Raw genomic sequence first — 57671 nt, forward strand, 5'->3', positions numbered from 1 at the left:
TCAGTCCCAGTGTGGCCGATCACCCTCTCAGGTCGGCTACGCATCGTTGCCTTGGTGAGCCGTTACCTCACCAACTAGCTAATGCGACGCGGGTCCATCCATAAGTGACAGCCGAAGCCGCCTTTCAATTTCGAACCATGCAGTTCAAAATATTATCCGGTATTAGCCCCGGTTTCCCGGAGTTATCCCAGTCTTATGGGCAGGTTACCCACGTGTTACTCACCCGTCCGCCGCTAACTTCTTGAGAGCAAGCTCTCAATCCATTCGCTCGACTTGCATGTATTAGGCACGCCGCCAGCGTTCATCCTGAGCCAGGATCAAACTCTCCAATAAAGTTAGTTTGTCTAGCATCTAAAAATAAAAATTGACGTTCACGTTGTTTGTTTCGTTCAGTTTTCAAAGAACTACTCGGTCGCTCATTTGCGACTTCCTTATGTTAACATCTTCGTTTTTCGATGTCAACTAAGTTTTTCAATTTCTTTTTTGTCGTTTGCTGCGTTTCCGCATCAGCGACGTTTATTAATATATCATGCAGTATATACAGGGTCAATACTTTTTCAAAAAAAATTTCACATCCCGTTAAAAACTTTAAAAACACTTGAACAATAGCATTCTATCTCCTCATGTATTCTTTTTTACACGGCTATACGCCTTCCTATTTTACACCTTATCATTTCACTAGGTTTATACGAGAATGAAAATTCTGATTTTTGTGTTATATTATTATTATAGGAGTGTGGTGGGAATGGGCATTAAATATTCGAACAAAATCAATAAAATTCGGACCTTTGCATTAAGCCTAGTATTTATCGGTCTCTTCATTGCATACTTAGGAGTTTTTTTCCGTGACAACATTATTATTATGACAACATTTATGATGGTTGGCTTTTTAGCTGTTATCGCTAGTACTGTCGTTTACTTTTGGATTGGTATGTTATCCACTAAAACTGTACAAATTATTTGTCCAAGCTGCGATAAGCCAACAAAAATGCTCGGTCGTGTCGACGCATGTATGCATTGCAACCAGCCTTTAACACTCGATCCGGGTTTAGAAGGAAAAGAATTTGATGAGAAGTACAACAAAAAAAGCTATAAAGGGTAACACGTGTTTTTACTTTGATCAGTATTTTTTCATCTCCATATAATAAAGAAAGAGGGTGACGATTACGTCACCCTCTTTCTTTATTATATATTACGCCTTATGACACTCTGGACAAACGCCATAAATTTCTAAGCGATGACTATTAATAACGAAGCCTGTCGTTTTCGCAGCTTCCTCTTCAAGCTGTTCCAAACCTCCATAAGGAAAATCAACAATCTTACCACATTTTTCGCAAATCACATGATAATGTTGACTTGTAACATAATCAAATCTACTTGAAGCGTCTCCATAAGTTAATTCCTTTACAAGTCCAACCTCTTTAAATACACGTAAGTTATTATAAACAGTTGCAACACTCATATTTGGAAACTTACCTTCTAATGCTTTATAAATGTCATCCGCTGTTGGGTGCGTCATAGATTCCACAAGGTACTCTAAAATAGCATGACGCTGTGGAGTAATGCGTACACCCGTATTTTTCAGCATTTCTAGCGCTTCTTTTAATTCTTCTTTGACCACCGTCATGCACCCCGATTCTATACGGATTATTATTTTATAATTCTTATAAAGAGTGTACTCCTTTTCTTATAAATCGTCAATATTTCTACTATAAGTATGTGGTTTATTTTTGTATATAGCCTTATTCTTATATACCTTTCCCCATTTTCTATACATTTACATAGAAAAAAGTGCGACATAATCGCACTTGGAATACTATCATCTGAGGAGGTATGCCCTACACTTCACTTTATGTAAGACGATAAAATATGTATAGACACTCGCCTTACTTCTATATATTTTATCTCCACAGTAAATTTACTTTATATAAGAAAGAACATCCTCAATATGTCCTTTCACTTTCACTTTACGCCATTCTTTTACAAGCTCACCATCTTTATTAATAAGGAATGTAGAACGTTCGATTCCCATGTACTCTTTCCCAAAGTTCTTTTTCAACTTCCAAACATTGTACAATTCTGCTACTTTATGATCTTCATCTACTAAAAGTGCAAATGGGAGCTCATGTTTTTCAATAAATTTCATATGCCTATTCACCGAATCAGGGCTTACACCAAGGATGACCGTATCCTTCTCTTGGAATAATCCATATGCATCACGAAAATCACACGCTTCAGTTGTACACCCTGGAGTCATATCTTTCGGATAAAAATATAAAACTACATTTTCACCTCGGAAATCAGCTAAACGAACTTGTTCTCCGTTACTTCCCTCTAATGTGAATTCCGGTGCCATTTCTCCTACTGTGATCATTGTTATCACTCCTTCTCTTTTCTATTACTATAACAAATGCTACCTTATTTTTCATTGTCCATTACAGTCCTTACCACAAAGGCAAACGGTAATGTATATCCAATTAGTGCCTCCCCAATTGCAATCCATCTTCCGACTCCAATCGGAGCTATATCCCCATATCCAACGGACAATAAAGTAACTGCACTAAAATATAAACATATTTCAACAAGTTGAAAGGAATGAGCACTTAGCCTATCCCCATCTTCTTTCAAAACTGCAAAACCCATTTCCTCTAATACAACATAACTTAATCCAAACGCAATCAGTACCGTTGTATAAATCAAAAACAACGTGGCTAAATTATACAGCGAAAAGAAACGCTTGGAATCTGAATATGAACTCCATAATAATTGGACACTTCTCAAAATAGCGATTGCTACAATTAATAGAATAAATCCCCATAACATGTCCTCCACCTCATTTTATATGTATGAGGACTATAGCTGATTTATCCCTTAGAAACGAACAAGCTTCTATAATTAATTTCCTGCACCGCGATATCGTTTGACCCCTTGATTCCAAAGGGTAATTGCAATAGTAAAACAGATAATACCAACAAATGGTGTCGCAAAAGCATAGCTATTCCACTCTGTTTTTCTTAAAAAGTATGCTGCTGGATATACCCCCACAAATGCAAACGGTAAAACAAACGTTAAAATAAAGCGAATAACACGATTATAAATATCAACAGGATAGCGCCCATAATTCCCTATGTTATACATAAGCGGCATAATCGAACTTTTCGCATCCGACCAAAACCCAAGGCTTGCAAGCGTAACAAATATCCCGCCATACACAAGCGCCCCTCCCCCTACCATTAGTAGGAATAAGAAGAAATCATACCAGTAAAAAGATAACTGTAATTCTACTGCTGCATATCCCATTACAATAATTCCTGTAATCGCTCCAATTAAAGATTCGAGTTCCATTCTTTCTAATATAATTTGAAACAAACTATGGATTGGTCTCGTTAATATACGGTCCATTTCTCCTTTAATAATGTAACGATCATTAAAGTCCCATATATTAAAGAAAGCTGAAAAAATGGCAAACGGTACTAAAAAGAAACCGTAAATAAAGATTACTTCTTCTCGGCTCCACCCTTTTAGTGCTTGGGTATGTCCGAACACAACAAGAATGAAGATTAAATTAACAGCTTGTAGTGATAAATCTGAAAGTAATCCGACGATAAAATCGCCACGATACTCCAATTTTGTTTTTATATATTGACTTGCATATTGCAAAAATAATTTTATATACATCATCTCATCATCCCCCTTGTACGATTAGACGTTTTCTCGCCGTTTTCCACATCAGTACAATTGGAATAATAAGTATAATTGCCCAAATCATTTGAAATAATAAAGCTTCATATAACTTACTCCCTTGTATACCTTCAGAGAAAATCATACTCGGAATATAACTAATTGCTTGAAACGGTAAAAACACCATTGCTTTTTGGGCCCATAACGGATAGAAACTAATCGGTAATAATAGACCAGAAAATAAATCGATAACAACACGTTTCGCATACATAATTCCACTATTATTAAATAAGAAGAATGTAAGCATTCCTGTCATTAAATTTATTTGTGTATTAATGATAAAACTAAATATTAAAGATAAGAAGAAATATAACCACGTTTGAAAATTCGTTGTAATTTGTAATGAAAATAATAACGTAACCATAACCATACCTGGAATTGAAAAGAAAGCAAAACGAAATATCCCTTCTCCAAGCCCTTGCATAACTTTCATACCTAAATAGTTGTACGGACGAATTAGCTCTACCGCCACACGCCCTTCTTGAATTTCCATCGCAATTTCTCTATCTATATTATTGAAATAAAAAGCACGTGCCATCCATGCGATCGCAATATACGTAGTCATTTGTGAAATAGATAAACTTTCAATATTCTCTTTCCCGCTATAAATTGCTTGCCATAAAAAATAATACGCACCAATGTTAATCGTATAAATTAAAATCCCGCTGTAATAATTTGTACGATAAGCAAGCATCATTAAAAAGCGAATTCGAATCATTTCAATATACTTACCCATGCATAATACCTTCTTCATAAATGTTACGAATAATTTCCTCTGTAGACACTTCGTTAATTTTCAAATCTTTAATTTGAAAGGCCTGTACTACTTTAGAAATCAACATAGAAATGATAACTTCTTCATTCGGTATTTTTGCCACCCAAGCGTTTTCTTCTTTCGCCTTTGACCAAGCAACATGACTATCTGGCATAACCATTGATAACTCCTGGTATGAAACTGGGGCAACAAACTGAAAATGTATTTCCTTCTCTACTCCCCACTGCGTACGAAGATTATCTAAAGATCCGTCATACATAATATTTCCTTCATCAAGCATGATGACGCGTTCACATAAAGCTTCAATATCAGTAATATCATGCGTCGTTAATAAAATTGTTGTTTTATAACGTTCATTCATCTCTTTTAAAAATTCTCGTATTTTCAATTTCACAAGAACATCAAGTCCAATTGTTGGCTCATCTAAAAATAATAATGGCGGATTATGAATTAACGCCGCTGCTAGTTCACAACGCATTCTTTGACCAAGAGATAATTTTCGTACCGGTTTATCTAATAAAGGACCGATATCTAACGTTTCAATAACATGTTCCATATGTTCCTTATACTGAGCGTCTGATACACCGTACACTTTCTTCAATAAACGAAATGATTCTTGTACAGCAATATCCCACCAAAGCTGTGAACGCTGACCAAACACAACACCAATTGTTCTTACAAATTCTTCTCTCTGTTTGTGCGGATTCATTCCATTCACTGTAATTTGTCCTGATGTCGGAGTCAAAATCCCTGTAAGCATTTTAATCGTCGTTGATTTACCAGCACCATTCTCACCAATATAACCGACCATTTCACCTTGCTTCACAGTAAAAGAAACATCATTTACTGCTGGTACTATTTTATAATTACGATTTAATAAATCGCGAAATGCACCCTTTAATCCCGGACGACTTGAATAGGCTGTAAACTCTTTACGTAACCCTTGTACCTCAATTACCGATTTCATAATCGGACCCCCTTCCTAAATGTCACAACGAATAGTTTACCCAACTGCTCCTTCTATCACAAACAATACGTCTTTTCAAAAAACATGTTAGAATAATACATAGATTTTTGTAAGGAGATGAATTGAAGTGAATTTCACAAAATCAGAAGCGTTACATAAGGAAGCTTTAGAACATATCGTTGGTGGTGTTAACAGTCCTTCCCGTTCTTTCAAAGCAGTTGGAGGCGGTTCTCCGATTGCAATGGAACGTGGAAAAGGTGCTTATTTCTGGGATGTAGATGGAAATAAATATATCGATTATTTAGCAGCATACGGCCCTATTATTACTGGACATGCTCACCCGCATATAACAAAAGCAATTACAACAGCTGCTGAAAATGGTGTACTATATGGAACGCCAACAGCGCTAGAAGTAAAATTTGCAAAAATGTTAAAAGAAGCAATGCCCGCATTAGATAAAGTCCGCTTCGTAAACTCTGGTACAGAATCCGTTATGACAACCATTCGTGTTGCCCGCGCTTACACTGGTCGCACAAAAATTATGAAATTCGCTGGTTGTTACCACGGTCATTCCGATTTAGTACTTGTAGCAGCTGGCTCTGGTCCTTCTACTCTTGGAACTCCTGATTCAGCTGGTGTGCCACAAAGTATTGCACAAGAAGTTATTACTGTTCCCTTTAATAATGTAGAAACTTTAAAAGAAGCGTTAGATAAATGGGGACATGAAGTAGCAGCTATCCTTGTAGAACCAATCGTTGGAAACTTCGGTATCGTAGAGCCTAAACCTGGATTCCTTGAGAAAGTAAATGAGCTTGTCCATGAAGCTGGTGCATTAGTAATTTATGATGAAGTTATTACTGCTTTCCGCTTTATGTATGGCGGCGCTCAAGACTTACTTGGTGTAACACCAGATTTAACAGCACTTGGTAAAGTTATCGGCGGCGGCCTTCCAATTGGCGCTTACGGTGGTAAGAAAGAAATTATGGAACAAGTTGCTCCGCTCGGCCCTGCATACCAAGCTGGTACAATGGCCGGGAACCCTGCTTCTATGGCATCAGGTATTGCATGCCTTGAAGTACTTCAACAAGAAGGCGTATACGAGAAATTAGATGAACTTGGCGCAATACTTGAAAAAGGAATTTTAGAGCAAGCTACAAAACATAACATCGATATTACAGTAAACCGCCTAAAGGGTGCATTAACTGTATACTTCACGACAAATACAATTGAAGATTATGATGCAGCCAAAAATACAGATGGGGAAATGTTCGGTAGATTCTTCAAGCTAATGCTTCAAGAAGGTATTAATTTAGCACCTTCTAAGTATGAAGCATGGTTCTTAACGACAGAACATACAAAAGAAGATATTGAATATACAATTGAAGCTGTCGGCAGAGCATTTGCTGCTTTAGCAGACAATAAATAACCCCTGTAATTAAAAGGAAAAAAGAAAGCAACCTTTCTTTTTTCCTTTTTTCTATTTCATAAATCCCTCATCAATAGTATAATTATTCATAATTATCTGTTTTATATTCTTTTATATCCTTACTATCCCTGTATACAAGGCTAGTTACACCTTAAATAGTAAGATTATTCAAAATTTATTTTCTAGAGGGGGGATTGACGGATGCTCAATAAAAAAAATAAATGGACACCGTCTTTATTTCGGAATTATAAAAATGCAGAACATGATGCGTGTGGAATCGTTTCCGTTATGGAAAAACGAAGAATTCCTACCAAAGAAAACATCGACCTTTGTATACAATCACTCGTCAAAATGAATCATAGAGCTGGTTTCATTAATGGCGAAGGAGATGGTATCGGAATTCATATCGACATGCCAAAAGCACTTTGGAATGAAAAACTGAAAAGTAGCGGATATAATCCAACGATTGTGGATCATCCCCACTTTATCGTTGGACATTTTTTTCTAAACAAAAAAGAAAACATTGCTGAGTTAAAAGATTACATTCGTACGCAACTAAACAATGATAATTTTACAATTGTTCTCGAAAATGATGATGTAATAAACTCAGATGCACTCGGTCCTCTTGGTAAACAAGAAGAACCTTTATTTTGGCAAATTGCCCTTATCGCCGAAAGTAAAGTTAAAAATATTGAACAAACATTATTTTCTATAACAATAAAAATCGAAGAAAATGAAGCAATTCATGTTGCCTCATTAAGTCATGAACATGTTGTATATAAAGTTCTCGGTGCTGGCGATACACTCGTTGCTTATTACAATGATTTACAACACCCACTTATCGCTTCAACTATGACACTGGGGCATAATCGCTATTCTACTAATACGTTATCTAATTTTTTTCGTGTACAACCATTTAGCATTCTCGGACATAATGGCGAAATTAACACGATTGCAAAATTACGCGATCAAGCTGAAATGATTCATGTACCACTTACTGCCGGGGGTAGTGATTCCCAAGATTTAAACCGCACCTTAGAAACCCTTCTCATTCAGTATAACTACAGCTTATTTGAAGCAATGGATATATTATTTCCACCAATTATTAATGAAATAAAACTTTACGAAACAAACTTACAAAACTTATACACTTATATACGTGAGGCTTGGGGGCATTTCGCCCAAGGTCCAGCTGGCATCATTTCACGTTATAAAGATGAAGCTGTTTTCAGTGTCGATTCTCTTGGATTGCGCCCAGTTTGGAAAGTAGAGACAGAGAGCTCCTATATTTTCTCTTCTGAACCTGGAGTTGTATCACCAACTGAGTATGTAGCAGAGCCGAAACCACTCGCTCCTGGAGAAAAAGTTGGACTAAAATGGAATGAACAAGATGAGCTTATTCTCTATGAATACGACAATTATCAAATTGAAGTATATAACCGTTTTAAGAAACGAATCGATATTACCAACTATCATGTAAACTTATCTATCCCTGAAACGACAGAAATCCAGGGGTTATGTGATTCTGTTCAAGTTGAAACGAAGCAATACGTTGCTTTCGGCTGGGATCGAGAACATATTCAGCTCCTTGAACAGATGGCAACAAAAGGTGTCGAACCAATTCGTTCACTTGGGCATGACTCACCACTTGCCGCACTTGATACAGATAGACGAAATATTGCCGATTTCATTAAGGAAAGTGTAGCCGTTGTGACAAATCCAGCAATCGATCGTGATCGAGAAGTCGAACACTTCTCCACACGTACTGTACTCGGAGAACGTCCAAGTTTATTAAATAACTCTAAACAACCATTTGTGATCGAGCTGCTTTCACCAATTATTTTAGAAGGAAGTTTAGCTCGGCCTATCGCGGCAGACTTACAGACGATTACGTACGAACAACTTATACAGCTATTCACCACTCATAGCTCTGTTTCTACAATTTCTGTTACATTTAGTCCATCAGAAACTTTACAAAGCGCGTTAAATCGAATTAGTTCCGAAGCGATAGCAGCCGTTAAAAATGGGGATTCCCTACTATTATTAGATGACGCTAACTCTCATCAAAATGAACTATTATGGATTGATCCACATTTAGTTATCGCTAAAGTACATCAAGCATTAACTGAAAATAACTTACGCCGGAAATGCTCTCTCGTTATACGTTCCGGTGCCCTTCGCTCCTTACACGATATCGTCACGCTATACGGATTAGGGGCAGACGGTATTAATCCATATTTATTATTCGCAACTGTAAATGATGGAACAAAAGCACCAATTACTAATTTGTATACCGCACTTAATAAAGGACTAGAGAAAGTAATTTCAACGATTGGAATCCATGAATTACGCGGTTACGGTCGCCTCTTTTCCTCTATTGGATTACATGAGGAAATCGCAAATACATTACAAATTACAAATTTCTTCGGTTCAAATGATTTAGCTTTTTCACTTGAATCACTTGCTGAAGATGCAAAAATTCGTGCGATTGATTATAACAATCCACAAGTTAGAATGAGAAAATCATTTCATATATTCCCGCGGATTTGGAAAGCAATTGGTGATGTTGCCAAAGGAAACTCTTATGATGATTACCGCGACAAGTTAAGTGAATTAGAAGAAAATAACTCTATCGCAATCAGGCACCTTATTCAAACAAAACAAACAAAACATGTAATTCCGACTGAAGAAGTGTCCATCGGCATTCACAATCATGATTTACCATTTATTATTAGTTCCATGTCATTCGGTTCTCAAAATGAAATAGCCTTCCGTGCATATGCAGAAGCTGCCGATCAGCTAAATATGATTAGTTTGAACGGTGAAGGCGGCGAAATTAAAGATATGATTGGCAAATACCCAAATACACGCGGACAACAAGTTGCATCTGGTCGATTTGGAGTAAACGCTGAACTACTAAATTCATCAAATTTAATTGAAATAAAAATTGGTCAAGGAGCAAAGCCTGGTGAAGGTGGACATTTACCTGGTTCAAAAGTAACTGCCAAAATTGCTGAAGCACGTAATGCTACAATTGGTTCGGATTTAATTTCACCTTCTAACAACCATGATATTTATTCAATTGAAGACTTAGCCCAAATGATTACAGAAATTAAAACGGCTAATCACCTTGCAAAAGTAGCTGTAAAAGTCCCTGTCGTTCCTAATATTGGAACAATTGCTGTCGGTATTGCAAAAGCCGGGGCTGATTTTATTAACATTAGCGGGTTTGATGGCGGAACAGGTGCTGCACGTATTCATGCACTGCAACATGTAGGTCTTCCTGTAGAAATCGGTGTTAAAGCTGCACATAACGCTCTATTAGAAGCACATATGAGACATAAAGTAGAGATTTGGGCAGACGGTGGTATCCGAAGCGTAAATGATGCCTTAAAAATCATGCTCCTTGGAGCAAACCGGATTGGATTTGGTACATTATCAATGATTGCCATTGGCTGTACAACTTGCCGTGGTTGTCATCTCGATACGTGCCACGTCGGAATTGCAACACAAATTGAATCTGAAGCTCAAGCAAAAGAACATGGACTGCGCCGTTTCGTTCCACGTGAATTAGAAAGCGCAGTTGCCGGGCTATTAAACCTATTCACTACTTTCGGTACAGAACTAAAACGTTTAACAGGGCAGCTTGGTTACACAAGCTTACAAGATATTGTCGGGCGATCAGATTTATTAGAACAAACTCGAGGCCAGAACTTATTAGACTTACGAAACTTAATACAAACGATAGAAGATTCATCCGTGAAAATAACAGAATCTGTACAAGAAAAACAATTTGAATCAACTAATTCTCTCCAGTCAAAAGAATTAGTAAGCGTCGGCGTAGAGCAACGTGTAATGGGCGGTCTAGAATCCTGTTATCGTGTTCGTAGTAAATTATATGAAAACACTCAGCTTGAACCACTTACATTAAAGTATACAAACGGTTCTGTTCCTGGAAACGGATTAGGCGCGTACAATAGTGAGAACTTATTTATACACGTAAATGGCGGTGCGCAAGACGGCATTGGGAAAACTTCATTTGGTGGTGGCATTTATATAACGAAAGCAAAAGGAAAAGATGGAACATATTATAACGGTTCTGTCGGAAAAGGATTTGGATACGGCGCTCAAAAAGGTGCATTATACGTGCAAGGTAACGCTGATGCTCGTGCTGGCATTCGCCTTTCTGGGGCAGACATGATAATTGGAGGTAGAATTACAAAACCACTCCGTGAAAAAGAACAAGGGAATATAGGCGCCTATTCCAATATAAAAGGGTTTGCTTTTGAATATATGACAAATGGTCGTGCTCTTGTTTTAGGAGATCCTGGTCCATGGATTTGTGCCGGCATGACTGGTGGTGTTGTTTATTTACGTCATGAGCCAAACTTAGGTTTAACAGAGCAAGCCTTAAAACAAAGAATCGCTAAAGGTGCAAATGTAACATTGCAGCCAATTAGTAAAAATGGTTTGCAAGATGTAAATGAATTATTATTAGACTACATTCGTGTATTAAATGAGCATGAACAATATGAAGAAGTCGCTTTGTTAACACCATTGTTAGATAATATCCAGCTTCACTTCTATGAAATTATCCCGAAAAAAGAACAGGCGGACCCGTCTATCTCAACTGAATGATAAAGTGAAACTTTAATCAGTGGGGGTTTTGTCCATCCCCCACTGATTATTAGCCTTCACCAATCGGGCGTTAATGCGGGATATGTACAATATTTATTTTCATAAAAAAAATTGACGAAGCAAGCATCACATAGTAATCTATAATAACAATTTGAAACCTGCTGAATTTCAGCAGGTTTTTTTATTAAAGAATAGATGTTTAAAGAGAATTTGGAGAAATTATAAATTGATTGTAATTTATTTATTAAACTTTTTAACGTCACTAAAATATCACTTGCTAACATATTGTAATGAATGTATAGTATCATGTTGTACATTCATTATGACAAGAGAAAGGATATCAATAAGGGTATGAAACTTGGTGCTCGCATTTTAAAAACGGGTATTGCCATTACATTAGCTTTATTTGCTTGTATTTTACTTCAATTACCGAGTCCAGTATTTGCGGGAATCTCAGCTATCTTTGCTGTTCAACCGTCTGTATACCGCTCGTATTTAACAGCTCTTGAGCAAATTCAAGCAAACGTAATTGGTGCGGTATTCGCTATCGTATTTGCTACTGCTTTTGGACATAATCCTTTTATTATTGGATTAACGTGTATATTAGTAATTGCTCTTACTTTACAATTACGCTTAGAAAACACAATATCAATCGCTTTAGTAACAGTTATCGCCATTATGGAGTATCAAGGCGAAGATTTCTTTAATTTTGCCTTACTTCGATTCGCGACGATTATGATTGGAATTATTGCGGCTTCGCTTGTAAATTTAGTATTTATGCCGCCAAAATATGAAACAAAACTTTACCATCGCATCGTTGATAATACAGAGGAAATTGTTAAATGGATTCGTATGAACAGTAGGCAAGCTTCTGATTTTACAACGCTAAAAACCGATATTGATCGCATGAAAGAAAAAATGATTAAACTAAATCATTACTATTTGCTGTATAAAGAAGAAAGAAGTTACACGAAGAAAATACAATTCGCAAAAATTCGTAAGCTCGTTTTATTCAGACAAATGTTAGCGACAACAAGCCGCGCTTTAAGCACGTTAAAGTCATTACATCGCACTGAAAATGAACTGCGCTATATGCCAGAAGAGTTTCAGGAATCTATTCAAAACGAACTTGATTCATTAACGCATTATCACGAACAAGTGCTATTAAAATTTATTGGTAAAGCAAAGAAACAACAATCCGTTGAGATGCTTGATGAAGTTGAAACAGGTAAACAAGAATTGATTGATATCTTTATGGATTATCAAAATAAGGACGATGAGGAAGCATATAAAATATGGTTACACCTCTTCCCTCTTATTTCTTCAATTATTAACTACAGTGAGGAAGTAGAGCATTTAGATTTACTTGTGGATAGCTTCTACACATACCATAAACCAGAGAGTGAACTCCAAATCGAAGATAAAAAAGAAGACGAATAAAAAACAGCTCCTTTTATGCTAAAGGAGCTGTTTCTGTTATATGCTGAAGTTGATATAGATTGTAATAAAATCCCCTTTTTTTCATTAACTCTTCATGAGAACCCGTTTCTTTTATTTCACCATCTTCAACATAAATAATTGTATCGACATGCGTGATCGTCGCTAATCGGTGTGCAATGATAATTGTTGTCCGATCTGCCGCTAACGTTTGCAGTGCCTCTTGAATATATCGTTCATTTTCTAAATCTAAAGCGGAAGTTGCTTCGTCTAATATAAGTAAAGACGGATTCTTTAGAAACACTCGTGCAATCGCAACACGTTGTCTTTGCCCGCCCGATAATTTCACACCACGTTCCCCCACGACAGTATCATAGCCGTCTGGCAATTCTGTAATAAAATTATGAATTTGCGCAGCTTTGGCAGCTGAAATCACTTCCGCCTCTGTAGCTTTCGGATTACCATATAAAATATTAGCCCCGATTGTATCACTAAATAATAGATTATCTTGTAGCACAATTCCAATATGACTACGCAAATTTCTCATATTGTACTTTCTTACATCTATCCCGTCTATATAAACTGCTCCTTCAGAAACATCATAAAAACGCGGAATTAAACTGGCGAGAGATGACTTTCCTCCACCACTTGCCCCTACAAGCGCAACTTTCTCTCCTGGGTGCATAGTTAATGACAGATTATGCAATATTTCTTTTTCATCCGCATTATAACGAAAAGAAACATTATCAAATATAACTTCTCCATCTAACCTTTTTGTTTGCACCGCATTTGGCACATTAACAATATCGTATTTTTCATCCAGCAATTCAAACACTCGATCCATCGAGGCGAAAGACTGTGTTAATGTTGTAGATGAATTAACGAGTCGACGAAGCGGACTATATAAACTATCCATATATCCAACAAAAGCAACCATAGTACCCAGTGTTAATGATCCTTGAATTACTTCATACGCCGCAAAACCAATAACAAGTAATGGCCCTAAATCCGTTAACGTATTCACTGCCGAAAACGTTCTCGCCGTCCAGCTCGTATGAGTTAGTGCTTTCGTTAAAAATTCATTATTCCTCTTTTCAAACTGTCCTCGTTCATACTCTTCTAATGCAAAACTACGTGTCACTTGCATCCCTTGAATACGTTCATGTAAATACCCTTGCATAGTTGCTAACGCTTGTGAGCGCTCTTTCGTCAGTTTTCGAAGGCGCCCGAAAAAATATTTCACTGCAACTACATAAATAGGTAAGATTAATAAAGCAACAAAGGTTAATTTTATATTCATAGAAAACATAACGATAATAGCAATAGCAATTGTTGCAGTATCTAACCAGACATTCATAAGACCGGTAATTACAAAGTCCTTCGTTTGTTCTACATCATGGATTACACGTGAAATAAGCTCCCCTGTTTTTGTGTTCGAATAATAACGTAAACTCAATTTTTGCAAGTGCCCAAAAATATATTTTCGTAAATCGTATAGTATTGTATTGGCAATGCGCTGCGCAAAATATTGACGATAATATTCTATCGGTGGTCTTAATATCGCAAAGATAAAAAAAGCAATCCCAATTGCGGTTATTAATTGCGACGTTTTTTCTTGAAGTGAGCCTGTGCCTTGAATAACATCATCAATAATATACTTTAATAACCATGGCATAATAAGCGGGATACCAAACTTCACAAGACCAATAATAATTGTAATAGCAATGAGCCATCGATATGGTTTAACAAATTGTAAATATCTTTTTATACCTTGCACATAATCCCCCCTCTAATAGGACAAACCTGCCGGGAAATTCCCTGCAGGTTTGTTTTAATTTCTGTACATTAAATATCTTTCGTACCACATATCTACGAAATCCGGTGCAAATGGACCTTTTCTTTGATGAATCCACTGTGTTAAATGTGCTACATTTCGTTTTAAAATTGTATCAATAACAGGTGGATACTGCATGATTTGACTATGCTTTTCATACTCATCTTCATCTAAAAGTGTATATGTCATATCTGGATACACTTTAATGTCTAAGTCGTAATCAATATACTTTAATGCTTCAGAGTCATATGCAAAAGGAGAACTTAAATTACAATAATAATATACCCCTTCTTCTCTCAGCATTCCAATCACATTAAACCAATAATTAGCATGGAAGTAACAAATCGCAGGTTCGCGAGTAATCCATGTTCGACCATCTGATTCCGTAACTACTGTACGATCATTTGCTCCGATCACAAGGCTCTGCGTCCCTTTTAAAATTGTTGTCTCTTCCCACATTCTATGAATGGAGCCATTATGTTTATAACTATGTATTTGTACCTTTTCTCCTTCTTTGGGAAATCCCATATATGCTCCCTTCTTTCAACCGCAAATGCTTTTCTTAAGTTGTCTTAACTACCCCTTGAACTGCATTCACTTTTTTTCTATTATAACTTTTTTGTCAAAATTTTAAAACTAAAGCGATAGGACACTTGTTTTCATGAGGAATATAATGAAGTTTGTATGATTGAATACCACATCACTAACCCTTTTAACTAAGGAACATTTCCTATGAATTAGCAATACGTATTTTAGAAGATTAAACGAAGATATAACAAAAAGAAAAGCCCCCTCACCTCTGTTCAAGAAAGGACTTTTCACATAAAATCAACAACATATCTCACCCTTAATTTGAAATTATTTTTTCGGTTTCAAAAGATTGAATCACATTATTCGTTTGCTGTTCAAATTTTTCATGTAAAAGTTTTAATGCTATTTCTGTTCTATATATTTCTTGACGGATAAAATGCAATTCTTTTTTATCGCACGTATCCCTTTCACTCATTTCAATTTGCTGATACTTCTCTAAATGCGATTGTAACTTTAAAAGCTCATCCATCGTTTCCAACTGCTCTCCTACCAACTTATCAAAATCGTTCATCACTTACCCCCTTTTAAATTCATTCGCCAGTTATAATTCCTATTACATATTTCTAATCGCGCACTTCTTTCTCCTTTGACTACATTTGTTGACTTATTAGAAGTTATGTCGTTCCCTTTATTTTCATTACAATGACTCCTGCACACATAGAAAACACTTCTCTCGAACGGAGAAGTGTTTTTCCATCATTACTGATTTGAGCTAGAAGATTGTGATTGTTTTGCAGCTGATTGTGCATTTTGTTTTTTCACTGCATGCACATCTGTTTCAGTTGCAAACTCTGTACCATAACTAGCATTTGCACTTTGAGCAGCAGAAGCTTGTGCTTTCTGTGCCTCTGATTGTGCGTTTGCTTGTTTTACTGCTTGTACATTCGTTTCAGTTGCAAACTCTGTACCATAGCTAGCATTTGTACTTTGAATGCTAGCACCAGAAGTTGCCTTATTATAACCTTGTTGTTTTTTACTCATCTTTCTCACCTCCACAACCAATAATGTAACCAATTCCCTTCGAAGTTATCCTTAATTTTCTTTTTAAAAATTTACGAATATATCTCTTATCACTCATTCAAACTACATATGATGGAGGTGGGAATATGTATACTGGACGTGATATGACTGAGCTGACGATGATTTCCAAAAATGAATGGAACAAGGATGAATTAGCTCATTTTCATCATTCATTTCAACAAATTATGCCTTATCTAAATGTAGAGGGACAAACAATTTATAAAGAAATTGTGAAAGAAATCGAGTCACGTGGCGGATTATAAACGCGTGGATTTCTAACCTCAAAATACAAATTTATTTTCAATATAAAAAACGTGTTCCAAATTTCTGGAACACGTTTTTATTATTTATCCCGCATTAACGGGCAGTAAGACCCCACCTCAAAATGCAGCGAAAGCACAGAAGTTAGGTGGGGATCAACTGCTCATAAAAGCCCGATTGGTTCAACTAATAATCAGGGGGGGATGAAGAAAACCCCCACTGATTAAAGTTTCACTTTATTGCATTGTAATTTTCTCAACACACTTTTCGTAAATTGTACGATGTGATTTCGAGAAAGGTAACTGCTCAAACGCTTCTTTCGACACAAACTTTAGTGTATCCGTTTCGACAATATTACCTGTTACTTTTCCGTAAAATATAAATATATCCCAAGTACGATGTGTAAAAGTATGTTGTACATTCATCGCATATTTATCAATTGAAACAGAAAGATCAAAGCTCTCCTTCATATAATCCGTAAGCTGTTGTTTCTGATTACGAATACCTTCAACTAGTTCAATATTCGGGAACTCCCACATGTTAGCCAGTAATCCGGTACTTGGACGTTTATTAATGACGTAACGACCATCTTCCGTTTGAAGCACCCCTGCAACAATCGGTACCATCGTAGGAGCCTTCGCTTTACTTTTTACTGGTAACTCCTTTTGAACGCCTTCAGCATACCCTCGGCAATGTTCACGTACAGGGCAAAGTAAACACGATGGATTTTTCGGTATACAAATTAATGCTCCTAATTCCATCAAGCCTTGATTAAAATAAGATGGATTTTTAGCCGAAATAATTTCACGCACAATCTCTTCAAACACTTTTCTCGTCTTCGGTTTTGCAATATCATCCCACACTGATAAAATACGAGATAATACGCGCATAACGTTTCCATCAACCGCTGGCTCTGGTATGCCATATGCAATACTTAAAATGGCACCTTTTGTATATGGTCCCACTCCTTTTAATTTTTCAATTTTCTTTACATCGCTCGGTACTGTCCCACCGTATACTTCTTTTACTTCTTTTACTGCTGCATGTAAATTTCGTGCTCTAGAATAATAACCTAAGCCTTCCCATGCTTTTAATACCTCTTCATCATCGGCATCTGCTAACGCTTCAAGCGTAGGAAACTTCCCCATAAAATTTGCGTAATATGGTTTTACAGCTTCCACCCTTGTTTGCTGTAACATAATTTCCGAAACCCAAACACGGTATGGATCTTTATTTTTTCGCCACGGTAAGTCGCGTTTCTCTTTTTCAAACCAACCAATTAAATCAATTTGAAACTGCTCTATGTTAAAATTATTTAATATTTCAAGTGTCAAACTTGATCCCCCTCATTTTTTTGCATATAAGTACTATTATAAAGATTTTAGGAAAAAATTTAAGTAAGATGACATAGGAAATAGAAGACAAAGGACTTGAGGTATCGAATAAAAAGAGTTACATTAATAAAAAACGGAGGTGGATTTCTATGGACACAGCCACTCACCTTGTTATGGGCGTTACTCTAGGCAGTTTGGCAACGTTAGATCCAGCCATAGCACAAAGTGATATTGGACCACAAGCAGTTATGCTTGCTACAATTGCCGGTTCCAATATTCCTGACATCGATACAGTTTTAAAATTGCGTAATAACGCTAAATATATAAGAAATCATCGCGGGATTACTCATTCCATTCCTGCAGTAATTCTTTGGTCATTCCTTATAAGTGGCATCTCGTTCGCCTTCTTTTCAGACGCTCCATATTTGCATCTACTACTTTGGTCATTTATTGCCGTCTTTCTTCATGTCTTTGTGGATATTTTCAATGCCTATGGTACACAGGCATTAAGGCCCTTCACCAAAAAATGGGTAGCACTTGGCATAATTAATACGTTCGATACTGTCATTTTCTTTATCCATATACTTGCAATTGCTTGTATGCTTGTCGGATCACATAAAGGATATACTGCTTTAGCGGCGTATATCTTAATGTTTGTTTACTACATCGGCCGCGTTATGATGCATCGAAATATTAAAAGTGTAGTATACAAACGTTTCAAAAATGTAGAGAAAGTAATTATTTCTCCTTCTTACAAATTTTATCATTATCATTTAGCCGTCGTAACAACGGAACATTACTACGTCGCAAGATGGCACCGCGGTAACATTCTTGTATACGATAAATTTGATCGCTTACCGTTCCCGAATACTGCCATTATGAAGGCTGCTGTGCGAGATGAAAATATATCTGCTTTCTTATCTTTTTCACCTGTATATCGCTGGGATATTTTCGATTATGATAACTATTATGAAGTTCGGTTCATTGATTTGCGGTATCGAAGCAAAGATTATTATCCATTCGTCGCAATCGTTCAACTCGATCAAAATTTAAATATTATTAGTTCATATACGGGATGGATTTTCAGCGAAGAAAAACTTCGAAAAAAACTGGAATTACTTCCACATTAAAAAAAGCGACTTAAGTCGCTTTTTTTAATGTTTCAAATGATCTTCTTGATTGATTAAATGGCTATATTTCGGATTATTGGTACGCATTTCATGAAGGCGACCTCCATGATTATTAATCCATGTTCGTACCACTTGTTCAGTCATTTCATCACCTTGATAACGACCTGATTTAGCATAAGTTGTTTGAAAGTCTTCCCACAATAATTCAACCCACGCACGAGCTTGTGCGTAAGAAAGTTTGTCATTTTTGTCTAATAATTCTTTTGTTAATGCTTCGTGAATATCATTCATGTTCTATTCTCCTTTTACCTATTTATTCCCTTAATTTCTAAAGGATAGTTTCTTTTATTTTGCACATTCTATAAGTGATACTTCTTAAAGAGGTATCAACTGATGATGAGGAGGGCGTTCGCAATGGGTAAACAAGCCGAATTTTGGTCTGAGTCAAAAAACAACAGCAAAATCGATGGTCAGCCGAAAGCGAAATCACGCTTCGCTTCGAAACGACCTAACGGCACAATTAACACGCACCCACAAGAACGTATGCGTGCTGCAAATCAGCAGGAAGAATAGTACAGGTACAACCTAAAAAATTAACTTCCTACACGAGGTGATAAAGATGAGCTACCGTGATCGTTTAGATAGTCGTTCTGAATTATTTAACCATACGTGGACTCGTCCGAAACATGCGAAAGCGCAAGTTAACGGACAGACGCAGCAAACCCAGTCTCTCATTATATTGGCCAATGAATGTAAAAAACGCCAATTTTAGAATCTCCTATCTCCTTTAACGCCTACCAAAGATGAAAACCAGAGAGATATTCGCTCTCTGGTTTTTATTTTTCTTGCAACAAGGAAATTGGTATCCCAATCTCTTCATTATCATTTTGCTTATAACCCCAAGCAAATACCCCATTGAAGTACGTGATTTTAAATAATACACCAGGTTCTTCTACTAATTCATATGTCTCATCAATATGGAATTTGTTTATATCAGTCATGTAAGCACGGGCCATGGCCATTTTTCTCATTAACACATCGAATTCATTTACAATTCCAAGTTGCTCAGCCTTTACTGCTTGCTCCTTCAAAGCCCCAATTTCTTCTCTAAGCTCATGCGTTGTCATTTCACTGTAGCGTTTTGGCATATTCATCTTATTATTCCCCTCATCCCTCTTCACGTTTCATTTGTAAAAATATCTCTATCTCATCAATAGAGAATCCTTTTCGATATAACGCTTGTTTCATCTTATTTTCGAATGTCCATCCATCATACTTCTTATATTTCTCATAATATTTATTCCCATGATAGTGTAACGCTTCTTGTTGCTGTTCGTCATCTTTTTCGTCTTTCAATTCTTCTAAACAAATTTGAATTACATCTCTAGAATACCCTTTACGAATAAGCATTTCGTCTAACTTTAGCTTCATTTGTAAAAATGAATGCTTTTGATAAGATCTTTTCTTCTTTTCTATAAGAACCAAAGCATTTTCAATTTGCTTCTCCTTTGGATACTCTTGTAAACTATGTGTAATGATTAGATCCTGAACACCTTTATTTAATAACTCTCTTTTTATAACAGTTGGACCCTTTCGATTCACATTACTTTGCGTTCGCGTATATAAAATGGCGTACTCTTTATCATTAATATATCGATCGTGTAATAATTTCGAAACGACTTCAGAGATGACGGCCTGTCCCACTTCTTTTTTTCGTAAATAGTCTTCTACTTCTTTTTTTGTTCTCATTTGATAGGATAGATAGGAAATTGCTTGTAAATATGCTTTTTGTACCTCTTCATTGTACAAAATATTCCCTAACGCTATTTCATCAATTTCGAACCCTTTTTGTAATCCATGTTTCATTAAGATTACTTGATCCACACTAAATCCGTATTCTTCACCTTGACCTTTATCAATATAAATATTAAATCGTTCTTTCGATCGTTTTTGTACTTCTATTTTTGTAATGACAGCCATACTCTCACCTCTCTATTATTTTAACATAGTCGAGGAACATTTTTATTTTTCAAGAATATATATAATGAGGAGGAAATGATTGTGAAAATCGCAATTTCTGGTGGCACCGGTTTTATCGGTAAATACCTTTCTACTTTTTTTATTCAAAAAGGATATACTGTTTACATTCTGACTCGAAAAAAAACTGCTGAAACTTCACACACTAACCTTCAATACGTACAATGGACACCGGATTTACAGACCTTCCCCCTCTCTTCTATCGATGTAGTTATTAATCTAGCTGGAGAGTCTATTAATAGTAGATGGACAAAGAAACAAAAAGCAGCAATTTTAAACAGTAGAATTCAAACAACAAAAGGACTCATTAAACAATTGCAAGCACTTGATACAAAACCACACACACTTATTAACGCAAGCGCTATTGGATACTATGGAACATCTGAAACAGAGTCTTTTACCGAACAGCAAGAAATTCCTGGAAATGACTTTTTAGCAGAAACAGTATTTTTATGGGAGCAAGAAGCATCTAAAGCACGTTCTCTTGGAATAAGAACAATCTACTCAAGATTCGGAGTCGTATTAGGTGCAGACGGAGGAGCTCTTCCAAAAATGCTACTTCCCTATCGATTCTATATCGGAGGTACAATTGGATCTGGAAACCAATGGTTATCATGGATTCATATAGACGATGTGGTTCGCATGATGGATTTCATCATACACAAAGAAGAAATTGATGGTCCTCTTAATATTACAGCCCCCCTCCCTATAAAAATGAAAGAATTTGGAGAAGCCATTGCAACTATAATGAGAAAGCCTCATTGGTTACCTGTCCCTTCATTTATGCTTCACGCTTTATTGGGTGAGATGAGTATACTTGTACTAGAAGGGCAACATGTATTACCTATTAAAGCAATTGAACATGGATACCAATACACATTTCCGACAGTAAACCATGCATTACAAAATATACTTTCGCATACAATGTAGTACTTCTAAAACACAATTTTACAAGGGGGTCTAGGATCCAGAGCATTACTACACAAATAACCTTTCAGTTACTTTTTCTTAAATTCCATTAACATTGTAAAGTAACAGAAATGAGGTACCTATGAAAATATTGCTCAAACAAGCCATTGTGTACCCTATTACATCCCCAAAGTTCCAAGGTGATGTACTCGTTATAGGCGAACGAATTGCTGAGGTCAAATCTTCTATTCAGCCTACTCAAGATATGACCGTTATAGATGCGCGGGCCCTTCATCTCTTACCTGGATTTATTGATGTCCATACTCACCTTGGTCTCTATGATGAAGGTACTGGTTGGGCTGGAAATGATGCAAATGAAACCTCTGAAGTTTCAACACCACATATCCGTTCTTTAGACGGAATCCACCCTTTTGATATTGCATTTCAAGATGCTGTACAAAATGGAATTACAACTGTTCATGTTATGCCTGGGAGTCAAAATATTATCGGGGGTACTACTTGTGTAATAAAAACTGCTGGAACTTGTATTGATCATATGATTATTCAAGAACCTGCTGGTTTAAAAATTGCCTTTGGAGAAAACCCTAAAAAAGTTCATAGTAACGGAACAAAAGAATCAATAACACGTATGGGTATTATGGGTTTACTTCGAGAATCATTCTACGAAGCACAACACTATGGACATGAAGCTGATTTTCGAATGCTTCCTATTTTAAAAGCACTTCGCAGGGAAATACCAGTACGTATCCACGCTCATCGCGCAGATGATATTACTTCTGCTCTACGCTTTGCAACAGAATTCAATCTTGATTTACGTATTGAACATTGTACAGAAGGACACTTTATTGTTGAAGAGCTTTCGAAACACAATTTGAAGGTTTCAGTTGGCCCCACTCTTACACGCCGTTCGAAAATCGAACTAAAAAACAAAACATGGGATACTTACCATATATTATCAAAAAATGGAGTGGAAGTTTCTATAACAACAGATCATCCCTATACACCCATTCAATATTTAAATGTTTGTGCTGCTGTCGCAGTAAGGGAAGGATTAGACGAGAAAACTGCATTGGAAGGAATCACTATATTCCCAGCGCGAAATTTACGTTTAGAGGATAGAATTGGAAGCATTGAGGTTGGAAAAGACGCTGATCTCGTGCTATGGACACATCATCCTTTCCATTATTTAGCTAAGCCTGTACTAACTATGATTGATGGGAAAATAATTTACAAAAAAAATAAAAAAAACTAGTTTATTTTTTTGACTAGATAAAGTATTATACGATTATAAACTGAATGAAACCATAATCAATTTGTGTCGTGATTATCATTTTCAAATTGATGAATGGGGAAGGCAAATGGTGCGCCACCAGCGTTATAAACTGGTTCTAGTGGGTTCGATTCCCACCCCGAAATTTTTTAAAGATTGATATAAAAATTTCGAGGGTGGGGTGCTTTTTCGTCATGCTACCCTCGTGTGAGGAGGAGTTAGTGTGTTGAAAAAACGCGACTTACACGACAGCCACGTTCTATACGAATTAATGGTGGATCCAGCTGTCTTCCCTTTTGTGCGTCAAAAGGCTTATTCTTATGAGGAATATTTATTTTTAACAAAACAAACGATTGAAGCTGAAGAGCGTGGGGAATTAATTTCACGTACAATTTTAGATGAATGGGGTAACCCTATCGGAACAATTACTTTATTTGATGTGCAAGAAAAAGCCGGATTCCTTGGAACATGGCTTGGAAAACCGTACCATGGCAAAGGCTATAATAAATTGGCGAAAGATTCATTTTTTAGCGAACTCTTCTATGAATTAGATATTGAAACAATTTTTATGCGTATTCGCAAAATAAATATTCGTTCTATTAAGGCTGCCGAAAAACTACAATATGTAAATCTAGCAAATGAAACAAGAAAAGCCGTTTATGATGAAATTAACGCAAATGAAGAAGTATATAACCTATATGAAATTCCAAAAGATCAATATACACTTGCTACAATGCGAGATACAACATTCCAAGATGCTCATCAATTAAAAGAAGCATAGTCTAAATTTTTTGAAATAATAATTATTCAATACTAGTTTGCATATATGTATATCACCCCATGTCTTTGGAAACGATAGATAGTGACTTTAAGACACGAGGTGATTTGTAATGGATAAAAAGAAACGTGACAAAGCGAAAAACACATTATCTAGTACACAAGAAGTTCTTTATCAACGAGAATTTCGAAAAGCAGATCGTGCAGCGGGATATCGCTCAAAAAGTATTTAAAGTGAAACTGAATAATTAGAAGGTTTTCCCCCCTAATTATTCAGTTTCATTACATAAGACTTTCCAATGGATTGGCAAAAAAGGTTCCTTATAAATAAGGAACCTTTTTTGTGGACAACTTTATCCACAAAGACCATATAATTGTGCATAAATTCAAAAAACCTTTTACGAATTCATTTATTTAAATGAACACCAAACGCGCGAATTGTGGATAATTTTCTAAAAATTGTGGACTATGTGGATATAGTTGTTAATATTCCGATTTTATTGTCTAATGAAAGCGCGATCATTTGTGGATAAGTTTATAATTCACGCTTACTTTTGTTACAATAATAAAAAAACCCTCTTTAAAAGTTTAAAAGAGGGTTTCATATTAAGTAAAAGATTCGGCAAGAGCTGGTGATTTAATAGGTATACAACTCGGCTCTGCATGATTTTCTGCCAAAATTGCATCCACAATATGACCAGCTGGTTCCGGACGATAAATACTTTTCATCGCTTCTTTCATTTGAAGAAGCTTCATATCATCTTGCAATAACGCTTCTGTTTTTGCAAAAACTTCACTATCATCACGGATTACAACTGCAGCCCCTTTTCTTTCAAAATACAACGCATTTTCATTTTCTTGTCCTGGGACAGGCTTATATAAAATGACAGGTACTTGTAACGCTGCTGCTTCGCTTAATGTAATACCACCGGGCTTCGTAATCATACAAGAAGTAACACGGAATAACTCATCAATGTTTTCAACATAACCAAATACTTTTAAAGTATCCGAACTTTGCTCCTGCAGCCCCAATAAATCCTGCTTTAAAGCTTCGTTTTTCCCACAAACGACAACTACTTGTAAGTTTGGTACTGACATAAATGACTGGCATAGCTCTTTTACACTTCCTAGCACACCATGAGCACCTGCTACAATTAGTAACATCTTTTTATCCTTACATAACTGATATTTATTATATATAATTTCTGGATTTATCTTTAGCTCAAAACTACTACGAATCGGAATCCCTGTTTCAACAATTTGCTCTGCAGGCACACCAATATCAACCATCACTTTTTTCACATGATCTGTTGCTACAAAATAACGATCTACTTCTCGGTGGATCCATATTTTATGAACGCAAAAATCCGTTAATACGTTATAAACAGGAATAGAAATACCTATTTGCTTTTTCAATTCTGGTACAGCGATGATTGGAAAGGTATTAATAACAATATCCGGTTTCTCTACCTGTAATAGCGATTTCAAACGCTTTCTCCCAAAATTCGCATACCAAGATGCTATTTTTTTATCATAAATTTTCTCTACACCATAATAAAACAAACGATATAATTCTTTTCCTATCGTATAACTTTTTAAATATAAATATTTTGTAATATCGGTTATAACTGGATGTGATTCTCCAAATAAGTCGCATACAATTACATCTTTGATTCCTTTTTGGCGAAAGGTTTGTTCTAATGTTTTCGCTACTTGCACATGACCGTTACCGTAATGTGCAGTTAATATTAAAACCTTGGGGTTTTTTATCAAACAAATCCACTCCTAGCTTTTTGTTTCTCCATATTGCATATACGACAATAGGAAAAACATTTTCCTTAAACATTACATACTCGGATTCCAATATTCCCCTGTTAGCTATGTACCTGTCGTGGATATGCAAAGCATATAAGATTGACCCCTTAATCCTATCTGTGCTCATATCTTTACATTATACTTTCCTATAAGAGCTTTCGCAATAACTTACAAATGTTCTATATTTCATGATACTCACTCTTTTACTTCTTAATTCTTTTTACTATTTTGATTTCCCTTTACAATTATGTAAATTTCTCCGCTTATTCTTTACAAAAATATGGATATTCTCTCTTCAGTATACTCGGTTCCGAATATATACTCTAGATTTTATTATAAAGTGAAGGCTAATAATCAGTGGACGTTTACTTTCCACAAATAGAGGGATAAAGAAACAAAAAGTCTAATCCAATATTTGGATTAGACTGCTTTTAAAATATGTTTCGCATGCTCAACATTTTCTTCTGTCGGTGGATTCACATCCGCAAGTGGATACTTATGTCCAAGTGCCTCCCATTTATAAACACCGAGTTTATGGTATGGTAACACTTCCACTTTCTTAACATTCGATAGACTTTGAATAAAGCTTGATAATTTTTGCAGATCCTCTTCACCATCGGTAACACCAGGAACCAATACATGTCTTACCCAAATTGGTTTCTTTTTATCCGATAAATAACGAGCAAATTGTAAAATGTGTTCATTTGGTTTCCCTGTTAATTTACGATGTTTCTTTGAATCAATATGCTTCAAATCCAATAAAACTAAATCTGTATAATCCATTAAAATATCTAGCTTATTTTGGAATTCTGGCTCTTCAGAATAACAACCGCCAGAAGAATCGATCGTTGTATGGATACCAGCTTCTTTACACTTTTTAAACAACTCAATTAAGAAGTCTAGCTGTAATAGTGGCTCTCCACCGCTAACTGTTATACCGCCTCCAGAAGCTTCAATAAATGGAAGGTAACATGTCACATCCTGCATCACTTCTTCAACTGTTATTTCTTTACCTTTACCGATTTCCCACGTATCAGCATTATGACAATATTGACAGCGTAATAAACACCCTTGTGTAAATATGACATAACGAATCCCTGGGCCATCAACAGTACCACAAGACTCTACAGAATGTATTCTTCCTTTTACCATGTTACTTCCTCCTTTATTGAAACAGCCTCCCTCCGCTATATATTAAAAGCGGAGGGACACTTTTTTTCACTTACATGCTTTCATGCATTGTACGGTTAATTACATCAATTTGTTGTTCACGAGTTAATTTAATAAAGTTAACAGCGTAGCCAGATACACGAATTGTTAATTGTGGATATTTTTCAGGGTGCTCCATTGCATCCATTAATGTTTCACGATTAAATACGTTAATATTTAAGTGATGTCCTTCTTTTATTGCATATCCATCAAGCATAGATACTAAGTTGCGTACTTGTACATCATCTTCTTTACCAAGTGCTTTTGGAATGATAGAGAATGTATTAGAAATACCATCTTGTGCATCTTCATATGGTAATTTAGCTACAGATAATAGTGACGCTAATGCACCTTTTGTATCACGGCCATGCATTGGGTTTGCACCCGGTGCAAATGGTTCTCCAGTACGACGGCCATCTGGAGTGTTACCAGTTTTCTTACCATATACAACGTTAGATGTGATTGTTAAGATTGACATTGTATGAACAGAATTTCTGTATGTTTTATGTTTGCGAATCTTGTTCATAAATGTTTTCACAAGATTTACTGCGATTTCATCTACACGGTCATCATTGTTACCGTATTTAGGGAAATCTCCGTCAATTTCGAAATCAACTGCAATACCATTTTCATCACGAATTGGTTTTACTTTTGCGTATTTAATTGCACTTAAAGAGTCTGCTACTACAGATAATCCAGCGATACCTGTTGCCATTGTACGAAGAACATTTGTATCATGAAGTGCCATTTCAATACGTTCATAGCTATATTTATCGTGCATATAGTGAATTACGTTTAATGTATTTAAGTATAGACCAGCTAACCATTCCATTGTCATATCGAATTTACGCATAACTTCTTCATAATCTAATACTTCAGAAGTAATTGGTGCGTATTCAGGACCAACTTGCGCTTTTGACTTTTCATCTTTACCGCCGTTAACCGCATATAGTAATGCTTTTGCTAAGTTTGCACGCGCTCCGAAGAACTGCATTTGTTTACCAATTCTCATTGCGGATACGCAACAGGCAATACCGTAGTCATCGCCGTAATCAGGACGCATAATGTCATCATTTTCATATTGAATTGCTGATGTTTTAATAGACATTTTCGCACAGTAGTTTTTAAAGTTCTCTGGTAATTGTTTAGACCAAAGAACTGTTAAGTTTGGTTCTGGAGCTGGTCCTAAATTATCTAATGTATGCAAGAAACGGAATGAGTTTTTTGTTACTAACGGACGACCGTCTAAAGCCATACCACCGATAGATTCAGTTACCCAAGTTGGATCTCCAGAGAATAGTTCATTGTAATCAGGTGTTCTTGCGAATTTCACAAGACGTAATTTCATAATGAAGTGATCCACAATTTCTTGTGCTGCTTCTTCTGTTAAAGTACCATTTGCTAAATCTCTTTCAATGTAAACATCTAGGAATGTAGATGTACGTCCAAGACTCATTGCTGCCCCGTTTTGCTCTTTAATTGCTGCAAGATAAGCAAAGTATAACCATTGGAAAGCCTCTTGTGCATTTGTAGCTGGCTTAGAAATATCGAATCCATGAGAAGCAGCCATCTGTTTTAATTCTTGAAGTGCACGCATTTGCTCAGATAATTCTTCGCGTAAACGCATTGTATCTTCGCTCATTACACCACCAGTTAAATTAAAATCAGCTTTTTTCGCTTCAATTAAACGATCTATACCGTACAATGCTACGCGGCGATAGTCACCGATAATACGTCCACGTCCATATGCATCTGGAAGACCAGTAATAACACCTGACTTACGAGCCGCTTTCATTTCTGGTGTGTATGCATCAAATACACCTTGATTATGAGTTTTACGCCAGTCTCTGAAAATACTGCTAAGTTCTTTATCCATTTCATATCCATACGCTTCACAAGCTTGTTCCGCCATACGAATACCACCATATGGTTGTAAAGAACGTTTAAATGGTTTATCAGTTTGGAAACCGACCACTTTTTCAATATCTTTATTTAAATATCCTGGGTCATGTGATGTAATAGAAGAAACAATTTTTGTATCCATATCAAGAACGCCACCGTTTTCACGTTCCTTTGTTGTTAAATCCATTACTTGATCCCAAAGTTTTTTCGTTTCTTCAGTTGCTTCCGCTAAGAAAGAGTCTTCTCCCTCGTAAACGTTTACATTATTTAAAATGAAATCGCGAACATCAATCTCTGCTTTCCATTTTTCACCTTTAAAGTTTTCCCACGCGTTTTTTACATTTTCTAATACTTGAGTCATCCTAATCTCCTCCATTTTTGATTAGTACAGGACTACGTTTTTTTATATAACAGCTTACACACTTAGAATACTACTTTTTTTCGGAAGTGGACGAAATAGTTGTGACATGTTTGTGAAATGTTGAACAAACTACTATATTCGTAGTGTTAACTTCGTTTAAAAGTCTTTATAATTAACCCTTTCTTTAATTGTATTTTTTTGGTATTCTTATATATGAGTCCTATTTTGTAATATAAGAACGATACCCATTGTAGAGCTGTAATACTCTTATCTCCTAATCTGTTATAGTTTTTATAACAGAGCAAAAAAGTGTACATACGTTGTACACTTTTTTTGTTACTACTCTAAAACATCTCTTTTTCTATTCCCATCATAGAATCCACCACGACTACCCTTTAATCCAATTAATTGCTCTAACCCTTCTATATGATCACCTATAATTCGAAGGACAGCTGGAGGATGACCTATTTTTGCAAAATGTTCACTGGGACGAATACGGTTCATCTTATCGACCTCAACACGACTTACACATGCGATTTCGAATCCTGAAAGAATAGCTTTCACTTGCGCTACGCAAGGTGACAGTAACGATCTATACCCAATTGATTTCAAACACGTCCGGCTAAACGCATTAGGTACAGCAATAAGAGAGCCTACTCCTAAATCTTTTCGATCACAAGCTAAATTTAATGCATATTTAAATGCAGTTACAAGATGCAGTGGTACTCTCAAATCTAAATAATGGTTTAAATCATTTAATGCGACATCTGTTCCATCTGCAATTGCTTTTGCAAAGAGATATAGCTCACTAGCTGGAATAACAAAATCGCCGTCTATAAATAACACAATTTCTCCTTTTGCAAAATAAGTTCCAAGCGAACGCCCCACATCGTTTCCAAGTGCTTCTTTATATACAATTGTTGTTGCTCCCTTGTCTTTTGCAATTGTTGCCGTTTTATCGGACGAACCATTTACAACAACGATGATTTCAAAAGGTTCAATTTTACGAAGCTCTTCTATAACGTTCCCAATTGTTTTCTCTTCATCTTGTACAGGAATAATTACCGATAATTGCTCTCCTTTATACAAATTAGATGTAACTCCCCATCCTTGATAAAATTCTTCAAAATTTAAAGTATGATAGACACTCTCTCTTTTCCTATTTCCATCATAATATCCTCCGCGCTCATCGCTGCCTACTATCCGCTCTGCTACAGCTTCTATATGATCACCTATCATTCGTTTTTCAGATTGAGAAAGATCCGTGCCATATGCAGCATGCTCGAGTGGACGAAATTTATTCGGCGTAATAACGTCAATTGCACAATGACGACTAATTTTCCATTTACTTTGTGCTAAGCGTAAATGAGCCACAATAGGATTAACAAAACATTCATATCCAATACTTTGGACGACTTCTTTCGTCAACGCATGGGGTACAGATAATAAAGAATCAATTTTTAATTCTTCGCGCTCTAACATTGCATTTAATATTTGGCGCCATACTGTAATAGAATGTGGTTTTTGATTCTTTAAAAATAATGCGTCCAAATTATTTAAAGCGATATCCGCCTGATCATGCAAAATCGGATTAAGGAATAATTGTAATTTTGAAGTTTGAATAGCAAAATCACCATCTACAAACAGTAATACATCACCTATCGCATGTTTCGCACCAACTGCACGTCCAACGTCGTTACCAAGTGACTCTTTATACTGGATTACAGTACATCCTAAACTCTCAGCAATCGCTTCTGTGCCATCATTACAACCATTTGCTACTACAATAATCTCTACTGGATTCAATGGTTTTATCGATTGAACCACATCTGAAATCGTATCCACTTCATTACATACCGGAATAATAACTGATAACGACTTAGCCATTGTTTTCTTCACGAAACCATTTAATAGTTTCTTTCAATCCTTGTTCCCACGTTACTGTCGCTTGAAATTGAGCAAGTTCTCTTAATTTTGTTACGTCTGGTCTTCTATTTGGAATTTCCTCAAAACCATGTGGGTATACTTCTTCAAAAGGAACCTGTACAATTTTCGAAGAAGTATTCGTTAGTTTTTTGATTACTTCTGCTACTTCTTTAATATTTTTTTCATTCTCAGAACCTATATTAATAATCTCACCATCTATCTTCTCATCCATTGCCCGAATCGTTGCCTCGACCGCATCACTTACATACGTAAAGCAACGTGTCTGCTTTCCATCTCCATACACGAGAATATCATCACCTTGCAAAGCCGCACGAATAAATCGTGGTATTACTCCTGCATACGGACCATCTTTCGCTCTTGGACCATAAATATTAAAATAACGAACAATCGTTACAGGTAAACCTTCTAATGCGTATCCTAAACATAATGTCTCTTCTAACGTTTTACAAACTGCATAACTCCAGCGTATTTTAGAAGTTGCACCGTATAAACGATCTCCTTCTTCAGAGAATGGCGGCTCTCCCTTTCCATATACTTCAGAAGTAGATGCAAATACTACTTTCTTCTTCCCTTTTAACGCTGCTTGCAAAATGTTTCTTGTCCCATCAAAATTTGTTTCAATAAGCTCTATACTTTTTTCCATTGTCGTTTTAACACCTAATATTGCCGCTAAATGGAATACTACATCATGTTGATTTACTAATTCATCGATTGCCTTTTTATCTAAAACACTGATTGAAATAACTGGAATCTCTTTCATTAACTCATCATGATATTTATTTTTCCCTTTATAGAAGTTATCCACAATCGTGACTCCATAACCTCTTTTCACCAATTCTTCAGCCAAATGCGATCCAATAAATCCTGCGCCACCTGTAATTAAACATTTTTTACTCATACACTCACCTTCTTTATAATTCCACGTGTATCTATTAATCGCTCAATTCCTTTAAATAGATTCCAATCGATATTAGAGTGATCCGTTACAATTAAAATACAATCCGCTTGTTTAATTCTTTGTTCATCTAATGGAACGGATTGATATAGTGTATCTCCAATTTTCGCTTTAGAAATATACGGATCATGATATTCTATCTTGTATCCTTCTTTTATTAATAATTGAATAATTGGCAACGCTGGTGATTCTCTCAAATCATTTACATCTTTCTTATATGCAATCCCTACAATTAAAACCGTTGCTGGTGATTGCACCCTACCTTTTACTTTTTTAACTATTTTCTCTGGCATTTCTTCATTAATTACATGCGCTGCCTCAATTAATTGACTAATTGCTCCAGCCTTTCTTATTCTCCATTGAAAATACAAAGGATCTACCGGGATACAATGTCCCCCTATTCCTGGTCCTGGCCAATACGGAGTAAATCCAAACGGTTTTGTAGATGCAGCTTCAAGCGCCTCATAAAAATTAATATTCAAACTTTCACAAAGTATATTTAACTCATTTACTAATGAAATATTAACTAAGCGCTGAATATTTTCAAATAACTTACACATCTCGGCTACTTTCGGAGAGCTAACTGGAACGACTACATCAAATATAGTGCTATACAAATCCTGTACTTTTTGTTTACACTGCTCGGTTTGTCCACTAATAACTTTTGGAATTGTTTCGACTGAATACTGGCTATTCGCTGGATCAATTCGCTCTGGAGAATACCCAATATAATAATCTTCTCCTACCTTTTTACCTGTTTGAGAAATAATAGGAATGATAACTTCCTCCAGTGTACCTGGATATGTGGAGCTTTCAAAAATGAAGGTTTGTCCTTTTTGAAGGTGTTGTTGTATATAATAAGAGGCTGAAACGAGGGCACTTAAATCGGGTTCTTTATTCTCATTAATTGGTGTTGGCACAGTCACAATAACATACTCACTATTTTGGAACTCCGTAACACCTTTATCTGGTGTATTTACTATTAATTTTCTCTCGTTTAATAAATTTTGTAATACGTTAGAAGAAACATCAGGAATATAACTTTCTCCTTTGATTATTAATTCTATCTTCCTAGTATCTTTATCTAATCCAAGTACAGCATGTCCCCTTTCTGCAAAAAGGACAGCCAAAGGAAGGCCAACATATCCTAATCCAATAATAGTTACTTTACTACTAGCATCCATCTATATTTTCTTCTTCCTTTCTCAATTGTTGAATTATATCTCTATCCCGCTCTCCATCTGTAAAACCTCCGCGTTCGTCCGTATATTGTAATAAATAAGCAATCGCCTCAAGCTGATCTCCGAAAATACGATCGAATGCAGGAATTCGTCCGTTTACAAAACCGTGTTGCTCTGGACGTACCCGATTTGTTTTTATAACATCTACAAATTCCACTGCTGTAATAGAGCATTCTTCTAAAATAGCTTTCATTTGAGCTAATGGTGGAATGATAAGAGAATCATACCCAATTTTCTCTATTACCTTTTTACGCATAGCATGTGGTACTGCCGTTAACGAGTTGCTCCATAAATCTGGTCGTTTTGCTACCAAATTCACGAAATATTTCCCCATACTAATTGGATCTGCCGGGTGAAACATATCTAACAAACATTGCAAATCATTTAACGCCATATCATTCCCGTCTTCAATAGCATGCAAAAATGGAATTAGTTTTTTTGCCGGAATAGCAAAATCCCCATCAACAAATAAACAAATATCAGCTGTAGCATGCATAGCCCCTATCGCTCGCGCTACATTATGTCCAAGCGCCTTCCCAAATTCAACAACAATGACATTCTCTAGCTTTGCTTGTTTAATCGTCTCACCATCTGCTCCATTCGCAACAACTATAATTTCATCTACACCCGCTTTTTTCACTTCTTGTATAACGGATTTTATAGTCATTTTTTCTTCTGACACTGGTATAATCGCACTATATTTCGCTTTTTCCTTTTGTAATAAAATTGGTTTATACTTCCCTATAAACTCTCTATCCCTGTTTCCCTCCGAAAAACCGCCACGTTTACCATATGTTTCGATTACATATTGCAAAGCACGTAAATGATCACCCATAATACGACTAGTCGCTTTCGGATAAGGAGAACCAGGTGATGTACCAGTATGCACAGGACGAACCTTATTTGTGTGAATTACATCGACCGAAGCCATATCAACAATATCTACTCCTCTAGACATCGCCATCGCTTGAAATAATGCTGGATCTGCTAAATTCCACCATCCAAGCCTCTCGATAACTTCTCTACTCATCGCATGTGGAATTGCGATTAAAGATCCGACAACAAGCTCTTTTTTATTCAAATAACGATTCAACATGAATTTTCCAACTGTCGTATAATGTGGTCTCATCTTTAAATAAACCGACCATGTTAAATTATTCACAACAATTTGATGCCCCTGCCGAATTCCTTTCACGAAACGTTGTAACTCTTTACTCTCAATAACGATGTCACCATCTAAAAACAAAACAATTTCACCTTTTGCTTCTCTTGCTCCAATTGCCCGTCCCACATCATTGCCAAGAGAATGTTTATAATAAATCACATGGCAATGATGTTGTATTGCTATTTCTTTCGTCCCATCTGTCGATCCATTATCTACTACGATAATTTCATATGGTTCGAGCTTCTCCACTTCTACTAAAACTTGAGATAAAGTACTTGCTTCATTATGCGCCGGAATAACAACTGATACTCTCATACTTATATCACGCTTACCCTTCCAAACGAACATAAGCAATAATAGGAGTACGCACAATTACGTCTTCCGGTGGTCCATAAGAAGGAGAAGTACGAACACTTACCGCCCCGTCTGTCACAGATAAAAGAATGCCTGCAACAATTTCTACAGCTGTCACAACTTGCACTAACTCACCAACATGGTTACGCAGTTCATCAGTAAATAACATATATAAGTCTCCTTTCTTACACTTCTTTAATTGATATAATACTTGTAAATGGTAATAAAACTTCAGTTCCTATCCCCTCTTGCAGTGTTAAGAAATCGTCGCCAACTGCTACAATAACACCTGTTAACTGCCCAACCGTCACAGTAATTTCGACGTTTTTACCCAAATATTGCTTTGCAATCTCTTTAAAAGGTGATGTATTACATTCTTTTAAAATGTTACAAATAATCGATTGAAATTGACTTGATTCAATAAACTCTTCCGTAGCTTTCTTAGAATTTCTTTGAATAAATTTCGCAAAGTTTTGTGAAAATAAAAGCCGTTCCACAGCAGGCAGTAGTTTGTTATCTAAAAAATAATCTAATTGCCTATTAAACAATCGGGATAATTTATGCCAATATTTTCTGAATAGACACATACACTTCTCCTCCTATTATTTTTAAAATATAAAAAATACATCCATACATCTTAATGTATACAAAGCGGCTTTTTTTGTGATAGGTAAGACATACATTTTCTAGAACATATTCATTATTTTTGTATTACATTAATTAATAATCGGGGATATATTTTCTCAATACAAAAAAGACTATCCAAAAGGGATAGTCTTTTACACTTCAATATTTCGCAACATCGTATAAATATCGTTATTTACTTTACCAAACGATTTAATGTTATTTTGAATATTAGATAATAAAACAACATATACACTGCCATTTTTACTAAATCCATTTAAGCAATTCCAACCTGGCATTACACCATGATTTGAATAACTGCCTGGGTCTACATACCAGCCAAATCCGTAATCTTTTTTGACGGCAGTAAACATTTGATTATAACTCTCTTTTGAAATTAATTTTCCAGAGAATAGCGCTTCATTAAATAAATATAAATCATGCGCGCTCGTATATATATCACCACAACCATATAGTTGTGACATGCTCGGAATGTTAGGTGTTGTCATATTATTATTTACTATTTTATAACCCGTTGATGGGAATCTTGTTTGTTCTAACGCTGTACCAAAACCAGAATGTTTCATACCAGCAGTCGCAAAAATATGTTGTTTAATATATTCTTCTAATGGTTGTCCACTCACCTTCTCAGCAATGTAAGCAAGTATAGAGTAGTTCGAATCGGAATACTTCCATTTCTCTCCTGGACCCCCGATACGCTTTTGATTTCCTATCCGCTTTATCAGTTCTTCATGAGAAATATCCTCTTTTCCCTGCTCATATTCCGGAATGCCTGATGTATGTGTTAATAGATGTTTTAACTGAATGCTATTACCTTGAGGAAAGTCTGGAATATACTTTGCAACTGTATCCTCTACTTGTAATTTATTTTGATCTTTGAGTTGCATAATAGCAGTCGCTACAAATGCTTTTGAAATAGAGCCAATATAAAAGGTCGTTTCTGAATTATTCGGTACTTGCTTCTCTTTGTTCGCCATACCGTATCCTTTATTCAAAAGAACTTTTCCGTTCTTCACAATAACAGCTGTTCCACTAAATCCTGCGTTTTGTAAATATTGATCCAATTGAGCGTTTTCATTAATTTCTCGAGGCGGTCCTTCAGCAGGTTTCTCTATAACTTGCGCCTGCTTTATCTGTTCTTCCTGTTCTTTTTGTTTTCTTTGTTTTTCAGCTTCTTGTCTTTTCATTTCTTCTTGCTTTTTTATCTCTTCTTGCTTCTTCATTTCTGCTGCTGCTTTTAAAGTTTCCTCTTTTTTATTATGCGCAACAATTTTTGTATACATGAAATATACAAGTGAAAATAGTAGGACGAGAATGATTGTTCTTTTTATGTATACAATCGGACGACGCGCTTTCCCATTAACAGTATTTCTTTCCTGATCCATGATTACCTTTTTCCCCTTATTTACCGATAATTTAATTCATCTACACAAGACTTTCTCCAAACTATTTCAGTAGATTATAGACACTCCATTCTATGTCATCCCTACTTTATCACGCGCTGAACATATTACCAACCTATATGTATAAAAAAGAAAAAGAAAATTTACAAAAGTAAGATTCCCTTTGAAATTTCAACATAATAAAAGAGGATATCCTGTAAAAGATTGTTGTTATCAATCTTTTTGGATATCCTCTTATCTAACTATTTATACGTGTTTTTTCATATCATCGGCAACAGATTCAACATTTGTACCTACGATAACTTGTACACTTGTGTCACTTAATTTCATAACACCTTTTGCACCCGCACGTTTTAATGCTGGTTCATTTACTAAACCTGCATCTTTCACTTGTAAGCGTAAACGCGTTGCACAGTTATCAATAACTGTTAAGTTGTCTTTTCCGCCTAAAGCTGCTACGTAAGTTTCACCAATTGAACCTGCAACTGGTGCCTCACCATCTTCAACTAACTCATCGTCATCTTCACGACCTGGAGTTTTCAAGTTGAACTTCTTAATTAAGAAGTAGAATACTGCAAAGTAAATTGCTGCATAAATTAAACCGATACCTGCTAATAATACAGGTTTTGTTGCAATACCAAAGTTGATAACATAATCAATAGCACCAGCACTAAATGTGAAACCATCATGAATGCCAAGTGATGTTGTTATGAATAAAGAAAGACCTGTTAATACTGCATGCACACCATATAATACTGGTGATAAGAACATGAATGAGAATTCAATTGGCTCTGTAATACCAGTTAAGAATGAAGTTAATGCTAGACCACCTAACATACCTGTAACCATTTTACGCTTCTCTGGTTTAGCAGCCGCAATCATTGCGAAACACGCTGCTGGTAAACCGAACATCATAACTGGGAAGAAACCAGTCATAAACATACCTGCTGATGGGTCTTTTGCAAAGAAGCGTGCAATATCACCATGAACGATATCACCAGCTGCGTTTGTAAAGTCACCAAGTACGAACCAGAAGTATGTGTTCATTACGTGGTGTAAACCGATTGGAATTAATAAACGGTTTAATAATCCGAATAACCCTGCACCGATTGAACCTAAGTTTACGATACCGTGTGATACTGCATCAATACCAGTTTGGATTGTTGGCCAAATTTGACCGAATACTAATCCTAACAGAAGCATTACAATAGAAGTAATGATTGGTACGAAACGTTTTCCAGCAAAGAATCCTAACCATTCTGGTAGTTTAATCTTATGGAATTTATTGTATAGTAATCCAGCGATAACCCCAGCAATAATACCACCGAGTATGGCCATATTTATTTTTGGCGTTAACGCCGCTGCTTTTGAAATTTTATTCATTGTATCCGCTAATTTAGTTGGATCTACTGAACCGACTAAATCTTGAACACTTTTTAATTTATCGTTTAGTTCTGCTGTTGAGTAAGTAACACTTAAAGCATTAGTTGTATTCTTCATAACTAAATAACCAATTGCACCTGCAAGACCAGCTGCACCACTACCGTCAACAGATAAACCGATTGCAACACCGATTGCAAAAATAAGTGCTAAATTATCAAAAATTGCTGCACCGGCCTGTGCCATAACAGGAATGTTTAATACGTCTTCTTGTCCTAGACGAAGCAATAATCCTGCTGCTGGTAGTACTGCGATTGGAAGCATTAATGCTTTACCAATACGTTGTAAAAACTGCAACATTTTAATTCCCCCTAATTCAATTTATGAAATCGTTATCATTATAAGTACGCTTTAGAAAACGCTTTCTATTACATAATCATAATAACATATAGTTGTATAGATGTGTAGTTTTTATTTTTGAATTTTTTATGGATAAATCTCCTATTTCCAAACTGTTATATAAAAGGAAAATTCTCCTTTTTTAATACAGAATACTTAAAACGAAAGACCCACGATATAACATGTAACTTTCGTTTTATCATTCCACTTTTTCATGTTATTATTTATTTCCGAGCATATCGGGAAAAGTAAACTTAGTTAATTCGAAATAGGAGCGTTGGTACTATGCAGTGCATTGAAACAAACAACTTACAACAGTTGTTAGAACAAGTAAGACCATATACGAAAAAAGGAAAACTTGCTACTTATATCCCCGAACTAGGAAATGCAAATCCAGATGATTTAGGGATTGCCATTTTCCATAAAGATACAGAATATATCCATGCTGGCAACTCACAAACACTATTTACTCTTCAAAGTATTTCCAAAGTAATTACACTTGCACTTGCCCTTTTAGATCGTGGTGAAGAGTATGTATTTTCTAAAGTTGGAATGGAGCCAACTGGTGACCCTTTTAATTCTATTATTAAGTTAGAAACGACAAGTTCTTCCAAACCTCTTAATCCAATGATTAATGCAGGTGCACTAGCTATTACAAGCATGTTAGCAGGAAAAAATAACGAAGAAAAAATGGAGCGTATTCTTCATTTTGTACGTGAAATAACAGATAATCCTACAATTAACTATTCTTCTAAAGTTGCCAATTCAGAATTAGAGACTGCTTACTTAAACCGTTCACTTTGTTACTATATGAAACAAAACGGCATTATCGATTGTGACATTGAAGAACTTATGGATTTATACACTCGTCAATGTGCAGTTGAAGTAAACTGTATCGATTTAGCACGTATTGGTTTAATTTTTGCAATGGATGGCTACGATCCATACAAGAAAAAACAAATTATCCCTAAACATATTACAAAAATTTGTAAAACATTTATGGTTACTTGCGGGATGTATAATGAATCTGGTGAATTTGCAATTCGCGTTGGAATCCCTGCAAAAAGTGGTGTAGCGGGCGGTATTTTCGGCTGCGTAAAAGGCGAAATGGGAATCGGCATTTTCGGACCCGCTTTAGATGCAAACGGAAATAGTATCGCTGGTTTTAAAATTCTTGAATTACTTTCTGCCCAAGAAGGCTGGAGTATATTTTAATTTCGGAAGTTATCCTGCTATACTAGCAGGATTTTTTATTTCATGAAAAATTTAGTTTCACCAATCATTAATAACAAAACAAAAACAATAATGAAAGTTTCGCTTTATTATGCATATTTGCTCCCCCCTCCTGAATAATATAGTACAACCTAACGCTATATGTGGAGGTGTAAAAGATGAAACTGATATTTCAAATGGAAAAACAACCTGTTCTTGAAAAAACAATTCTTCTTTTTATATTGAGTATTGTAGAAAGCTTGAAGTTAAAAGTGGTTTCACTCGATGAAGCTCACCGATACATATTCAATTTAGAAGTGCTTGAATTATTAATGGATCGGAACATCGATGATCAAGTACTAGAGCTTATTCATTTCGGAATGGGACTTGAAGACATTCATCATGTGCTTCCTGAAGAACTTGAGCATACTATCGAAGAATTAAAGTGGCTTTGTATCCAAGTATTAAGTGAGTACAGTATGCATGAAGAATCGGAACAATTAATTGAAGATATACGTTAAAAAAGCACCTATGTAGGTGCTTTTAATGTTTATTAACAAATATTCATACATAATGTACTTTTATACGATATCTACTTTATATTTAAAGAAGAAAATATCCGATGTCGATATATGTAATTCATTCGAGTATTTCCGAGGAAATGCTCGAACATTGTATGTTACAATAACTGATCTATCCCAATAAGAATTAATAGTACGCCCGCAATAACAGTAGCCCATTTCCCTAAGTGTTCAGCTAAAAATCGTTTTCCTACATACGCAAAACCACTAATGCAAATAAAACTAAACACCCCAGAAATGCATGCCGTAAGCCATAGGTTTAAATTTGTTACTCCAGCATCAAAGCCACCTGCAATATTATTAATAGATAATGCCACCCCTAAAATGATAGCTTCAGAAAAACTAATTGTTTTAGATCCATCAAAATCTGCTTTTTCTGGATCACGTAAAATCCCCATAAGTACACTACCATCTTTAGATTCTATAGTTTCTTTTTTACTCAAGAAAGGCTGACATAAAATAAACACTCCGATTATCCCTAAAACAATTGCCCCAATAAGGTTTGCTGTAAACTCCGAAATAAATAGTGCGATCCAATTCCCAAAAAATCCAGCTAATAAAGTAAATAAAAATCCAAAGAATGCAATGATAAAATTGTTAAACCATGAAATTCGAATTTTACGAATGCCATATGCAATCCCAACACCTGCATTATCTAAATTAGAAGCAATCCCGATTAAAAAAATTGAAAATAAACCTGCTGTACTCATCAACATTCACCCCTTTTTCTCACTTTTCAATGCATATTATGAAAATGTTGAGCAACTGTGCCTGTCTGTTTCATATACTTGTAATAAATGCTCAATATTTTTTCAACAATAAAAAGGAGTGCCTTCACTATGCCTAAAGAAAACCCAAATGATCGGCTCGGTATATTAATAAAAAAACTTTTAAAAGAACGTGCCTTATCCATGCGCCAACTAGGAATGCTTACAAATATTGATCCCGCAACAATCTCAAGAATTATGAATGGCAAACAACCGCCAAAACAAAAACATCTACAAAAATTTGCAGAATGCCTTCAAGTTCCACCTCAATTGTTATTTGATGAAATGTATCCTAATTCTCCGCACATAAATAAAGAAAAGACGGATATGTACACATCTCTTGATACAATTCAGCAAACGCTGCAATCCTCAAACTTATTCGATTTCGATTACACAACAACTCGCGTAAAACAAGAACTTGAAAATTATGAACGCTATGCTCAAACAACAGAAGGGGAAAAACGTATTCATGAAAGTTTCTCAAGCAAGTTAGAGCAAATTGATAGTGCTGGTCCTTTCATTGAGCAATTAACAGATATGTATCAACAATTTTGCAATGAAACCATTTCAAAAGAAGAACGTGCAGTTCTGGGAGGCGCATTACTTTATTTCATTTTATCGACAGATATTATCCCTGATTACCTCTTTCCAATTGGCTATTTAGATGATGCAATTGCCGTTGAATTAGCGAAAGAGAAATTGATTGAAATAAGACGCAAAACATAGAAAAGTAAAAAACTATTTCAGTTGTTGTTTATGTTCAACTCTGAAGTAGTGCACTAAAAAATCGTACAAGTATACATACCCGTACGATTCCAATATACCAATCTATTTTTTCCTATGACACCATTCATATATGAACGCCGTTATCACTTTTGTAAATTCAATTAACTGTTCAACTTCAACTTTCTCATTTACAGAATGCGCTTCTTCTAGTGTACCTGGTCCATAAATAATCGCTGGAATGTGAAACTCACTAAACCAACCACCATCAGTTACCGTTGCAGACATATCTAAAATTGCATTTTTAGATAGAATAGATTCATGTACTGAACTAAGAGTTTTTACAGCAACGTGTTCGCTATCTACTTCTAAAGAAGGAAAAATTTCGCCACGATCCACAATCATTGATTCTCCGCCCCACTTAAATTGTGGTGGATTTTCACTTAACCACGGATCGGCCGCTGCCACTTTTCTTATATACGCTTCTATTTCTTCTATTACTTGTTCATGCGTTTCGTTTGGATAAAAGTGTACTGTTATCCACAATCGGCACTCATCCGCAATAAACGCTGCATGCCGGCCGCCTTCAATAACAGCTGGATTAATTGTTGTTGTTCCAGATGGATAGCCTTCATATGTTTTCATGACTGCCCAGTGCCGCTCTAGTTCTTGTAAGCTTTGCACAATTTTCATCATTTTTTCAATTGCACTCGCTCCAAATAGACGTCCTCCAGCATGGATCATTTGTCTACGTGTTGCATCATGAAACGTTTGCGGGCTTTTCACAGTAATCCATCCAGTAATTACGCCCCCCTGTCCTTGCATATGTAAATTGCTCGTATCCACTACGACTGCAAAATCAGCATCATAACCACGTTTACAACATTGAAGTGTTCCTGCTTCTCCTACTTCTTCTCCAATTACCGATTGAAACATTAAATCACCCGGCAATTCAATTCCCGCTTCTTCTAAAAGCTGAATTGCAAATAAGGCTCCAGCTAGTCCTCCTTTCATATCTGCCGCGCCTCTCCCAACTAACCAACCATCTTTTATAAACGGCTCAAACGGATTTGTTTCCCACGCCTCATCTACCGACACTTCAGCTACATCCATATGGCCATTAATAATAAGACTTTTATATAACTCACTTTCCGTCCCTTTTTTTATCCCAACAACATTCGGATCATTTGGATATACATCCCATTTATCAATACTAAAACTTCGTTCTTTTAGAAACTCTGCAACAAATTCTTGCGCCTCATTTGTATTTCTCGCCGGCGGTGCTGGTGTTTCAAAACGAATTAAAGTTTTTGTAAGTTCTAGTAGCTCCTCTTTTCGTAAATCAATCTGTTCTAATAGCTGTGAAACTTCTTGATTCATTGCTAATTCCCCTTTGCATACGTAGTATGTTTCCAGCTTTATTTTCACAAAAAAAGAGACTGTTTACAATCTTACAGTCTCCAAATTAATCAATATTATAAAGTGAAACTATAATTAGTGGAGGTGTTCATCCCCACTAATTATCAGTCATGACCAATTGGGTGTTTACGGGCAGCCCGACTCCCACCTAACTTCTTTGCTCCAGCCGAATTTTGAGGTGGGAGTTTTACTGCCCGTTAATTCGAGATAAACTTTCTAATTCGGTTGTATTTGTCTTTTCAATAAGTTCTACTTTACTTCTTTTATTTTTGGTAACACGATAAAACAGTAAACAAACTATCATAAATGGAATACCACAATACAATGCCATTCTTTGTTCTGGAATAAAAGCCATAGCTACAATTACTGTTAAATTTAATACTAAAGCAAGCAGTGGTACGAATGGATACAATGGCGTTTTAAATTTCAAGTCTTTAATATCCCCACCTTGCTTCACGTATGTCCTTCTAGCTAATAGATTAGATAGAGCGATCGATGCCCAAACTAATATCGCTCCAAACCCTGCAATTGAAAGAAGCCATAAATAAACTGTATCTTCCGCATAAATACCTGATAATAATGAGAGACAACCTACAATTGTACTTACAATCAATGCATAAATAGGAACACCGTTTTTAGATAACTTACTAAAAATCGGGCTAATCATTCCTTGATTAGACATCGACCATAGCATACGGGAAGTTGCATATAATCCTGAATTCGCAACTGATAGTACCGCTGTAATAATAACAAAATTTATAATATCAGCCGCATAAGGAATACCAATTTTATCAAATACAACTACGAATGGACTTTCTATTACGCCTGCTTGCTGCCAAGGAAATAGTCCCGCAAGAATAAAAATAGATAGTACAAAGAAAACAAGTATGCGCCAAACTGTATTATTAATTGCCTTCGGGATCGTTTTCTCTGGATTTTCACTCTCACCAGCTGCAATACCAACTAGTTCTGTTCCTTGGAAGGAAAAATTAACTGCAATCATCGTAATTAAAATTGCTGATAATCCATTTGGAAACAATCCACCATAATCAGTAAAGCTAGAAAACATCGGTGCTGGTTCATTTCCTTTCATATCTAGAAAACCAAACATTGCTGCCCCGCCTAAAATGATAAATGCAATAATTGTAATTACTTTAATACTTGCAAACCAGAATTCAACCTCCGCAAAACTTCTTGAAGATAACGCATTAATAACAAAGAGCAATACGGCAAACACTACACACCAAATCCATGATGATACATCTGGAAACCAACGTTTCATTAATATACTAACTGCAATTAATTCAATGCCTATCGTAGCCGTCCAGTTTAGCCACGACATCCATCCCACTACATAACCCGCTGCAGGTGAAATATGTTTTGTAGCATATGTTTGATACGATCCTGCATCAGGCATCGCAACCGCTAACTCTCCAAGACAGAGCATCGTTAAATACATAACAAATCCACCGACAAGATACGCTGCAATCGCTCCTCCAGGTCCAGCTTCATGAATTGTATAACTGGATCCTAAAAAAAGCCCAGTACCAATAACCCCTCCGAGTGCAATCATAAATATGTGCCGACTTTTCAATTCTCTTTTTAATCCTTGGTTTTGATCCATCATATAACTCCCCCCTTTTCACTTTGCAAACCCATTTAATGTAAGCGTTTTTAAAATTATTCATAGTAAAAATAATTATTAAAAAGTGCAAAATACATATTACTTCTATTAATCACTTCCTGTTATTAAAAGATCATCCCTCACCGTTATTAATAGTTTTTGATCAGCGATAGCTTGTCCTTCTACTACTTCTAATGATTCAATATAACCACTGATTCCTACCTTAATTTCTACTTTCTGCTTATCTATCGTTTCAATTAACGCTAATTTCTCCCACTCATATACGTAAGAACTTTCAGTAACAAATAATTTCTCTACTTTTCCGTAACAAGGACTATACACGCCTTCTATAACCGTCTTCACTTAATAAATTCCTCCTCTTAATTAATTTGCACTGAAATGTCGCATACCCTATGAAAAGTTCTAATTCACCCACTCCTTCAATTTAAAGATTTCAATTATTATTTATGCAAGATACGTACCAACCTCAATATCTATATCAAAATTAAGATTTCGCACAAAAAAATCTACATAACCGCAAAATTTTTCTATCGTTTGAAAAGTTTTAAAAGAAAATAGCAAAAAAATTTTGCGATTTTATGAGAATTTTAATAAAATTATAAAAAGTCAGTCTTCATAGGGTAAAACGAGGAGAAGATGAATACATGCATACAGAAGAAATTAATTTTAAACAAATTACTGAAATGAATGCGCTATATGAAGCTTTACTCAATGAACTCGATATCGGGATTCATATTATTAATGAGGAAAGTAAAACGATTATCTATAACCGCAAAATGATGGAAATTGAATCAACGGACCGCTTAGATGTGCTATATAAAAGTCCTTTAGAGGTATTTGCATTTGAAGAAAATAAAAATAGTACTCTTATAGAGGCATTAAAATTTGGAAAAACCAAAAAAAATATAAAACAAACGTATTTTAACAATAAAGGGCAAGAAATTACGACGATTAACGATACTTTCCCTATAATAGAAAATGGAAAAATTAAAGGCGCTATTGAAATTTCAAAAGAGATTAGTCACTTAAAACAACCAATAAGAATGAGTCCTTCTCGAAAACAAAATACTAAATTCACCTTTGACCACATAATTGGTGATTCTGGAGCCATTCAATCAATTATTGCAGAAGGAAAGAGGGTAATTCGTACATCCTCATCTATACTTCTTGTAGGAGAAACAGGGACTGGCAAAGAGTTATTTGCACAAAGTATCCATAATGAAAGTCAGCGTTCAACAAAACCATTTATTTCACAAAACTGTGCTGCTATACCTGATACCCTAATGGAAAGCTTATTATTTGGTACGAATCGGGGTGCCTTTACAGGAGCAATAGATAAATCTGGTTTATTTGAAGAAGCAAATGGCGGGACATTGTTGTTAGATGAAATCAACTCATTAAGCCCAGCGCTTCAAGCTAAGTTACTACGGGCTATACAAGAAAAAACAATACGAAGAATCGGGGGCGCACAAGAAAAAGAAATTGATGTTCGTATTATAGCAACTATTAATGAAGACCCTCTTGAAGCTATTGCACACAATCGGTTAAGAGAGGATTTATATTACCGATTAAGCGTCGTTACTTTATGTCTTCCACCTTTACGGGAACGAAAAGAAGATATTCCAGCTCTTGTTCAGCACTTTATCGAAAAGTACAATATTCAATTCGGGCTCGGCGTAACCGATGTAGATGTTAATGTAAGAGAATTCTTTTATGCACACGATTGGCCCGGAAATGTACGAGAATTGGAACATATAATAGAAGGTTCAATGAACTTAATAGAAGATGAAAATATCATTACAGCGTTTCATCTTCCCACTCGCTTTCGTGAACAAATAAAAAAAGAATTCAATATGCAACCTTCCCTAACTAATAACGATGCTGATGCACCTAAAACGTTAAAGCACACAATAGAGACAATGGAGAAGAACTACATCAATCAAATTCTAAAAGAATATCACGGTAATATCTCACAAGCTGCAAAGTTTTTAGGATTAAGTAGACAAAACTTACAATATCGAATTAAAAAACTGCATTTACACATATAAAATGAAAACACTACTAAGTGTAAATAAATGGAAAACTTTGTTATAATAAACATATAACATGCTAGAAAGGGGCGATATATATATGAGTAATGATAAAAAATTAAAGTTATTACAATACTTATACCTTCTTCCTGCCGTTCTATGTATGATGTTATTCATTAATGCTGATATGAGCAGCTCTCCTTATGCAAAGCTCTTAGGAACAATTAGCGGCTCCTTTGCGGCTATTATGCTTGCTGCTTTTTGGAGTTTGAAGCTACGTATAAAGAAAGAGAAATCTTCTTAATTTCAGAGTGTAAAAAAATCGAGCCTTATCAGCTCGATTTTTTTACTTATTATTAAAACTCAACATTCTCCAAATACAAACCACTCGCCTCAGCAAGGCAATTAATTTGATTGCGCTGTTTTTCCTCTAAAATGTTTGGAATTGCTTCAGCATCTAATTGTCCTAATCCAACTTCAATTAATGCCCCAACAATTTTTCGCACCATGTTATGAAGGAATCCATTACCACTTACTCTAATTTGTACAAATCCTGCCTCTTCCATCACATCAAGTGTATACACTTCACGAACCATAGACTTTTTCTTAGATTTTGCATTCGAAAAAGCAGTAAAGTCATGTGAACCAACTAAATGTTTCGCAGCTTCTTTCATACTTTCCACATTTAATTGTTTATTCACGTGCATGCTGTGTTTACGCATAAATGGGTTCGTATGCTCTTCATTCCAAATTTTATAAAGATATGTTTTTGCTTTAGAATTGTAACGAGCATGGAAACGATCTGGTACTTCTTCTACACTAGTAATACTAATATCATTTGGTAAATATTGATTTAAATACTTTTTCACTTTATGTTCTACTAACTTCTCATCACTTTGAAAGTTAGCTACTTGATTCAAAGCGTGTACACCAGCATCCGTTCTACTACAGCCAATAATTTCAGTTTCTTTTCCGACCATTTCAGATATTACACTTTCGATTTTTCCTTGAATCGTATTATCATTATTACCAAGACGTTGCCACCCTTTATAACGCGCGCCGTCATACTGAATCGTTAATTTATAATTGTGCATAGTATTCTCCTTCATAGAAAATATTCCCTCATACTATGAGGGAATATTAATAAACTTTACTTTCTAACAAGCTTCACTACATTTTCTACATGAGCTGTATGTGGGAACATATCAACTGGTTGTACATATTCCACTTCATAACTCTTCATTAATGCTTGTACATCACGTGCTAATGAGGAAGGATTACAAGATACGTAAACAACTTGTTTTGGTTTCACTTTTAAAATTGTTTCCAGTAATTTATCATCGCAACCTGTACGAGGTGGATCGACAACAATTACATCTGGACGCCATCCTTCTTTTACCCATTTCGGTAACCATTGTTCAGCTTTACCTGCTTCATATTTCGTATTTGTAAATCCGTGACGCTTCGCATTTTTTCTTGCATCTTCAATCGCTTCTGGAATTACATCCATACCACGTACTTCCGCTGCATCATTTGCAAGCCAAAGACCGATTGTACCAACACCACAATACGCATCTACAATTTTCTCATCGCCTGTTAAAGCAGCTGCTTTTTTCGCTTCATCATATAAAACAACCGTTTGCTCTGGATTCAATTGGAAGAATGCACGTGCTGATAATTCAAATGATAAATCACCAAGTGTTTCTTGAATTACTTCTTTTCCAGCTAATTTAAATGTTTTGTCGCCAAAAATAACAGATGTTTTACGCCAGTTTACATTTTGCATAATTGATTTAACCGCTGGCATCTGTTTTTGTACTTCTGCAATAAATTGTTCTTTATTTGGCAATTCTTCTTTTGTTGTAATAAGTGTGACTTGTACTTCCCCTGTTTGAACTGCAGTACGTGTCACAATTGTACGTACTAAACCTTTTTGTTTTTTCTCATTGTAAATAGAAACATTTAATTTTTCTAATATACGTCTTACAACTTTTGTCGCTTCATTCGTTGCCTTATGTTGAATCATACAATGAGAAATATCAATTAACTGATGTGAGTTTTGTTTATATAGCCCTGTAATAACCTTTTCATCTTTACGTCCCACTTGTAATTGACTTTTATTACGATAATGCCATGGGTTTTCCATACCAAGCGTTGGACGAATTTTCTCTTCTAGACTGTTATTCATATACTTCTCAAATGCTTGTACAACGATATCACGCTTTTGATTTAATTGTTCTTTATAATCTAAATGCTGCAATTGACAGCCACCACATTCCTCATATACTGAGCACGGTGCTTTCACACGATGTGGTGATGATTTACGAACTTTTTTCACTTTTGCTTCAGCGAAGCCACGCTGAATTTTCGTTGCTTCAGCAACAACTTCTTCTCCTGGTAATGCCCCTGGAATGAATACAACTTGTCTCTTAAAATAACCAACGCCTTCTCCGTTAATCCCAAGACGTTTAATTGTCACAGGAAACGTTTGACCAACTTCCAACTTACTCTCTTGTTGTTTTTGTATCATTATTACACCTCTACTCTATACTTTTCCATAAATATAACGCTGCATAACTGCAATATGGTTCACACTCTTGTTTCACTTTTTCTAAAAATGCATCATCAGGCTTATCATCTAATTGAAATACACCTTGCACTGCGCGCTGAATTCCAATGTCTGCTTTTGGAAACATATTTTTCCGACCAAGCCCAAACATTAAAAAGTTTTGCACCGTCCATGCCCCAATACCCCTTATTGGTAACAATTGTGCCGATACTTCTTCTTCTGTTTCGTTTTCTATCCTTGCTAAATCTAATTTACCGCCTACAATATGTTTTGCTAATCCTACCATATATTCAGCTTTTCGCTGACTAAACTTCTGCTCTCTCAATTCTTCTATTGAAATGTTCGCTACTCTTTCTGGTGTTGGGAAAAAGAAAACGCCGTTCTTCTCTGTCCCATATCGCTTTACAAATTGATCTGTTAGCACAGTAGCAAATTTCAAATTTATTTGTTGATGAATAATACAGCGAAGAAGACAAGCGAAATAATCGAATTCTAAAATAATTGGAGTATAAGCATATGTTTCAAATAGTGGACGTAATGATGTGTTTAAAAAATGATTTTGTATATTTTGAAACGGTTCATTCCAGTGAAAAATGGATCTCATTCGTTTCATTACTTTCTCTTGATCCCCTGCCTGACTAGAGATCCAAAACTGTGGATTTTGAACAGTACCAATCCCTTGCAAACGAACAACAATCTGTTCTTCGTCTATAAAAAGCGGGATATAAATTACTTTCTCGTCTAATTGAATGACGTTTAACGGGTCGAAAGATAAACGCTTTAGCACTTCCTCAAAATGGTACGGATATTCTAACGTAACATGTTCGCTCCACATACGTTTCCCCATCCTTTTTACACATCATTATAGCATGAGAAAACCGCAAGCATACATGCTTACGGTTGATTGCTGTTTACTAAATCATCTAGGCTTTTAAAATGATACCCTTTATCGCGCAAATCATCAATGATTTTCGCAAGTGCTTCCGCATTATCTTTTGATATCGCATGAAGTAACAAAACAGATCCTGGATGAATCATAGTCATTACATTATTATGAGCGTATTGCCAACCTCTTTGCTGATCTACTTTCCAATCAAGAAATGCAAGCGACCAAAACACATTATAGTATCCCATTTCTTTCGTAAGAGCTAGCGTTCGTTCACTAAACACGCCTCGCGGAGGACGTACATATTTCACTTCTTTTTGTCCTGTCACTTTTTTAATTTCTTCCGTTACACTTGTTAATTCTTCACGAAGCTTTGCATCGTTTACTGCTGTAAAATCAGGGTGACTCCAAGAATGATTACCAATAATATGTCCTTCATTTTTCATTCTTAATAATAAATCTTTTTGTGTTTTTATATAGTGCCCCGTCACAAAGAAAGTTGCAGGTACTTTTTTCTCCTTCAGTACATCTAAAATTTTTCCTGTATATCCATTTTCGTATCCATTATCGAATGTTAAATAAATGTCTTTTTTCTTCGTATCACCTAAGTAAAATCCACCATTTTTTTGTAGTAATTCTGTATATAACTTCCCTGCATCTGGCACCGTTTCATTTTTAGGGCGTGGGATCCCCCAGCTATGTGGTGTATTCGTATAAGCAAATGTTGAAACTGGAACAAGTGCCATCATAATTGAAAAAATGAGACCTATATATAACCATTTATATTTCATAAATAGTCTCCTTTCCATATATAATCGTACCTGTAGTTTCTGTTTTCACTCTTTCTTTCATGCTGAACATGTTTTTCTATATATACCAAAAAAATACACCTCGAATGATTCGAGGTGTATTTCTCTTTACTTAAATACAGGTTCTTTAAAGCTCGCCAATTTTTCAAGTGATGTTTTATCAACATCAGCATGTAGGCTTTTTCCATGAGAATCCATCGTTACAACTGCTTTAAAACCATCGATACGTAAATGCCACATTGCTTCCGGGATACCGAATTGTAAGAAATCAACATCTTTCACTTCTTTAATACATTCAGCATAATATTGTGCTGCACCACCAATTGCATTTAAGTACACACCACCGTGTTCTTCTAAAGCAGCTAATGTTTTAGCACCCATACCACCCTTACCAATTACAGCACGAATACCGAACTTTTTCATAATATCGCCTTGATATGGCTCTTCACGGATACTTGTCGTTGGACCTGCCGCCTTAATTTGCCAATTATCATTTTCATCTTTCACTACAACTGGACCACAGTGATAAATAATTTGTCCATTTAAATCTACTGGACAATCGTTATCCATTAAATGTTTATGAATCGCATCACGTCCGGTATACATCATGCCGTTAATTGTAACAACATCCCCAACACGAAGTTCACGAATTTGCTCTTCTGTAATTGGAGCTTGTAATACGATTTCACGCTGCTCTGATTGTTCTTGTGCAGCTTCTTGCTGAAGTGTGTCTTCACCTTCTTGGTATAACCAATCCATAATTTCTCCTGTTTCAGGATGGATTTTTACACCAAGGCGGCGATATGCCCAGCAATTATACGCAACAGATACATAGAAGCTAGCTGGCAGGCGATTATATACGCCAATTTTACAACCAAGTAAAGTTGTTTCTCCGCCGAATCCCATCGTACCAATGCCAAGTTTATTCGCATTTTCTAATACGTACTCTTCAAGTTTTTGTAACTCTGGTACTGGATTGACATCATCTAATGTACGGAATAATTGATTTTTTGCTAATTCGTAACCTGATGTTCGGTCTCCCCCGATACCAACACCAATTACACCTGCACTACATCCTTGGCCTTGCGCTTGATATACTGCATGAAGAAGGCATTTTCGAATTCCTTCTAAATCACGCCCAGCTCGTCCAAGTCCTTCTATTTCACAAGGCAAGCTATATTGAATATTTTTATTCTCACAACCGCCGCCCTTTAAAATTAAACGTGCATCAATGTAATCTTTTTCCCATTGTTCAAACTTAATAACAGGTGTACCTGGTCCTAAATTATTTCCGCTATTGTCTCCAAAAAGAGAATCAACAGAGTTTGGACGAAGTTTACCATCTTTTGTCGCCCGCTCAAGCGCACTATAGATAGCTTCCTTCAGTTTTAATTGATTCACACCAACTGGTGTATAAATTTTAAACGTTGGCATCCCTGTATCTTGGCAAATCGGCGAGATATTATCATCTGCCATTTTAATGTTATTCGTAATTGTGCCAAGTGCCATCGCTGAACGAGTCCCTGCGTTTTCTCGCTCTTTCGCTTGTTGAATCGCACGACGAACATCTTTCGGTAAGTTCGTTGACGTTTCAACAACTAGTTGATACATGCTTTCTTGAAGCTTTTCCATTGTTACTTCCCCCTCAATTGTGAACGCTACCAAACGTTATGAGATGAAAATTCCATTGTTATGCTCTTCAGCTTTTTATTTATCACGCTATTAAAGTATAAATGAAATTTTTCACAACTTGATTATACCTTTTTTTCTATATTCCTTCTATTATCCGTACAGAAAAAGGCTACCAATTTTGTATTGGCAGCCTTTTTAATATATTATTCGTCTTTTTTAAATTGCTCACATTTTAATTCTAATTCATCTAACATCGCAAGAAGACGATCTACATCTTCTAACTCTACTTCTTCAGGTTCAATTGTATCAATTACTTCAATGAACATATTTAAACGCTCTTTTAAATATACTAATTGTGTATCTTTATCTTGAATTGCTTTTCCCATGAAGGCACTCTCCTTTTAATTCGAGTTGCTTTTATTATACCGCAAAAATGATTGCTATGGGCATGTAATTTCATCGATTTTGTAACAGTAATTCATTCTAATGTAAGCCCTCTCTCTTTTTTTACAAAAAAGTTTCACTTTATAAAAAGCACATATTCTTCTATTATAGAGAATGGACAAATTGTTATTTCAATAGTCAAAGGAGTATTTCATATGACGATATCACAAATAATGAAGCCGATTACTCCTTCTTACGATCCATGGGAAGCGTATATGGACCTTGAAGAGTACGGCAAACTACTATTAACAAACGTTGAGTTTACAACAACGACGTTATGCAATATGCGTTGCGAGCATTGCGCTGTTGGTTACACATTACAGCCGAAAGATCCAAATCCGCTTCCGATGGAGCTTTTATTAAAACGATTAGATGAGATTCCTCATTTACGTTCTTTAAGTATTACAGGCGGAGAACCTATGCTTTCAAAAAAATCCGTCGACAATTATGTAACACCACTCTTAAAATATGCCCATGAACGAGGCGTTCGCACTCAAATCAACTCAAACTTAACTATAGATTTAGCACGTTACGAACAAATTATTCCCTACTTAGATGTATTGCACATTTCACATAACTGGGGAACAATTGATGACTTCGTTGAAGGCGGATTTGCAATGATGGAGCGTAAACCTACTTATGAACAACGCGCAAAATTATTCGAAAGAATGATTACAAATAGTAAAGCTCTATCAAATGCAGGTGTACTCGTATCAGCAGAAACAATGTTAAACAAAAGAACTCTACCACATATGGAACATATTCATCGTCAAATTGTCGAAGAAATGGGATGTAAGCGTCATGAGGTTCATCCGATGTATCCGAGTGACTTCGCGAGCAATTTAGAAATTTTAACGAAAGCTGAAATTCGTGATGCAATTGAGCATTTACTAGAAATTCGCGATGAAAATGTATGGATGTTATTCGGAACATTACCTTTCTATGCTTGCAGTGATGATGAGCGAGACATCGCTACATTTAAAAAATTACAAGAAAGCAAAAATGTAACTGTCCGTAATGACCCAGATGGCCGTTCTCGTTTAAACGTAAATATTTTCGATGGAAATATTATTGTGACGGACTTTGGTGATGTTCCACTTCTAGGAAACATACAAACAAACACATTACAAGAAGCATATGAAAAATGGAGCGCTTCAAAAACAGCAAAATCATTAAGCTGTCACTGCCCTGCAGTAAAATGTCTTGGACCAAATGTTCTTGTAAAAAACAGCTACTATCCGACAGAAGATTTCTTATCAAAAACAGCAAATATTACATTATAAATAGAAACGTCAGCTTATAAGCTGACGTTTTTCATGTTATTGCGAATGCGATGAAGAAATAAATTTAAAAAACAAATGATCGTGAATTGGAATAGCTGCCCCAATTCCTTGAGATGTAATATTTTTCACGACAAGCCTTTTTTGATTCCCTTTTAACACAAGGTAGACTTCGCCAAATGTTACTTTTCCTTTTTCATTTACTGCTGGTGTATAAGCGTATAAATATCCAAGTTGACTCGGACTAATATTATATACACGCTCATGTCCTGTGCCATAACCAATGGTCGTTTTAAATGAAAGTGGCAATTGTACTTTTTCAAGCGCTTTTAAAAGCATCATTTTTTTCACATCAGCAGCATCTTTCATATCTGCTGTTAAATCACCTTCGATTGTCTTTTGGGTTTCTTGTTTATAGCGAAGTGGGTATAAGCGATCCCCCCCGCGATTGTCATATACATTTCGATTCACTTGCTTATATTCCCAGTTAATCGATGTATCTATTGATTCATAATTTAATGCCCATTGACCTAAATAAATTTTTGCTCGGTATCCTACTGCAAGTGGTGCATTCGAAATTGTTGTTTCATTAAACATTCGAATTAAATCAGGATTTTCAATTTTGATATTTGCTGTTTTCAATAGTTCTTGCGCAAACTTACTTGGCTGTAAACGCGGCAGATCTTGTGCGTCATTTGGAAATGTATTATCTTTTGAAATATTTAAAACAGATGAAGGCATTTTTACTTCTACCGTTGTCTTTGCAAAACTACTGTTAGGAAATAATAAAATAAACGAGACCATGGTTGAAAGGCATATGCTGTATACTCGTTTCACCTGTCTGGCTCCTTCCTACATAAAGGTATATATACTACTTTGTTTATTGTTTTCTCCGGGCACAATTGTTATGCCTATTTTTCATAATAAATAAAAACCAATTCCCATAATGACATACGCCGCTAATAAAGTGCCTCCTTCAAACCAGTTTGTATCCCCATCATTTGAAATCGCAATCGTTAAGAAAACGGCTGTAATCATGGACACAAGCTCTGGTATTGTAAATACTAAAGGCATCTTTTGTACAAAAAACATCGAAAGAAGTACTAATACAGGAGCAACAAACATGGCGATTTGTAATGTAGAACCTACTGCAATTTCAACTGCGATATTCACTTTATTTTTATACGCCATAATAATTGCAGATGCATGTTCTGCTGCATTACCAACAATCGCAACGATGATAACCCCTATAAATAACTCTGACCAGCCAAATGACTTTGCAACCGTTTCAAAAGTATGTACGAGTGCCTCTGAAACATAGGCTACCGCGATTGTTGCTATCGCTAAAACGAGTAGCGCTTTACCTTTCGACCACTCAGGCTCCTCCTCATGTACTTCTTCATCGCTCTTATGTTGATATACACCACGGTGCGTAACTAACTTAAATAGCAATGCAGCAAGGTACATAATGATCATGATAATAGAAACGCCAATACTTAATTGATACGTCTTTCCAGCATCCATCTTCATTGAAAAAATCTCTGGAATAACAAAGGCTACGACAACAGCAAATATTAATAAAGCTGAATTATGCCTCGCATCATACACATTAAAACTTTGTCTTTTATATTTAAGGCCACCTATAAAAAAGGAGAGTCCTCCTACTAATAATAAATTCCCAAGTACAGAACCCGTTAATGAAGCTAACACAACTTCAATTAACCCTGCTTGAAGCGCGAAAATTGAAATGATAAGTTCAACCGCATTACCAAAAGTAGCATTTAATAATCCACCTATCCGAGGTCCAGAAACAATTGCTAAACTTTCTGTTGCTCTCCCCATAAACCCCGCTAATGCGATGATCGTAATGCAATATACAGCAAACATAATTGTTTGAGGCCAATGCATTGTTTTTCCGAGTACAGAAAGTGGTACACCTATAAGCGCTACTATAAGAAATATTTTATTAAACATGCTTTCCATCCTTCCATCTTATGTATTTCTCCTCATCATTAATATTATTCTTCTCCTAACTTGTCCGATTTCATCACAATTGTGTTTAAAAAATCAGATTGAAGAAAACAGTATGAAAGATATTTAAATTATCTTGTTTAAATGGAGAAAATTATAAATTATGAAAAGAGGTTAAAAGTATGCACTTAAAAGAAAAAATTGCAACGATTATTCAAGGACAAAGAACAGGTGTGTTATCTACTGTACGTAATGAGAAGCCGCATAGCGCTTTTATGATGTTTTTCCATGAAGATTTTGTACTATACGTTGCAACAGATCGAAAATCAAAAAAGATAACAGATATCGAAAACAATCCAAATGTACATGTACTACTCGGACGAGAAGGAAAAAAATTAGATGAAGATTATATAGAAGTTGAAGGCTTAGCTTCAATCGAGGAAGACTCAACATTAAAAAACAAGTTTTGGAATAATAGCTTAAAACGCTGGTTACTTGGTCCTGAAGACCCTAATTACGTATTGATAAAAATCAATCCTGACACAATTTATTACATCGATGGTGCAGGTACGACGGAGCCCGAGTTTTTACGACTATAAAATAAAACAAGCCCCCCTTAGGTGGGCTTGTTTTGTCGAAAAGTTCTTCTAAAAAAACAATAAAATAGGTGGAACTTTCTAAAGATTCTGTTATATAATAGCATTAACTTAAATAAACTGTATTAAAACAGATTGAGAGGAGAAATAAAATTGATGAAAA

57 protein-coding genes and 1 rRNA gene (2 of these 58 cut by a window edge) are annotated in these 57671 nt (G+C 35.7%); 20 read left to right on the plus strand and 38 right to left on the minus strand.

All coding sequences use genetic code 11. The features are described from left to right. Positions 1-333, minus strand: a 16S ribosomal RNA gene (locus tag SJY24_RS27815) (it extends 1219 nt beyond the left edge of the window). Between the two features lie 412 nt (positions 334-745). Between SJY24_RS27815 and SJY24_RS27820 the strand changes: the two genes are divergently transcribed. Continuing rightward, on the plus strand, positions 746-1102 hold the full coding sequence (locus SJY24_RS27820; protein WP_377866952.1) for a YgzB family protein: 357 nt from the start codon (positions 746-748) through the stop codon (positions 1100-1102). A 90-nt stretch (positions 1103-1192) separates the two neighbouring features. Here the strand turns inward: SJY24_RS27820 and perR are convergent, their stop codons facing one another. The 6 genes from perR to SJY24_RS27850 all read right to left on the minus strand — a co-directional run bounded on the left by perR (position 1193) and on the right by SJY24_RS27850 (position 5483). Next, positions 1193-1621, minus strand: a complete 429-nt coding sequence (perR, locus tag SJY24_RS27825) for a peroxide-responsive transcriptional repressor PerR (protein WP_000237831.1) — start codon at positions 1619-1621, stop codon at positions 1193-1195. A gap of 297 nt (positions 1622-1918) precedes the next feature. Continuing rightward, a complete protein-coding gene (bcp, locus tag SJY24_RS27830) occupies positions 1919-2374 on the minus strand; it encodes a thioredoxin-dependent thiol peroxidase (protein ID WP_098888575.1) in 456 nt (151 codons plus the stop codon). Positions 2375-2418: 44 nt separating this feature from the next. Continuing rightward, positions 2419-2823 carry an ion channel gene (locus SJY24_RS27835; protein WP_377866953.1) on the minus strand — a complete coding sequence of 135 codons (405 nt, stop codon included), beginning with the start codon at positions 2821-2823 and terminating at the stop codon, positions 2419-2421. 72 nt (positions 2824-2895) lie between these two features. Next, positions 2896-3681, minus strand: coding sequence for an ABC transporter permease (locus tag SJY24_RS27840; RefSeq protein ID WP_377866954.1), 786 nt, complete (start codon positions 3679-3681; stop codon positions 2896-2898). Positions 3682-3685: 4 nt separating this feature from the next. After that, on the minus strand, positions 3686-4477 hold the full coding sequence (locus tag SJY24_RS27845; protein ID WP_000521526.1) for an ABC transporter permease: 792 nt from the start codon (positions 4475-4477) through the stop codon (positions 3686-3688). Beyond that, positions 4470-5483 carry an ABC transporter ATP-binding protein gene (locus tag SJY24_RS27850; protein WP_000843652.1) on the minus strand — a complete coding sequence of 338 codons (1014 nt, stop codon included), beginning with the start codon at positions 5481-5483 and terminating at the stop codon, positions 4470-4472. The genes SJY24_RS27845 and SJY24_RS27850 overlap by 8 nt, the downstream gene beginning before the upstream one ends. 127 nt (positions 5484-5610) lie before the next feature. Here SJY24_RS27850 and hemL point away from each other — a divergent pair, with 127 nt between their 5' ends. The 3 genes from hemL to SJY24_RS27865 all read left to right on the plus strand — a co-directional run bounded on the left by hemL (position 5611) and on the right by SJY24_RS27865 (position 12987). Continuing rightward, on the plus strand, positions 5611-6909 hold the full coding sequence (gene hemL, locus SJY24_RS27855) for a glutamate-1-semialdehyde-2,1-aminomutase (RefSeq protein WP_377866955.1): 1299 nt from the start codon (positions 5611-5613) through the stop codon (positions 6907-6909). Between the two features lie 201 nt (positions 6910-7110). Continuing rightward, positions 7111-11547 (plus strand): glutamate synthase-related protein, encoded by a 4437-nt coding sequence (locus tag SJY24_RS27860; RefSeq protein ID WP_377866956.1) that lies wholly within the window; start codon positions 7111-7113, stop codon positions 11545-11547. A gap of 351 nt (positions 11548-11898) precedes the next feature. Continuing rightward, a complete protein-coding gene (locus tag SJY24_RS27865) occupies positions 11899-12987 on the plus strand; it encodes an FUSC family protein (RefSeq protein ID WP_000765794.1) in 1089 nt (362 codons plus the stop codon). 13 nt (positions 12988-13000) lie between these two features. Here SJY24_RS27865 and SJY24_RS27870 read toward each other — a convergent pair whose 3' ends face one another. The 4 genes from SJY24_RS27870 to SJY24_RS27885 all read right to left on the minus strand — a co-directional run bounded on the left by SJY24_RS27870 (position 13001) and on the right by SJY24_RS27885 (position 16390). Next, the gene (locus SJY24_RS27870; RefSeq protein ID WP_377866957.1) at positions 13001-14761 is read right to left on the minus strand and encodes an ABC transporter ATP-binding protein; all 1761 of its coding nucleotides are present in this window, start codon (positions 14759-14761) and stop codon (positions 13001-13003) included. 54 nt (positions 14762-14815) lie between these two features. Continuing rightward, on the minus strand, positions 14816-15346 hold the full coding sequence (gene ntdP, locus SJY24_RS27875; RefSeq protein WP_000506627.1) for a nucleoside tri-diphosphate phosphatase: 531 nt from the start codon (positions 15344-15346) through the stop codon (positions 14816-14818). 319 nt (positions 15347-15665) lie between these two features. Continuing rightward, positions 15666-15920, minus strand: a complete 255-nt coding sequence (locus SJY24_RS27880) for a YgaB family protein (RefSeq protein WP_000997589.1) — start codon at positions 15918-15920, stop codon at positions 15666-15668. A 188-nt stretch (positions 15921-16108) separates the two neighbouring features. Then, the gene (locus tag SJY24_RS27885) at positions 16109-16390 is read right to left on the minus strand and encodes a gamma-type small acid-soluble spore protein (RefSeq protein WP_000039043.1); all 282 of its coding nucleotides are present in this window, start codon (positions 16388-16390) and stop codon (positions 16109-16111) included. 125 nt (positions 16391-16515) lie between these two features. On the opposite strand from SJY24_RS27885, the gene SJY24_RS27890 reads away from it, so the two are divergent. Beyond that, entirely contained in the window at positions 16516-16692 is a 177-nt protein-coding gene (locus SJY24_RS27890) for a hypothetical protein (protein ID WP_002094743.1), read from the plus strand. A gap of 234 nt (positions 16693-16926) precedes the next feature. Here the strand turns inward: SJY24_RS27890 and mutY are convergent, their stop codons facing one another. Then, positions 16927-18024 (minus strand): A/G-specific adenine glycosylase, encoded by a 1098-nt coding sequence (mutY, locus tag SJY24_RS27895; protein ID WP_377866958.1) that lies wholly within the window; start codon positions 18022-18024, stop codon positions 16927-16929. Positions 18025-18173: 149 nt separating this feature from the next. Here mutY and SJY24_RS27900 point away from each other — a divergent pair, with 149 nt between their 5' ends. Further along, positions 18174-19154 carry a metal-dependent hydrolase gene (locus tag SJY24_RS27900; protein ID WP_377866960.1) on the plus strand — a complete coding sequence of 327 codons (981 nt, stop codon included), beginning with the start codon at positions 18174-18176 and terminating at the stop codon, positions 19152-19154. 24 nt (positions 19155-19178) lie between these two features. Here SJY24_RS27900 and SJY24_RS27905 read toward each other — a convergent pair whose 3' ends face one another. Then, entirely contained in the window at positions 19179-19445 is a 267-nt protein-coding gene (locus tag SJY24_RS27905) for a YfhJ family protein (protein WP_229134061.1), read from the minus strand. A gap of 123 nt (positions 19446-19568) precedes the next feature. Here SJY24_RS27905 and SJY24_RS27910 point away from each other — a divergent pair, with 123 nt between their 5' ends. Next, positions 19569-19727 (plus strand): small, acid-soluble spore protein K, encoded by a 159-nt coding sequence (locus tag SJY24_RS27910; protein ID WP_000517891.1) that lies wholly within the window; start codon positions 19569-19571, stop codon positions 19725-19727. A 46-nt stretch (positions 19728-19773) separates the two neighbouring features. Continuing rightward, entirely contained in the window at positions 19774-19926 is a 153-nt protein-coding gene (locus tag SJY24_RS27915; RefSeq protein WP_000122093.1) for a YpzG family protein, read from the plus strand. A 64-nt stretch (positions 19927-19990) separates the two neighbouring features. On the opposite strand, the gene SJY24_RS27920 is transcribed toward SJY24_RS27915, so the two are convergent. Together SJY24_RS27920 and recX are read right to left on the minus strand one after the other, a co-directional pair. Further along, complete coding sequence (locus SJY24_RS27920; protein WP_377866962.1) at positions 19991-20308, minus strand: YfhH family protein; 318 nt, start codon at positions 20306-20308, stop codon at positions 19991-19993. A 13-nt stretch (positions 20309-20321) separates the two neighbouring features. Further along, on the minus strand, positions 20322-21134 hold the full coding sequence (recX, locus tag SJY24_RS27925; RefSeq protein WP_377866964.1) for a recombination regulator RecX: 813 nt from the start codon (positions 21132-21134) through the stop codon (positions 20322-20324). A gap of 81 nt (positions 21135-21215) precedes the next feature. On the opposite strand from recX, the gene SJY24_RS27930 reads away from it, so the two are divergent. The 4 genes from SJY24_RS27930 (at position 21216) to SJY24_RS27945 (ending at position 24401) form a co-directional block, all read left to right on the plus strand. Then, positions 21216-22121 (plus strand): TIGR01777 family oxidoreductase, encoded by a 906-nt coding sequence (locus SJY24_RS27930; protein WP_377866965.1) that lies wholly within the window; start codon positions 21216-21218, stop codon positions 22119-22121. A gap of 121 nt (positions 22122-22242) precedes the next feature. Then, positions 22243-23373 carry an amidohydrolase gene (locus SJY24_RS27935; protein ID WP_377866966.1) on the plus strand — a complete coding sequence of 377 codons (1131 nt, stop codon included), beginning with the start codon at positions 22243-22245 and terminating at the stop codon, positions 23371-23373. 241 nt (positions 23374-23614) lie between these two features. Then, positions 23615-24172 carry a GNAT family N-acetyltransferase gene (locus tag SJY24_RS27940; RefSeq protein WP_000914737.1) on the plus strand — a complete coding sequence of 186 codons (558 nt, stop codon included), beginning with the start codon at positions 23615-23617 and terminating at the stop codon, positions 24170-24172. A 109-nt stretch (positions 24173-24281) separates the two neighbouring features. Beyond that, entirely contained in the window at positions 24282-24401 is a 120-nt protein-coding gene (locus SJY24_RS27945) for a YfhE family protein (protein ID WP_000358484.1), read from the plus strand. Positions 24402-24774: 373 nt separating this feature from the next. Here SJY24_RS27945 and SJY24_RS27950 read toward each other — a convergent pair whose 3' ends face one another. The 11 genes from SJY24_RS27950 to nagE all read right to left on the minus strand — a co-directional run bounded on the left by SJY24_RS27950 (position 24775) and on the right by nagE (position 38905). Then, entirely contained in the window at positions 24775-25941 is a 1167-nt protein-coding gene (locus SJY24_RS27950; protein ID WP_377866968.1) for a diglucosyl diacylglycerol synthase, read from the minus strand. A 462-nt stretch (positions 25942-26403) separates the two neighbouring features. Beyond that, the gene (gene pflA / locus SJY24_RS27955; RefSeq protein ID WP_000238462.1) at positions 26404-27135 is read right to left on the minus strand and encodes a pyruvate formate-lyase-activating protein; all 732 of its coding nucleotides are present in this window, start codon (positions 27133-27135) and stop codon (positions 26404-26406) included. 70 nt (positions 27136-27205) lie between these two features. Continuing rightward, positions 27206-29455, minus strand: coding sequence for a formate C-acetyltransferase (gene pflB, locus SJY24_RS27960; protein ID WP_377866970.1), 2250 nt, complete (start codon positions 29453-29455; stop codon positions 27206-27208). Positions 29456-29794: 339 nt separating this feature from the next. Beyond that, on the minus strand, positions 29795-31342 hold the full coding sequence (locus SJY24_RS27965; protein WP_377866971.1) for a glycosyltransferase family 2 protein: 1548 nt from the start codon (positions 31340-31342) through the stop codon (positions 29795-29797). Then, a complete protein-coding gene (locus tag SJY24_RS27970; RefSeq protein ID WP_377866972.1) occupies positions 31335-32300 on the minus strand; it encodes an NAD-dependent epimerase/dehydratase family protein in 966 nt (321 codons plus the stop codon). The genes SJY24_RS27965 and SJY24_RS27970 overlap by 8 nt, the downstream gene beginning before the upstream one ends. Next, the gene (locus SJY24_RS27975; RefSeq protein WP_377866973.1) at positions 32297-33541 is read right to left on the minus strand and encodes a nucleotide sugar dehydrogenase; all 1245 of its coding nucleotides are present in this window, start codon (positions 33539-33541) and stop codon (positions 32297-32299) included. The genes SJY24_RS27970 and SJY24_RS27975 overlap by 4 nt, the downstream gene beginning before the upstream one ends. After that, positions 33531-35078 carry a glycosyltransferase family 2 protein gene (locus SJY24_RS27980; protein ID WP_377866974.1) on the minus strand — a complete coding sequence of 516 codons (1548 nt, stop codon included), beginning with the start codon at positions 35076-35078 and terminating at the stop codon, positions 33531-33533. Before SJY24_RS27980 ends, SJY24_RS27975 begins: the two co-directional genes overlap by 11 nt. Before the next feature lie 13 nt (positions 35079-35091). Continuing rightward, a complete protein-coding gene (locus SJY24_RS27985; RefSeq protein WP_000899471.1) occupies positions 35092-35286 on the minus strand; it encodes a hypothetical protein in 195 nt (64 codons plus the stop codon). 16 nt (positions 35287-35302) lie between these two features. Further along, complete coding sequence (locus SJY24_RS27990; RefSeq protein WP_000335528.1) at positions 35303-35704, minus strand: LSm family protein; 402 nt, start codon at positions 35702-35704, stop codon at positions 35303-35305. A gap of 192 nt (positions 35705-35896) precedes the next feature. Further along, positions 35897-37147: a serine hydrolase domain-containing protein gene (locus SJY24_RS27995; protein WP_377866976.1), complete on the minus strand. Its 1251-nt coding sequence runs from the start codon at positions 37145-37147 to the stop codon at positions 35897-35899. Between the two features lie 264 nt (positions 37148-37411). Beyond that, complete coding sequence (gene nagE / locus SJY24_RS28000; protein WP_377866977.1) at positions 37412-38905, minus strand: N-acetylglucosamine-specific PTS transporter subunit IIBC; 1494 nt, start codon at positions 38903-38905, stop codon at positions 37412-37414. A 324-nt stretch (positions 38906-39229) separates the two neighbouring features. Here nagE and glsA point away from each other — a divergent pair, with 324 nt between their 5' ends. Together glsA and SJY24_RS28010 are read left to right on the plus strand one after the other, a co-directional pair. Then, a complete protein-coding gene (gene glsA / locus SJY24_RS28005; RefSeq protein ID WP_377866978.1) occupies positions 39230-40159 on the plus strand; it encodes a glutaminase A in 930 nt (309 codons plus the stop codon). A 176-nt stretch (positions 40160-40335) separates the two neighbouring features. Continuing rightward, positions 40336-40677 (plus strand): DUF3969 family protein, encoded by a 342-nt coding sequence (locus SJY24_RS28010; protein ID WP_000766602.1) that lies wholly within the window; start codon positions 40336-40338, stop codon positions 40675-40677. Positions 40678-40835: 158 nt separating this feature from the next. On the opposite strand, the gene ytaF is transcribed toward SJY24_RS28010, so the two are convergent. Next, a complete protein-coding gene (ytaF, locus tag SJY24_RS28015) occupies positions 40836-41447 on the minus strand; it encodes a sporulation membrane protein YtaF (RefSeq protein ID WP_377866979.1) in 612 nt (203 codons plus the stop codon). A 129-nt stretch (positions 41448-41576) separates the two neighbouring features. Between ytaF and SJY24_RS28020 the strand changes: the two genes are divergently transcribed. Next, a complete protein-coding gene (locus SJY24_RS28020) occupies positions 41577-42230 on the plus strand; it encodes a helix-turn-helix domain-containing protein (RefSeq protein WP_377866980.1) in 654 nt (217 codons plus the stop codon). A gap of 102 nt (positions 42231-42332) precedes the next feature. Here the strand turns inward: SJY24_RS28020 and SJY24_RS28025 are convergent, their stop codons facing one another. The 3 genes from SJY24_RS28025 to SJY24_RS28035 all read right to left on the minus strand — a co-directional run bounded on the left by SJY24_RS28025 (position 42333) and on the right by SJY24_RS28035 (position 45633). After that, on the minus strand, positions 42333-43607 hold the full coding sequence (locus SJY24_RS28025) for an acetylornithine deacetylase (protein ID WP_377866981.1): 1275 nt from the start codon (positions 43605-43607) through the stop codon (positions 42333-42335). 226 nt (positions 43608-43833) lie between these two features. Then, the gene (locus tag SJY24_RS28030) at positions 43834-45273 is read right to left on the minus strand and encodes an amino acid permease (protein ID WP_377866982.1); all 1440 of its coding nucleotides are present in this window, start codon (positions 45271-45273) and stop codon (positions 43834-43836) included. Between the two features lie 105 nt (positions 45274-45378). Continuing rightward, positions 45379-45633 (minus strand): biotin/lipoyl attachment domain-containing protein, encoded by a 255-nt coding sequence (locus SJY24_RS28035; RefSeq protein ID WP_000859494.1) that lies wholly within the window; start codon positions 45631-45633, stop codon positions 45379-45381. Between the two features lie 302 nt (positions 45634-45935). On the opposite strand from SJY24_RS28035, the gene SJY24_RS28040 reads away from it, so the two are divergent. After that, positions 45936-47339, plus strand: coding sequence for a sigma-54 interaction domain-containing protein (locus SJY24_RS28040; protein ID WP_377866984.1), 1404 nt, complete (start codon positions 45936-45938; stop codon positions 47337-47339). An 82-nt stretch (positions 47340-47421) separates the two neighbouring features. Beyond that, on the plus strand, positions 47422-47625 hold the full coding sequence (locus tag SJY24_RS28045; protein WP_377866985.1) for a hypothetical protein: 204 nt from the start codon (positions 47422-47424) through the stop codon (positions 47623-47625). 52 nt (positions 47626-47677) lie between these two features. Here SJY24_RS28045 and truA read toward each other — a convergent pair whose 3' ends face one another. The 6 genes from truA to SJY24_RS28075 form a co-directional block, all read right to left on the minus strand. Next, positions 47678-48415, minus strand: a complete 738-nt coding sequence (truA, locus tag SJY24_RS28050) for a tRNA pseudouridine(38-40) synthase TruA (RefSeq protein ID WP_377866986.1) — start codon at positions 48413-48415, stop codon at positions 47678-47680. Between the two features lie 56 nt (positions 48416-48471). Then, on the minus strand, positions 48472-49851 hold the full coding sequence (rlmD, locus tag SJY24_RS28055) for a 23S rRNA (uracil(1939)-C(5))-methyltransferase RlmD (protein WP_377866987.1): 1380 nt from the start codon (positions 49849-49851) through the stop codon (positions 48472-48474). A 10-nt stretch (positions 49852-49861) separates the two neighbouring features. After that, complete coding sequence (locus tag SJY24_RS28060; protein ID WP_377866989.1) at positions 49862-50725, minus strand: DNA-3-methyladenine glycosylase family protein; 864 nt, start codon at positions 50723-50725, stop codon at positions 49862-49864. Between the two features lie 59 nt (positions 50726-50784). Then, complete coding sequence (gene pdaA / locus SJY24_RS28065; protein WP_377866990.1) at positions 50785-51567, minus strand: delta-lactam-biosynthetic de-N-acetylase; 783 nt, start codon at positions 51565-51567, stop codon at positions 50785-50787. Positions 51568-51693: 126 nt separating this feature from the next. Further along, complete coding sequence (fumA, locus tag SJY24_RS28070) at positions 51694-53217, minus strand: class I fumarate hydratase (RefSeq protein WP_377866991.1); 1524 nt, start codon at positions 53215-53217, stop codon at positions 51694-51696. A gap of 203 nt (positions 53218-53420) precedes the next feature. Continuing rightward, positions 53421-53603 (minus strand): SE1561 family protein, encoded by a 183-nt coding sequence (locus SJY24_RS28075; RefSeq protein WP_000513558.1) that lies wholly within the window; start codon positions 53601-53603, stop codon positions 53421-53423. Positions 53604-53816: 213 nt separating this feature from the next. Here SJY24_RS28075 and yfkAB point away from each other — a divergent pair, with 213 nt between their 5' ends. Continuing rightward, positions 53817-54944 (plus strand): radical SAM/CxCxxxxC motif protein YfkAB, encoded by a 1128-nt coding sequence (gene yfkAB, locus SJY24_RS28080; RefSeq protein ID WP_000156002.1) that lies wholly within the window; start codon positions 53817-53819, stop codon positions 54942-54944. 36 nt (positions 54945-54980) lie between these two features. Here the strand turns inward: yfkAB and SJY24_RS28085 are convergent, their stop codons facing one another. Together SJY24_RS28085 and cax are read right to left on the minus strand one after the other, a co-directional pair. Continuing rightward, positions 54981-55778, minus strand: a complete 798-nt coding sequence (locus tag SJY24_RS28085; protein ID WP_002094746.1) for a YfkD famly protein — start codon at positions 55776-55778, stop codon at positions 54981-54983. A gap of 81 nt (positions 55779-55859) precedes the next feature. Then, positions 55860-56915, minus strand: a complete 1056-nt coding sequence (gene cax / locus SJY24_RS28090) for a calcium/proton exchanger (protein WP_377866992.1) — start codon at positions 56913-56915, stop codon at positions 55860-55862. A 179-nt stretch (positions 56916-57094) separates the two neighbouring features. Here cax and SJY24_RS28095 point away from each other — a divergent pair, with 179 nt between their 5' ends. Continuing rightward, positions 57095-57511 (plus strand): pyridoxamine 5'-phosphate oxidase family protein, encoded by a 417-nt coding sequence (locus tag SJY24_RS28095; RefSeq protein WP_000550213.1) that lies wholly within the window; start codon positions 57095-57097, stop codon positions 57509-57511. A 153-nt stretch (positions 57512-57664) separates the two neighbouring features. After that, positions 57665-57671, plus strand: the start of a protein-coding gene (locus tag SJY24_RS28100; protein WP_000817786.1) for a BH0509 family protein. Its footprint extends 140 nt past the window's final position; 7 of the gene's 147 nt are visible here — the first part of the coding sequence; its start codon is at positions 57665-57667; its stop codon lies off the right edge, out of view.

This window comes from Bacillus sp. R86525, from assembly GCF_042466195.1.
GTDB classification, from domain to species: domain Bacteria; phylum Bacillota; class Bacilli; order Bacillales; family Bacillaceae_G; genus Bacillus_A; species Bacillus_A nitratireducens.

Bases quoted from the DNA above. Each gene is read 5' to 3' on its own strand.
- SJY24_RS27820 (WP_377866952.1), top strand. From the start codon at position 746: ATGGGCATTAAATATTCGAACAAAATCAATAAAATTCGGACCTTTGCA.
- bcp (WP_098888575.1), bottom strand. From the start codon at position 2,374: ATGATCACAGTAGGAGAAATGGCACCGGAATTCACATTAGAGGGAAGT.
- SJY24_RS27835 (WP_377866953.1), bottom strand. From the start codon at position 2,823: ATGTTATGGGGATTTATTCTATTAATTGTAGCAATCGCTATTTTGAGA.
- SJY24_RS27840 (WP_377866954.1), bottom strand. From the start codon at position 3,681: ATGATGTATATAAAATTATTTTTGCAATATGCAAGTCAATATATAAAA.
- SJY24_RS27845 (WP_000521526.1), bottom strand. From the start codon at position 4,477: ATGGGTAAGTATATTGAAATGATTCGAATTCGCTTTTTAATGATGCTT.
- SJY24_RS27850 (WP_000843652.1), bottom strand. From the start codon at position 5,483: ATGAAATCGGTAATTGAGGTACAAGGGTTACGTAAAGAGTTTACAGCC.
- SJY24_RS27860 (WP_377866956.1), top strand. From the start codon at position 7,111: ATGCTCAATAAAAAAAATAAATGGACACCGTCTTTATTTCGGAATTAT.
- SJY24_RS27865 (WP_000765794.1), top strand. From the start codon at position 11,899: ATGAAACTTGGTGCTCGCATTTTAAAAACGGGTATTGCCATTACATTA.
- ntdP (WP_000506627.1), bottom strand. From the start codon at position 15,346: ATGGGATTTCCCAAAGAAGGAGAAAAGGTACAAATACATAGTTATAAA.
- SJY24_RS27880 (WP_000997589.1), bottom strand. From the start codon at position 15,920: ATGAACGATTTTGATAAGTTGGTAGGAGAGCAGTTGGAAACGATGGAT.
- SJY24_RS27885 (WP_000039043.1), bottom strand. From the start codon at position 16,390: ATGAGTAAAAAACAACAAGGTTATAATAAGGCAACTTCTGGTGCTAGC.
- SJY24_RS27890 (WP_002094743.1), top strand. From the start codon at position 16,516: ATGTATACTGGACGTGATATGACTGAGCTGACGATGATTTCCAAAAAT.
- SJY24_RS27900 (WP_377866960.1), top strand. From the start codon at position 18,174: ATGGACACAGCCACTCACCTTGTTATGGGCGTTACTCTAGGCAGTTTG.
- SJY24_RS27905 (WP_229134061.1), bottom strand. From the start codon at position 19,445: ATGAATGATATTCACGAAGCATTAACAAAAGAATTATTAGACAAAAAT.
- SJY24_RS27910 (WP_000517891.1), top strand. From the start codon at position 19,569: ATGGGTAAACAAGCCGAATTTTGGTCTGAGTCAAAAAACAACAGCAAA.
- SJY24_RS27915 (WP_000122093.1), top strand. From the start codon at position 19,774: ATGAGCTACCGTGATCGTTTAGATAGTCGTTCTGAATTATTTAACCAT.
- SJY24_RS27920 (WP_377866962.1), bottom strand. From the start codon at position 20,308: ATGAATATGCCAAAACGCTACAGTGAAATGACAACGCATGAGCTTAGA.
- recX (WP_377866964.1), bottom strand. From the start codon at position 21,134: ATGGCTGTCATTACAAAAATAGAAGTACAAAAACGATCGAAAGAACGA.
- SJY24_RS27935 (WP_377866966.1), top strand. From the start codon at position 22,243: ATGAAAATATTGCTCAAACAAGCCATTGTGTACCCTATTACATCCCCA.
- SJY24_RS27945 (WP_000358484.1), top strand. From the start codon at position 24,282: ATGGATAAAAAGAAACGTGACAAAGCGAAAAACACATTATCTAGTACA.
- pflA (WP_000238462.1), bottom strand. From the start codon at position 27,135: ATGGTAAAAGGAAGAATACATTCTGTAGAGTCTTGTGGTACTGTTGAT.
- pflB (WP_377866970.1), bottom strand. From the start codon at position 29,455: ATGACTCAAGTATTAGAAAATGTAAAAAACGCGTGGGAAAACTTTAAA.
- SJY24_RS27965 (WP_377866971.1), bottom strand. From the start codon at position 31,342: ATGGCTAAGTCGTTATCAGTTATTATTCCGGTATGTAATGAAGTGGAT.
- SJY24_RS27970 (WP_377866972.1), bottom strand. From the start codon at position 32,300: ATGAGTAAAAAATGTTTAATTACAGGTGGCGCAGGATTTATTGGATCG.
- SJY24_RS27975 (WP_377866973.1), bottom strand. From the start codon at position 33,541: ATGGATGCTAGTAGTAAAGTAACTATTATTGGATTAGGATATGTTGGC.
- SJY24_RS27980 (WP_377866974.1), bottom strand. From the start codon at position 35,078: ATGAGAGTATCAGTTGTTATTCCGGCGCATAATGAAGCAAGTACTTTA.
- SJY24_RS27985 (WP_000899471.1), bottom strand. From the start codon at position 35,286: ATGTTATTTACTGATGAACTGCGTAACCATGTTGGTGAGTTAGTGCAA.
- SJY24_RS27990 (WP_000335528.1), bottom strand. From the start codon at position 35,704: ATGTGTCTATTCAGAAAATATTGGCATAAATTATCCCGATTGTTTAAT.
- SJY24_RS27995 (WP_377866976.1), bottom strand. From the start codon at position 37,147: ATGGATCAGGAAAGAAATACTGTTAATGGGAAAGCGCGTCGTCCGATT.
- nagE (WP_377866977.1), bottom strand. From the start codon at position 38,905: ATGTTGCAGTTTTTACAACGTATTGGTAAAGCATTAATGCTTCCAATC.
- glsA (WP_377866978.1), top strand. From the start codon at position 39,230: ATGCAGTGCATTGAAACAAACAACTTACAACAGTTGTTAGAACAAGTA.
- SJY24_RS28010 (WP_000766602.1), top strand. From the start codon at position 40,336: ATGAAACTGATATTTCAAATGGAAAAACAACCTGTTCTTGAAAAAACA.
- ytaF (WP_377866979.1), bottom strand. From the start codon at position 41,447: ATGAGTACAGCAGGTTTATTTTCAATTTTTTTAATCGGGATTGCTTCT.
- SJY24_RS28020 (WP_377866980.1), top strand. From the start codon at position 41,577: ATGCCTAAAGAAAACCCAAATGATCGGCTCGGTATATTAATAAAAAAA.
- SJY24_RS28025 (WP_377866981.1), bottom strand. From the start codon at position 43,607: ATGAATCAAGAAGTTTCACAGCTATTAGAACAGATTGATTTACGAAAA.
- SJY24_RS28030 (WP_377866982.1), bottom strand. From the start codon at position 45,273: ATGATGGATCAAAACCAAGGATTAAAAAGAGAATTGAAAAGTCGGCAC.
- SJY24_RS28040 (WP_377866984.1), top strand. From the start codon at position 45,936: ATGCATACAGAAGAAATTAATTTTAAACAAATTACTGAAATGAATGCG.
- SJY24_RS28045 (WP_377866985.1), top strand. From the start codon at position 47,422: ATGAGTAATGATAAAAAATTAAAGTTATTACAATACTTATACCTTCTT.
- truA (WP_377866986.1), bottom strand. From the start codon at position 48,415: ATGCACAATTATAAATTAACGATTCAGTATGACGGCGCGCGTTATAAA.
- rlmD (WP_377866987.1), bottom strand. From the start codon at position 49,851: ATGATACAAAAACAACAAGAGAGTAAGTTGGAAGTTGGTCAAACGTTT.
- SJY24_RS28060 (WP_377866989.1), bottom strand. From the start codon at position 50,725: ATGTGGAGCGAACATGTTACGTTAGAATATCCGTACCATTTTGAGGAA.
- pdaA (WP_377866990.1), bottom strand. From the start codon at position 51,567: ATGAAATATAAATGGTTATATATAGGTCTCATTTTTTCAATTATGATG.
- fumA (WP_377866991.1), bottom strand. From the start codon at position 53,217: ATGGAAAAGCTTCAAGAAAGCATGTATCAACTAGTTGTTGAAACGTCA.
- SJY24_RS28075 (WP_000513558.1), bottom strand. From the start codon at position 53,603: ATGGGAAAAGCAATTCAAGATAAAGATACACAATTAGTATATTTAAAA.
- yfkAB (WP_000156002.1), top strand. From the start codon at position 53,817: ATGACGATATCACAAATAATGAAGCCGATTACTCCTTCTTACGATCCA.
- cax (WP_377866992.1), bottom strand. From the start codon at position 56,915: ATGTTTAATAAAATATTTCTTATAGTAGCGCTTATAGGTGTACCACTT.
- SJY24_RS28095 (WP_000550213.1), top strand. From the start codon at position 57,095: ATGCACTTAAAAGAAAAAATTGCAACGATTATTCAAGGACAAAGAACA.